The organism is Streptococcus hillyeri (genome assembly GCF_003686955.1).
GTDB classification, from domain to species: Bacteria; Bacillota; Bacilli; order Lactobacillales; family Streptococcaceae; genus Streptococcus; species Streptococcus hillyeri.
In genome coordinates this window covers 57672-106738 of sequence record NZ_RCVM01000004.1, presented here as the reverse complement: position 1 = coordinate 106738, position 49067 = coordinate 57672, and the positions used below count along the sequence as shown (strand labels likewise).

The following is a 49067-nucleotide window of genomic DNA, read 5'->3' as shown; positions in this document are numbered from 1 at the left end:
GCAATAAAATCAACCATTATAAAAACCAGTGGAACTTACCCTGACACGGATTTCCACTGGTTGTTAGAGGTTTTATCAGATTAACTTCCACTTTAACAGACGGTGGAAGTTAGTTTGGGAATTTAGCTTTGAAAATCATTTATTGAAAAAGTTTTGAAAATATCAAAAATCCAAATTTTTAGGTGTTTTGTGAGTTTTTACTCAAAAATATTTTTTCATCGCATTTAACGGCTAGCTTTTCTTGTTGTTTTAAGATGTCTATAAAACTGTTCAACTCTTTTAGTTTGACTTTCCTTTCGTGTAAGGCTAGTTGTTTATCACTATATACTTGTTGTAGTTCGTGGTAGTTTTCAACCAGTTCATCATACTTTTTTCTGATAAGCACTTTGGTTTTGTGCGACTTTCGCATTCTGACTGACTAACCGTTCTACTTCTTTCGCTTTTAAGTTCTACTTGTACCATATCAAATGTGGCTTTAGTAATAATCTCTTCATGGTTGTTTTCAATATAGTATTGTGGCAATTCACCTTGGTTTATTTTTCTTGTTTTCGTTAGGAAGTCTACTGTATATGACTTTTGTAGTAAGGCATCACCTTTATACTTCTCATTACTTAAGATGCTTTTTTAGTTTGGTAGATCCAGACCTTTTTACCTGCTGGTGTTGGCACACCTCTATCTGTTAATAGCTTTGCAATACTGTTCGGATTTTCTCCTTTTAAAAACAATCCGAAGATGTATCTGACAATCCGTGTTTCTTCCTTATCAATTTCAAATCCACCTTGTTCTGCTTCTTTAAAGTCTAAGACATGCGAATAACTAAGAACCTGTCCGTCTGTAGCCATTTTCCGCTTACTCCATGTGATGTTCTCTGAAATGGAACGTGATTCTTCTTGGGCCAGCGAACTCATGATTGTAATCAATAATTCTCCCTTTGAGTCAAGTGCCCATATATTCTCTTTTTCAAGGTATATCTCCACAGCAAGTTCTTTCAACTTATTACTTGAGTTGCTTCTTCACATTTAAGTATACAAATCAAGCCTTGGAAACTGCTTATTCCAAGGCTTAATTTGTGTTTTATTGTATCAATTTCCTTATTCCAATTTCAGTCACCACCATTTTGATTGCCATAAAAAACTCCTTTTGAGTATTATATCAAAAATGGTGACTGAAACAAAAAACTACCTCATATTGAAGTAGTTCCTATCGCTTATTTCACTTTTTCTTCTTTGTAGTCGCATTCTTCATGGCTACATGTGACTTGTTTGCCACCGCCACGAACTTTCTTTTCGACTAAATAGTGACCCGATTTTGGACAGGCGCGACCAACTGGCATATCCCAAGAAGTAAATTCACACTCTGGATAACGATCACAGCCGTAGAAAATACGATTCCGCTTCGTTTTACGTTCGATGATTTGACCTTGATCACAAGTTGGACAGGTCACACCAATTTCTTTTGTAATGGCCTTCGTATTGTGACAGTCTGGGAAGTTGCTACAAGCGTAAAACTTACCAAAACGCCCTAACTTGATAACCATTGGATGACCACAGAGGTCACAGTCAAAGCCAGCAGGTTCATCCTTAATCTGAATTTTTTCAATTTCGGTCTCTGCTTTTTCCAATTCCTTAACAAAAGGTTGGTAGAAGGCATCAATCACTTTTTGCCACTCTTCTTTACCAATTTCAACTTCATCAAGTTTACCTTCCATTTCTGCCGTGAACTTGACATCCACAATATCTGGGAAAAACTTGATAATGAGAGAATTGACAATTTCACCAAGCTCCGTTGGTTCAAAGCGCTTAGCTGCTAATTTGACATAGTAACGGCGCTGAATCACATCAAGTGTTGGAGCATAAGTTGATGGACGTCCCACACCATTTTCCTCCAGGGTCTTGATAAGGGTCGCCTCTGAGTAACGCGCTGGTGGTTGGGTAAAATGTTGTTCTGGTGTTGTTAAGACTTTTTTAACCGTATCACCTGCCGCCATTTCTGGAAGCATTTTATTTCTGTCAGAATCATTATAAACAGCCATGTAACCATCAAATTTGACCTGACTACCATTAGCTACAAACATGACACCGACACCATTTTGTGACAGTTCCACTTTCATGGTATCAAAGACCGCAGCTGTCATCTGACTTGCCACAAAACGGTTCCAAATCAAGGTATAAAGTTTGAGTTGGTCCTTGTCCAAATACTTGGCAATGCTTTCAGGTGTCTGATGGACATTTGACGGACGAATAGCCTCATGGGCATCTTGAGCTCCCGTACTATTTTTCACACGGTTGCCATGCTTCGAATACTTATCACCGAAACGTTCTCTGATGTACGCTGCCGCTTGACCTTGAGCAATAGGGCTAATACGAGTTGAATCTGTACGCATGTAGGTAATAAGCCCCTGCTGACCAGAACCAAGATTAATTCCCTCGTACAATTGCTGCGCAACCATCATGGTTTTACGGGTACGGAAATTAATTTTATTAGTTGCGTCTTGTTGCATTGATGATGTGGTGTAAGGAAGCGGAGCATTTCTGCGACGCTCTTTCTTCTCCACCTTATCAACAAGGAAATCATCACCTTTTAAGCGTGATAGCACCGCTTTAACATCGTCATTATTGGCTAATTTTAGCTTTTTACCGTTCACTCCATAGAAGGACGCTTCAAATTTCTTAGTTCCCTTTTTAAAGGCACCGTCAATGGTCCAGTATTCTTCTGGTTTGAAGACCTTGATTTCATTTTCACGGTCAATGATGAGCTTTAGGGCAACAGACTGCACGCGCCCTGCTGACAAACCTTTTTTAACCTTTTTCCACAGAAGAGGTGAAATAGAGTAACCAACGATACGGTCAAGAACGCGACGCCCTTGTTGCGAATTGACCAAATCCATATCAATTTGACGAGGTTCAACAAAGGCATTTTTAACCGCATCCTTTGTGATTTCATTGAAAACCACGCGGTTTTTATCTGTCAAATCCAAGTCCAAAATGTGGGCTAAGTGCCAAGAAATCGCTTCTCCCTCACGGTCCGGGTCACTCGCGAGGTAAACTTGCTTGGCGCCTTTGGCTTCCTTCTTCAAGGACTTGATCAAGTCTCCTTTACCACGGATATTGATATACTCAGGTTCATAATTATTGTCAAAATCAATAGACATAGATGATTTTTTCAAATCACGAATATGCCCCACAGAAGCGACTACCTTATAGTTGCGCCCCAGATACTTTTCAATCGTTTTAGCTTTAGCTGGAGACTCAACGATAACGAGTTTTTTTGTCGCCTTGCTAGCTTTCTTTTTTGTTGCTTTCTTTGTTTTACTAACTGTTGCAGTTGCCATAGATTTTCCTTTGTTTTCTCTACTAAATCTATAGCATGATAACCTAGTTTTTTAATCCTGTCAATAGAAAACTTCTCCTATAGGAAAAAGTCAATTTCTAAACACACTCAGAAATGATGTCAAAACCTGTTGTGACGCACTTTGCGCCTTCTTGAATTAAATGATGACAGTCATCTGATTTTCCATCCAAAATGTTACCTGGAACCGCAAAAATATCACGTCCTTCTTCCATAGCTCGTTCGCAAGTAATCAAACTTCCCGAACGCATTTTTGCTTCCACCACGATAATCCCACGTGATAAGCCAGCTATAATCCGATTGCGTTCTGGAAAATGGAATTTCTTTGGTGCTTGACCGACCTCATATTCTGTTAGCACCAGCTGATTTCTAGCCATGTAATCCTGTAATTTACTATTTTCCTTAGGATAGTAGATATCCAAACCACAGCCGATAACTGCAATCGTCGCTCCGCCATTTTTCAAAGCAGCTACATGAGCACTAGTGTCAATCCCACGCGCCAGACCAGAGACAATCACAAAACGGTTCCCCATTTCCTTGATCAGCTTATCTACGGACTGAGTACCAACTTCTGAGCACTTCCTGGAACCAACGACACCTAATTTTTCCTTATTCAAAAGGTCTAAGTTTCCTTGGTAAAATAGCAGAGCAGGGGGATTGTAGATGTTTCTCAGCTCCAGAGGGTACTCCTTATCCAATATAGAAAGACTAGGAAAACGGTTGAACTCTTCACGTAGTTCCTTGCTGTTAAGATTTTTAAAGGTTTCGATAAATAGAACAGGATTTTTACATTGAGAAACCACTGCCATATCACGTAAAGATAGAGATTTTCCAACACGCTTTTGATAGTCTAGGATATTTAAAATATTAAGATTGGTTAACCCAGCTTTTCGTAGTTTATATAGGTCAAAATTGTTCATGCCTTACCTCCACTTGATTATTCGCAAAAATCAAAAAAAGTTGAGCACCAACTCAACTTTCTAAGTATTTAATAATTTTAGCGGGATTACCAGCAATGACCACATTATCACCAAAAGACTTGGTCACAACGGCTCCTGCACCAACAACAACGTTATCACCAAGAGTCACTCCAGGCAAGATGGTCACGCCACCACCTAACCAGGCATTATCGCCAATGGTAATCGGTGCGCCATATTCTAGACCTGAGACACGTTCCTTGGCATCCAAGGGATGGAGGGGCGTCAAGAGCTGACAGTTGGGACCAAACATGGCATTGTCACCAATCCTAATCTCACAGACGTCCAAAAAGGTCTGATTGAAGTTAGCGTAGAAATTCTCACCAAGGTAGATGTTATTGCCATAGTCACAGACAAATCGCGGTTCAATCAGCAAGTTTTCACCTGTTCCTCCAAACCATGATTTGACCAGCGCTTTGCGCTTCTCCCTGTCGTCTTCGCCATTAAACAAGCGCATGTTCTCTCTAGCTTTTAAGCGCATGGCAACTAGTTCTGCATCCCCTGCATCATAGAGTTGCCCAGCTAGCATCTTGTCACGTTCCGTCATCCTAGTCTCCAATCATACTCTTAATCGGCTCAAAGGTCTTACGGTGAATCGGGGTAATCCCTAATGTTTTCAGTCCTTTTAAGTGATCTGCTGTGCCATAACCAGCATTTTTAGCAAAGGCATAGCCAGGAAACTTCTCATCATAATCTGCCATCATATCATCACGCGTCACCTTTGCAACAATAGAAGCTGCGGCGATTGATAACGAATTGGCGTCCCCTTTAATAATAGACTGCTGCGGCAAATGAACATCCAAAGTCATGGCATCAATCAACAGTCCCTGTGGTTTGATTGATAGGTTTTCAAGGGCCTCTATCATGGCTAACTTGGTCGCCTCATAGATATTGACCTCATCAATGACCTGACTATCCTTTATTCCAATACCGACTGCTAAAGCCTCTGCCATGACGGCATCATAAATGGCACGATGTTTACTCTTTGGAATTTTCTTACTGTCATTTAATCCTTGGATTTTACAACCTTTCGGCAAAATAACCGCTGCTGCGACAACCGGACCAGCTAAGGGGCCTCTGCCCACCTCATCAATACCTGCGATGAGCTCAATACCTTCGGCGTACCAGTCCTTTTCGTAGCGCAGCATATGTTCCAAACGCAAGTCCTCATCAATCTGTGCTTGAATAGCTTTGCGCCGTTGTTTAATCGCTGTCTGCACTCCTGAACGGGTATCCTTGGCAAAGTCTTCCCAGCGACTGTCCTCAAGATGTGTTATCTCTTTGAGGGCTTCCTTAATTTCCTTAATCGTTGCCATCTAAATCACTGACCTTATCTAGCGTGTAAAGACCGAGCTTGCCATCACGAACTTCTTTGACAAATAATTGGTAGAAGCGGTCATAATCGTCTCGGAAACCTAGTTTTTGTGTCATTGACATAATGATTTCAGGCGCTTCATCGTCAAGGTCAATTCCCTTAAAGCGCTCTTGCAACCGCTCTGGGTAATTTTCCTTGAAATAGTTAAGTCCAAAAATGGTCACTTCATCCATAGGCAATAATTGGTCCTTGATAGCTCCTGTTAAAGCTAATTTAAGCCCAACTAACTGGTCTTCGAATTTTGGCCACAAAATACCAGGTGTGTCTAAGATTTCCAAATCTTTATTCGATTTCAACCACTGTTGTCCCTTCGTAACCCCTGGTTTATTGCCAACAACAGCAATTTTTTTCCCTGCTAAGCGGTTCATTAGCGTTGATTTTCCAGCATTTGGAATACCGATAATCATGGTGCGTAGGGTTTCTTTTTGAATGCCCCGTTCACGCAACTTAGCAATCTTATCTGCCATCAAATCTTGAGCAGCCTTGGTCACTTTTTTGACCGTTGATTGCTCCTTAGAATTGATTAATAAGGTCTTAATCCCTTGTTTTTCATAGTAGCTCTGCCATTCTTTAATCAAAGCCATGTCAGCTAAATCAGCCTTGTTCAAAATGAGCAGACGAGGTTTGTCTCCTACAATCTTTGTCAACATGGGATTTTGACTGGATAGCGGAAGCCTTGCATCCACCAAAATCGTCACGAAATCCACGTGCTTTAAGTTTTCTTGAACCTGTCTCCGAGCTTTTGACATGTGCCCTGGAAACCATTGAATAGTAGCCATCGTTATCATCCTTTCATCTCAGGGAATTAGACCTTCCAAATTCCGTCTTCCTCAGATTATCCTGTGATAACAATCATATGAGATAACCTGAATTCTCTCTTTACCTTTATTAATCTTTACTAACAAACATCCCTTATTATACCATTTGAGGTTAACAATTGACAACACATCATATGAAAACGCACGACAAACGCATGAAACCTTCTATTTCCATTTTGCAAGTGTTGAAAGTTTTTTGCCCTAAAACAATTGTTTTAAATACTTGTCAAAGGACAGACTTAGGGCATATTTCTTACGACGCAGACTCATCTTCTTTCCAAAATCTAACTGTTTTAATACCGCTAAACAGAATTTATCCATGACATTTAAATTAAATGCGAGTTGTTTATTCAAAGTCTTATTGGCATCTTCACGAAAAACAACATCTAGTAGCCAGTGCATGCTCTCTATCTGCCAATGCCCCCTTACATAATCACACAACTCTTTAGCGCTAACCTGACAACTTAAAATAAAGTAGCGGGTTTCTTCGCTCTCTTGACCATTCTTTGTTATCTGAATACGCGCCCGTCCAATGCTTTGGATATGTCCCCAATCAGGATGCTCTTGACGTATCCACTCTGTATCAGTAATGACTTCATACTGTCTCAATTCAATCTGACCGTGCGCTTTCTCAAGCGTTTCATAGCTATCGTCAAAATTCTGAGAGAGTTCAAAATAGGGACGAATATCTTCTAGAAGGCTCTTTTGATTCTCTTTGACTGCTAGACAATAATCTGCTTTCTTCATGATAATCTTATCCGCAATAGCCTTTTGTGTGCCCATAGCGTCAATACTAATATGCACCCTTTTACTGAAATCATGTCTAATAATCGTGGAATCGCTGTAATCTCATTGCTTTTTTCATCAGTCGCTACCTGACCATACGAAATCCCTAAATCTGTCGCATAGGCTGAGACAATATGTAGGGCTTTTTGAGTTTGACTGGCATTACCACGGATAGTCTTCCCGTCAATGGCTACTAAACGTTTTGAAAGTTGTGGTAAGGTTTTAGCTGATGAGTCACATGCTTCAAGAAGAGAAGTCCATATCTGTGTGAGTTCTACAAGAACTTGTGAATCTAAGGTCGCAAAAACACGTTGTAGAGTGTCATGAGAGGGAATGCCATTTTCTAATTTGAGAACGGTGCGTAAGGATTTCTCATAGGCAATACCAAACTCCTCTATCTCATCCCAGTGTTCTGCGCCTGATAAGCGAGCAAAGAAGATGAGAAGAACGATATCTGACAATAAGTGTTTGACTTTCCATGGCTCACGATCATCTCTCACAGTAACCAAGAAATTTAAAAGGTCTTCCATAACAAAATCCTCCACTTTTATTATAGCGAAGGATTTTGAATTCATCCATGAAAGTCTTTTCTGTAAGCCATATTTTCTTCATGCGTTTGTCGTGGTCCATCTCCTAACTTCAAAAATTGATAACTACCCTTGTTTTGAATTAAAATTAGAACACCGATGAATCATTTTGATAAACGATAGTCTTGTAAACTACTCTATACTTTGTCGTATTCCATTTTAATACTTAACAAACACCAAAAATTACTTTTTTGTTTCTTTCTTAAAAGTGCGGACGCTCAAAAGGTTCGGGGAACCTTTTGAGGTGGGAAATAGAGTTGACAAAGTCAACATCAAAACCTTCTATGGAGTTTCATTGCTACTTTTTGAGCCTAGGTCTCAAAAAGCCCGTTCTTATCAAGAGTAAAAGAATACCACTATAGCGAAAGAAACGTTTTAACCTCACTTCGTTCGGTAGTCTATCAATAATATTAGAAGTTCTAAAATGCTAATTTTGATTTTGGATGAGTATAAATCTACTATAAAAAATAAAATGTCTATGACAAAAACACTCCCAATGATGAGAGTGTTTCAAAGACTATTTAAACCAAGAGGGCTTCACATTACCCACCCAAGTAAGCCTTACGGACTTCGTCTGATTCGAGGAGCTCTTTACCTGTTCCTGAAAGAACAACTTTTCCAGTTTCGAGTACGTAGCCACGATCTGCAATTGAGAGAGCCTTATTGGCATTTTGTTCAATCAGAAGAACTGTTGTTCCTTGTTTTTGAATATCTTGGATGATATCAAAAATTTCTTGGATGAAAATTGGCGCCAACCCCATTGATGGTTCGTCCAAAAGGAGTAATTTAGGTTGGCTCATAAGCGCACGTCCCATTGCCAACATCTGCTGCTCACCACCTGAAAGAGTCGCTGCATCTTGATTTTTACGCTCTTCTAACCGAGGGAATCTTGCAAAAACTTTTTTCAAGTTGGTGGCATTTTCATCCTTATTGTTTTTCAAAAAGGCACCCATTTCAAGGTTTTCCATAACTGTCAAACCTGCGAAAACATGTCTTCCTTCTGGTACTTGTGCCAAACCATCTGCGACGATTTTTCGTGCTGGAACTTTTGTGATATCATTCCCTAGATAAAGAATTTCTCCAGAACTAGGTTTGACAAGTCCTGAAATGGTGCGAAGAATAGAGGTTTTCCCAGCTCCGTTTGCTCCGATTAAGGTAACAACTTCTCCTTCATTAACCTCAAAAGAGACATTTTTGACTGCTTCAATAGCACCATAGCTAACTGAGAGGTTTTTTACTTCTAACATTGCCATTAAATCTCACCTCCAAGATACGCTTCAATAACACGTTTATTATTTTTGATTTCTTCCGGTGTTCCGTGAGCAATCAAGCGACCGTATTCTAACACATAGATGCGCTCTGTGACTTCCATAACCAAGCTCATGTCATGCTCAATCAGAATAATCGTAATTCCAAAATCTTCTTTGATTTGACGAATAAGAGCTGTCAATTCAGCTGTTTCTTGTGGATTCATCCCAGCAGCTGGTTCATCAAGGAAGAGGATTTTAGGTTCAGTTGCAAGCGCACGCACAATTTCCAAACGACGTTGTTGACCGTAAGGAAGATTTTTAGCAAGCGTATCTGCATCCTGCTCCAAATTAAAGATTTTCAAAAGGGCTAAGGCCTTTTCTTTCAACTCTTCCTCATGTGCATAATATTTTGGTAAGCGTAGAAATGACGCCAAGATGTGTGGTCTGTGGTGGTTATTAAAACCGATCAACACATTTTCTAAAACCGTCATATTCTTAAAGAGACGAATGTTTTGGAAGGTACGAGACAAGCCGAGCGACGCAATTTTGTAAGGTGTTTTACCATTAAGAAGAGTGCCGTCAAGCGTCACCGTTCCTTCAGACGGCTCATAAACACCTGTTAAAAGGTTGAAAAGGGTTGTTTTACCAGCACCGTTTGGACCGATAAGTCCAACTAATTCTCCCTCGTGAAGTTCCATTGTCACATCACCAACAGCTGTCAAACCACCAAAGTTTTTGGTTAAATTTTTAACGTCAAGAAGTGCCATACTTATTTGCCCTCCTTAGATTTTGTAAAGAATTTTGATAGCATTAATTCCTTTGTACCAAGTAAACCACCTGGTCGGAAAACCATCACTAAAATCAAGGCTAGTGAGTAGATAATCATGCGAATATCCGCAAAAGATGCCAAGTACATATTGAGAATACCTAGGACAACCGCAGCTAAAATAGTACCTGTGATCGAACCAATACCACCTAAAACAGCAATAATCAGATATTCAATAGATTTCATCAAGGCAAAATCTTTTGGAACGATTGTTCCGATATAACCGACATAAAGTGATCCTGCAATGGCTGACATCATCGCTGCAATCATGAAGACCATCACTTTAATTTTAGTGGTGTTAACCCCCATTGACTCCGCAGCAATCTCATCTTCACGCACAGAAATCACACTGCGTCCAATTGGACTTCTTAAAAAGTTTAATACCAACACAGTCAATAATACTACGAAGATGAAAACAACCGGCCATGTCGTATAGCGAAGAATTCCTGACATCCCTGCTGCGCCATTTGTCCAAGTACCACCGTTAACAATCGCAATACGGATAATCTCGGCAACACCAAGTGTCGCAATGGCTAAATAGTCCCCCTTCAAACGAAGAGTTGGCAGACCAACGACCAAGGCAATGACCGCTGCCACAAGGGCACCAACCAACATCGAAATGTAAAATCCTGCATAAGTTGGCATGGTCTTTGTTAAAATAGCTGTCGCATAGGCACCGATTGCCATGAAACCTGCTTGACCAAGTGAAAATTGACCAGAAAACCCAAGAACCAAGTTCGTTCCGAGTGCCATAATCATGGAAATGCCAATCCCCATCAAAATCTGAACGTAGTAAAGACCGATCAAACCACTGCTAACAAGTACAGATAAAATCCCATAAATGGCTACAACAAGAGCAAGCCAAGCTAGAATAGGTTTTATATTTTTCTTCATGCTTACACCTTCTCTTTCACATTTTTACCAAGAATACCTGCTGGACGAACCAAAAGAATTAGTATCAAGATGATATAAACAACAGCATCCTTATAAGTTGAAATGTCAAAAACATATGTAAATGTTTCTAAAATACCGATAACAAGGCCTCCTAGAGCCGCACCAGGAATAATACCAATACCACCAAGTACCGCTGCTACGAAAGACTTAATCCCAGGCGCCATCCCCATAAGAGGTTCGATTGAATTATAATAAAGTCCAATCAAGACACCAGCTGCACCCGCAAGTGCTGAACCAATGGCAAAGGTAAAACTAATTGTTGTGTTCACATTAATTCCCATGAGCTGAGCTGCATCGCTATCAACAGATACGGCACGCATCGCTTTACCCATTTTGGTCTTTTTAACGATAAATTGTAGACCTACCATCAAGGCTAGTGAGGTCACTAAAATGATGATTTGATGACTATCAATCGTAAAGAGCCCCAGATCATAACGAACTTTTTCGATAACCTGCGGAAAGGCACGTTTTTGACTACCAACAAAGTATTGCATCCCATATTCCAATAGGAAAGACACACCAATCGCTGTAATCAGCGCAGCAATTTTCGTGGAATGACGTAAAGGACGATAAGCTAAGAATTCAATCAGCATCCCGATGCAGGCTGTCATCATCATTGTCACAACCAGAGCGACAAAGAAATTGAGGTGAAAAACATTAATGAGGTAATAGCCGATAAAGGCACCCAGCATATAAATGTCACCGTGAGCAAAGTTAATCAACTTTAAAATCCCATAAACCATGGTGTAACCCAAGGCTAGAAGCGCATAGACACTTCCTAGAATTAAACCATTGACCAATTGTTGGATCATATGTTTACCAATCTTTCTATAAAAATAACAATATCTGGGAAGGCAAACTGCTCCCCAGATTTATATTAAGTACATTACTGTCATTCGCTAGGAGACCAAGACTTGGCACTCCTTGAATGATAGTCTCTTATTTTGCTTCGACAACTGTTGAAGATGTTTCTTTACCGTCAGTTAAACCAATCATAACTGCTGATTTCACTGGGTTATGTTTTTCGTCAATCGTCATCTTACCAGTAACACCTTCGAAGTCTTTAACTTTTGCAAGATTTGCAGCGATATCCTTAGATGTTTTAGCATCTTCAGCTGCTTCTACGGCTAAGTAAACTGCATCATAAGCAAGGGCTGCAAACATTGATGGTGCTTCACCATATTTTGCTTCGTATGCTTTGGCAAAAGCTGCCGCTTTATCAGAAGATTTAGCAGAGAAACCTGAGATGTAGAACACGTTGTCAACGTTGTCAGCACCAGCCAATTCAATCATACGGCTATCAGCAAAACCATCTGAACTTACGATTGTCTTATCAATGCCCATTTCACGCGCTTGCTTGATGATTGAACCAGCTTCTTCGTAGTATCCAGGCATAACGATAACTTCATAATCTGCTGCTTTAATCTTTGAAAGGGCTGCTTGGAAGTCAGTGTCTTTAGCTGCAAACATTTCTTCGATAACAATGTTGCCTTTGTAATTTTCTTTAAAGACATCTGCGATACCTTTAGAATAGTCCGAAGAATTGTCATAGTAAAGAACAACTTTCTTAGCTTTTAACGTGTTTGTCACATAATTAGACAAAACAGCACCTTGATAGCTATCAATAAAGGTTGTACGGAAAACAAACTCATTGACTTTGCCACCTGCACCTTCAGTTAATGAATCTTGAGTACCTGATGGTGTAATCAATGGAACACCTGCAGAAGTTGCGTTTGGAACTGCCGCTGCAGTCGCACCTGATGTTGCAGGACCAATCATCACATTAACTTTTTCTTCAGTTGCTAATTTTGTCGCTACTGTAGCTGCTTCAGCATTATCAGATTTGTTATCTTGTGAGACAACTTCTAATTTCTTACCAGCTGCTTTTAATTCCTCAACAGCAAGGTCAGCCGCATTTTTTTCTGCTGAGCCGTAAGCTGCGGTATTACCTGACAATTCGAAGTTAAATCCAATTTTCAAAGTGTCACCAACCTCAGTACCTGCCCCAGCAGAACCAGATGCAGATGGCGCAGCACCACAGGCTGCAAGAACGGCTGCACTAGCAAAGGCAAGCATACCGACTGTAAATTTTTTCTTCATGAGTAGACCCCTTAATCTTTTCTTAAATTTAATACTTTACAAGTATACTGAATTATCTGAAAATTTGCAACGTTTTAAAGCCAATTTTTTTCACTTTTTAATCTTTTTCTGTTCTGAAAAGGTTTCCAACAAAATTATGGTCAATTTCGTGTAAATGAGATGGCAAGACACGCTTCACAAATTTTTGTTTTTCAATTACTGGAGTAAGCTCATTAACGTCTTCTGCATTGATATAAAGTAAGACATAACGCATTTTTTTAGAATGGTAAAATGTTTCACCAAACTTATTTAATTTACGAGCGTCACGATTGTAATAAAGATACACCGCTAAACTCACGCGTTCCTGTTTTTCAAACATGATTATTCCTTTCAATTTTATCAGATGAGACACTGGCATGGCTGACTCTAGCATCAAAACAACAATTTTACAACTACCGTTTCTTAAGACATGCCAAAATTATTTTTAGTCTCTAATGTGCATTAACAATTATAGCCTATTTATTTTACCATAATTTCATGTTCTTAAACAGCAAAAAAAGTAAGACAACTGAGTGTGGCGTTGACTTTGTCAGCACTATTTCTTACCTAAAAAGATTCCCCAGTTCTTTTGCCCCCCTACTCTAGACGTCGGATAAGCACCAATAAAAATTTTACTAGATAAAATCTAAGTCATATATCCATAGCCAATTACCTGCGTAATAAAATAAGAAAACCTACACGTTCATTTACTTAAAATGATTATGTAGACCTTTTTCATCACAGATACAAAACACCCGCCAAGCCCATTGTTAGGGGAATGGTCACGATTGAGAGCGTTGTTGTCAGAAGTACTAGGCGTGAGCCATACTCGTAATCACCACCGTAGACTTGACTTAGAAGGGCTGTATTCATAGCTGCTGGGGCTGTTGAAGCAATACTGAGCGCCAACCTCACGTCCTGCTCTGCTATTGGCAAAAGCCAAATCAGTAAGATACTAAGTGCTGACGTCCCGAGCAAACGCCAAAAGGCAGTTTGATAAGCTGGTGGGTAAAGGAAAATTTTTCGAGGGCTTGCCTTATAAAAATAAGACCCTAAAACTAAGGTTGAAAGAGGGGTGTTGAGTGTCGCAAATGAATCGACTGCATTGGTGACAACCTGAGGTAAAGCCATGGGTAACATAAAAAAGAAAATCCCAATCACAGTTCCAATCGTCGCAGGGTTAATGAAAAGCGAACGAAGATTGATGACCGATTTATCCCCAGAAATCAAATAAATGCCATACGTCCACTGGGTCAACTGGTTTGCAATGACAAAAGCTGAGATGTAAAAAACAGCCTCCTTACCGCCTACCGCTAGAGCCAACGGTGTTCCCATAAAGCCAACATTGGCAAAATTGATCGCGTACTTATCCATATTTCGCTCAGCTGGATAAAGAAAGTGCACAAGGACAAGCCGTGTTCCCAAAATCAAAAAGGCTGCCAAAACACTAAGTCCAAGATTGCTCAGCTTTTCCCAAGAAAATTCTGCTGCGATAAAAGAGGAGACAAATAAGCTAGGTGCCACAAACTTGGTTAACAGTTTTGACAGTTGAAGTGTCACCTCTTTGGTAAAAATCCCTTGTTGCGCAAACAGCAACCCCATTCCCGTCAAAAGAAATAGAACTAATAATTTTTCAAAAACCAAAAACGAAATTGCCACTACGCCACTCCCTCAAACGTCATGGAAACGGTCACGTTTTCTCTTAAAAGTTGCTTAACACGGCAGTGACGATTAGCATAGTCTCTCAAAGCTTCTTGGTCTGTTTCGGATAAAAGCTGGGCTGGGAGCTGAATGTTCAACTCAAATTTGCCATCGTCATAAGAAGCTAGTGTTTCCATCTTAAAACGCTCTAAACCATGCATCCTCTTATAGTAACCTTGCACGCACATGGTCACACAGGAGGATAAGGCAATAACCAACAAACTCATCGGCGTTTCCCCCTCGTCAATCACCCCAAAGGTTTCAACTGGCTCACCATAACCAGATGATAAGGCATGGTAAAGACGGTCTCCTGTAATTTTTGTTTGATACATGGCAACTCTCCTCTACAGATTTTTTCTTGACTTGATTTGGCATTGTTATTATACTTAGGGTACTAGTTGTTTTTCATTATCCTATTGGAATTTTTCCATATATGCGATTTTATCGCACCAATCGTTCGAATAAATATACTCATAGGAGTTTCCTACGACAGATATTACTCACGGACTTCACAATGAATAAAGGTTAACTAGCTACCACTATTATTATATACTATATAATAGCATAAAGGAGAAAATATGGATAAAAAGAAACGTCGCTTGGGATACACAAGTATCGGACTTATCACTGGTATAGCACTATTAGGACGCGGTCTTATTCGCTATAACCATTACCAGCAAAAACAAGAGGCTCAACAAGAACTCGTCTCTCAATCCAAGGTCGTCAGCGAAGCCATGAGTGAAGAAAATAGCCAACGAGAGGAAGAAAAACAAGAACTATTTGGCAAGATGTTCAAGCTAGCCAATGCCGAAAAATTTGAGAAAAAATATGAAACTTTTAAGACTGCCGAAGATGATAGCTATGGTCTCGGTCGCTTAAACGGTCAATATTATCTCGTTGATCTTTCATCTGAAAAAGAAAGTTTACTGGAAAACACTGATATTGCCTACGTTTTACCCATTACTGAAACGAGTGACAACAGCCAGTTAACTGCCATCTTTGCACACCAAAATGGCGAATGGCATCTTCTTGATAAACAAGGAAACTCTCTTCTTTCATTTGGTGATGCACCAATTACCGAAACATCATCCTTCACAGTCACTAACAACGTTATCGATTTAGCACAATAATAAGAACTAAAGTCAATTAGTTTTTATTTAGTATTTTTGTTAGCACTTCTCCTAATGTGGTGTGGGGCGCTCAAAAGGTCTGGAAAACCTTTTGAGGTGGGAAATAGAGTTGACAACGTCAACACCAAAACCTGCTACGGAGTTTCATTGCTAGATTTGAGCCTGTTTTTCGCAGTAGATGATTAGGCTGTACTTGTCGACGCCTCGACAGCGTCCAACCTAATCATCCACTATAGCGAAAGAAACATTTTAGCCTCACTTCGTTCGGTAGTCCATCAAAAGTATTAGAGATTCTAAACTGCTAATTTTGATTTTGGATGAGTATAAACTGAGAGAGTGGGACAGAAGTCATGATTTCGAAGAAATTGACTTCGTCGTCCCACCTCCGCACAGTTGATTAGGATGGCCGCTAACGATTGCGTGGTAGTAAAATAGTCCAGTGGACTATTTTAGGTGGACACTTGAAAATGAAGAAGTGTCCAGTTGCAGACCTCCAATCAACCACTGCGTCAATCTGTTATTACCATTAAAAATAGAAGGTTGAGATATTTATGTCCCAACCTCTTTTGAATACAAAAAAACGACCTTACGGTCGTTTGGGGGCATTCTCCTAAAAGAATGTGATTAGAAGGTTCACATCATCTAATCAAAATCCGCTCCTGCGTTTATGATTTCCCCTGCGCAAAATTGCTTTAAAAGCAAATTCGGCTCATCGCATGTCATTATTATAACAGACCAAAAAGTATTTTACAAGAGAGGTGCCACCATTCGAGCCAAACTTCCTGTCATTTTTGTCATAAGCGAACGATTTTCAACTTCTGTTAAAGTAACCAGTTGGCTTTGATTAAACGTATTTGTAAAGTCGTCAATTATCTCTTCTAAAACAGAAGATTGATAGATATAAACACCACATTCGAAATGGTGATAGAGACTACGGTAATCTAAGTTAATCGTCCCCACAACAGCTTTGCTATTGTCCGAAAGAAAAACCTTTGCGTGAATAAACCCTGGCGTATACTCATAAATCTTAACCCCTGACAGCATCAATCGCTGATAGTAGGTCTTGGCAAGGGCGTAAGGAATAGGCTTATCTGGAATACCCGGCATAATGATACGGACATCTACTCCACGCTCTGCCGCAAAGCAAATAGCGTGTTCAAGCGCACTATCTAAAATCAGATACGGTGTCATAATATAGACGTAATCACGCGCATGATTAAGAATATCAATGTAAACATTTTCAGCGACTTTATCCTGATCCATAGGCGAATCCCCAAAAGGAATGATAAACCCGTCACTAGCATAAGACTCTGTAGGTTCAATAAGATAGGAGGTGTAATCCACTTCTCGCTCCAAAGTTGACCACATTTGTATAAAGAGGACAGTAAAGGTTTGAACAGCCTCACCTTGAAGCATAATTGCTGTGTCTTTCCAATGACCAAAACGATTAATATGATTGATGTACTCATCTGCTAAATTGACGCCACCTGTAAAGGCCACTTCATTATCAATCACTAAAATTTTACGATGATCACGGTAATTATAGTAGGTTGATAAAAAAGGGGAAAGCGGAGCAAAGGACTTAGCCTTTATCCCAAGTTTCCGTAATCTCTCAGCATAATCAAAGGATAAGGTCGAGAATTCGTTCATCCCATCATAGAGGACGCGAACTTCCACACCCTCTTGGACTTTCTGCCTCAAAATAGCCAGAATCTCCCCCCACATCTTGCCTTCCGCGATAATGAAATATTCTAAAAAGATGAATTTTTTCGCCTTAAGAAGCTGCTGCTTCATCTCCTCAAACTTCTCTTCACCCGTTGCAAAATAAGTCATCTGAGTATTTTTGTAAACAGGATAGTATCCATCACTTCTTCTAAAATATTTTACCAGATTATAGGTTGTCGAGTGCGTTTCGCGCAACTCCATTTCAACTTCAGATTTTTGCTTTAAATACCTAAGCCCTTCCTTCTCCAAGGCATTTATGCGCCGCTTTAGACCACGATAGCCGATATCTGCTTTACTGTAAAAAAGCAGAGCGGAACCAAAAATTGGAAAAGGCATGATTAGAAGCAACCAAGTCATCTTGGCCGTCGCTTCCATCTGGCTATTAAAAAGATAGAGCACTGCACCAAAGACTAATACAAAAGAAATCAATTGAAATAATGTCTCATAATCTTCCAACCATTGAAACGTGGTCAGGAGCAATAAAAATTGCAAGATAATGAAAAATCCCATAATCCAAACACGACTAAAAACGAGACGCCAAAACCCTTTTTGACCTTTTCTTAAAAGCCGAATACGGCGTTTTTCTTCCTTCATCATAATCTCCAAGCTTTTTTCTCATTATACCACAAAAATAAGGCATCAGTAAGTTGACACCTCAAGTTCTATCAATCATTCACTGAAACTACCGGACAGTTTATGACCTAAAAAATTATTCCCCATAATTTGGGCAAAAAGATAATCAATCCAGTTAAAACAGCGTAGGCAGAAATGACTAAAACCGCTCCTGCTGCCATATCCTTAGCATTCTTAGCCAGCATTGAAAAATGGTAATTACTTGCTAAATCAACAACGTTTTCAATCGCCGAATTGACAATTTCAAATGTAATCACTAAAAAGATTGCTAGTAATAAAAATAGCCATTCGATCGCTGAAATTTGAAAAAGAAAGCCAGCTATGGTTACCAAAATGGCTGAAACAGCATGCTTTCGAAGATTTCGTTCCTCTTTAAAAGCCGTTATGATGCCCGTCAGTGCAAATTCAAGACTGGCAACCAAAGTCATGTTTTTCCACTTTTTTTGTGGATTAGTGTCTCGTAAGTCCATAGGCCGTCAGAATCTCCTCTTGTAAGCCAAACATTTCCGCCTCTTCCTCAGGCGTGTAGTGATCATAGCCATTGATGTGCAAGAAGCCGTGTACTGCTAAAAAGCCCATCTCACGCTCGTATGAGTGACCGTACTCCTCAGCTTGTTCTCTTGCCTTGTCAATCGAAATAAAAAGCTCTCCGATGTAAGCATCAAATTCATCCATCATCTCAGCCAGTTCAGGATTATCTGCCAAATCTTCTTCATCAAACATAATAGGAACTTCTGGCTTATATTCCAAACTAATCACATCTGTTGGACGATCTGTATCACGAAATTCTAAATTAAGCTCATGACTACGTTCGTTCGTGACAAAGGTAACTGCCATTTCCTTATTTTGCTTCCCCAATTTTTCAGCAGCAAAATCCAATAGTTCCAAGGTTTGTTTTTTGATATCCTCTGAGACTTGACCTGTCTCATCCACAAATTCTACGTACATGTATTCACCTAGCACACATTACTGTGCTAGCCTCTCTTATCCTGTAATATTTCTTACATTATAACATATTTAAAGATGAAAAAAAAGCAGACGCTTCTCACTAAAAAAGAAGACCAAATCAGTCTTCTTTCAATTTCAACTCATAATCGCTTTGTCAATAAGGCATGGTTAAATGACATGCCCAAATCATCACTATAGAATCTTAGGAGTTCTAAGTAGTGATAAGAAGCTGCAATTACGCCAATCACTGATACCTTATGAAGTAAATCGTTTTCCATAAAACGATATAGTTTTTGCCCGATACCTTGGCTACGATAGGCTGGTTTGACATAAAGTTCGTCAAGTTCAAAAGCACTCTCACCGACAGCATTGTAGGACGTCTTTTCGGTGAGGATTTTAATATCTCCAAGGGCATAGGCAATAATGGTATCATCTTCACGCGCTACATAGAGCTCTCGATTTAAAAATTCTTCTGCCTTATTTGGAGTGTATGAAGGAATGGTCTTTTCTTCTGCCCATTGTTCTGATAAAGACGTGAGTTGAGTCAGTTCAGGCAGATTTTCATCACTCAAAACCAGTTTTTCATAACAAATCATGGATTTTTCCTTAAATAATCAATAGCATCCTTAACATTTTTGACGGGCACAATCTTCATATCTGTCCCCAATTCCTTAGCGACAGCCTTGGCTTCTTCATAGTTATTCCCTTTTGGATAATATTTTTCCATTCCTTTTTCAATTGGATTATCTGGGACAAAGAAGATCTCCGAACCAGCTTTATCAGCAGCTACGACTTTCAGTCCAGCGCCACCAATATCGCCTACTGCTCCGCCTTTTTCAATCGTACCTGTACCAGCGATAAGACGCCCTTTTCGCAAATCTTCCTCAATAAGCTGGTCATAGATACTAAGCGTGAACATCATACCAGCACTTGGACCCCCGACACCATCTGTGAAAAACTCAATGGAGTGATCGGTCACAATTTCCGTGTGATCGACAAGGCTAATTCCGATACCATTTCGCCCATTATCAAGCTTGATAATTTTTCCAGAAGCAGAAAGCTGATTGCCATCTGAAATATACTGAACCGTCACATCATCCCCAAGTTTGAGAGCACCAACGTAATCAATCAATTCTTTAGAGCTTGAAAACTTTTCGCCATTGACACCTGTTACTGTGTCGGCAAGGTGAAGAATCTCTTTAAAAGTTGATTTGTCATCCAAGCTGAGCACATAAACGCCCAGATAGTCTAATTCAACTTCTTCGCCAGCCAAGGTAAGCGCCTCACTAATGGCTGCATTTTGTGATGTCTTCATGTAAAATTGACTAATTCGCCAATAATCGTCATCTGAAACACCACCTGTCGTCTCCTCAGCTGATGAAATTTCCATGTGTGGGGTTAACCAAGCTGCTAAAATCTTAATAGGCGTTGCTTTGGACACGTTGACAGCCACAAAACTATAAGCTCCATCTTCTTCGTCTGCCGTTCCATCAACACTAAGCACCGAGCGAATGTCAAAAGCTCCGCCTGGCATTTCAATATAGTAGGGAAGTGGAAGGAAAAATATCCCTAATACAGTCATCAAGCCTACAAGACCGACTAACCACCATTTAAACTTTTTAATTATTGTCATTCATTTTCTCCACTTGTTTTACAACACTTTCTGGTACAAAATCCGTGATAGGCGACTTGAAATAAATCAATTCTCTCACACGACTGGATGAGATTGGCTGATAACGATGGCTAGCCATCAAATAAACGGTTTCTAACTCTTCTGCGAGATAGCGATTAAAGAATTCCAAATTGGCTTCATAATCGAGGTCAACCGCATTCCGAAGCCCTCTGACTAAATGCGTCACTTGGTACTTTCTTGCCACTTCTACCGCTAATTGCCCTGCAGAGGTCATCACTTCTACCCCTTCCAAATGCGCAACCGCCTCACGAATCATCTGGGCACGGGTTTCAACATCAAACAGCCCTGCTTTTTCCTTATTGTAAAACACACCGATATAAAGCTTATCAAATAATCGACTGGCGCGTTCAATAATATCCAGATGCCCTACTGTAATCGGATCAAAAGACCCTGTAAATAAACCAATTTTAGTCATTTATTTTCTCCATCAAAATAAAGGTATAGAAAGAAGGCAAAAGTTGGTAAAAATACTAGAATATTTGACCATTTTGAGTAACTTGGTAAAATTCCCAAGACCGCAGGAACTAGGCAGACTACGGCAAGGTAAAGGTAAAAACCATCCCTCTTTCTTTTTGACTGTCTTTCCTTTCCTCTATCTCTCATTAGAAGGGTGATGAGAACAACATTCATTCCTATGGAACCAATCAGCAAAATCAAAACCACTAAAATACCAAATCCCGACATACCTACCTCACATAAACCGTTACTTTACTGATACCGTAAATCTTTTCCTTCCAAATACCAACTGATCCAATCTCTTCTGGTAGCTGAACAGCCTTGTCTGTCTCACAGACAATCATGACGTCCTCGCCTAGCAACCCTAGCCTATCCATCGCTTCAATATTGGCAACAATTTGCTCTTTGGCATAAGGTGGGTCGAGAAAAATCACGTCAAAAGTCCCTGTCAATTGGCTAAGCGCACGCTCTGCCTCCATCTTCAAAAGGGTAAATTTCTCAGGCACCTTAGTCATCTTGATGTTTTCTTGGACAATGGCTTGCGCTCCGCTATGTTTTTCCACCAAAACAGCCGTATCCATCCCACGCGAGACAGCCTCAATAGCCAAGCCACCCGACCCTGCAAATAAATCAAGGACACGACCACCATCAAAGTAGGGGCCTATCATATTAAACATGGCGCCACGCACCTTGTCTGAGGTCGGACGCGTATTTTTTCCATCCAGCGTCTTCAAAGGACGCCCACCAAATTCACCAGATACAATTCTCATGGTTTTTATTATACCATAAAAATCAACCTACCCAAGAGGATAAGCTGACGGTCTTATATTAACCTTAAATAATATTACTCAACTGCGATATGATATTATTAATCAGATGTAAACCAATACCATATTCTAAACGCTTTGTCTTATCATAAACGATGGCAAGAACCAGTCCCATCGAACCATAAATAAACCATGAAGCTAAATTGGTTGGACTATGCAATAAAGCAAATGAAAACGTGGAGAAAACAAAATACCAGATGGATGATAAATCTTTCAAAGCATGTCTCATGAATCCTCTGAAAACAACTTCTTCAACAATTGGAGCTTTAAAAGCAGTTATGGTGAAGGTCAAATAGAGGGGCAATCTCATATTTCGCTCTTGAAGAGCTATCTCATTAGCCGTTGTGACCTCTCCAGATAAGCTGAGCAGATAATATCCTACCTCACCGATAATATGGAATAAGGCGAAACCACCTACAATATAAATCAAAACATTTTTCCAAGTCAGTCCCTTAAAGGATAAGGTAAACCACTTTCTCTTATGAGCTACTATAAGACTCATACCGATAAAGAGAATAATTGAGAAAAAATAAATCAATCCGTTTTCTAGCGAAATAGGGCTGTTACCTTTAATCGCTGCTATTGCCCCCAAATAAACTTCCGGAATCGAGAATACAATCATGAGTCCAATTGCCTGTAACATGACAAGAACTGCTCGTAAAAACTTCTTCAACACGTCATTATCTCCTTATTTATAATGTTCCTTCGCCATTTTAAAATTCATGATCATTATGTAGATATGAATACCAGCCGTGATAAAGATTCCTGTCAATTCCACCTTTTGGAAGATAACAGACATGAAAAAGAGAAGAACATAAATGGCTGGTAAAATGAGGCCACTAAGGGTCATCACAATCTCAAAAGACATTTTGTAATTAGCTTGAAGCTCTGCTTCATCCAGTTGAAGAACGTTATTTTTCAACTCTTTCAACGTTGGTGCCAAAGTGGTTCTGCGACCACGAACACGGTTAGAAAGGGAAAGCAAGTACATCTGTAAACCAGCTGAGATCATCAAACCGGCAAAAGCATAAACGGGAAACTGAATCTCAGCTGAATCATTTGAAAATAGCAATCTGTACCCTAGCAACACACTGACAAAGGATAAAACTAATGCAATACCTAAAAATACTTGAGCGTAACTGGTCTGACGACCGAGTAAACTATACAGTTTTTCCTGCTCCTCGTCATCTTCACTCGTTTCATAACTGACAATACCTTTACGAATACGGAAAATATAGATAATAGTCACTAAAAATAGTAACACGATAAGACCGTAATTCACATACTGAAGTATTTCAACAATCGTTGCCACTGGAAATTTTAAGCCGTCTTCAAAACCAAAATATCCAATCGCAAAACCAAGTGGACCACCAATTAGGGCACCTATTAAGAGGCCTTGAACAAGCTGCTTCAGTAGCCTTACACCGTTGCTATCTTTTTCTTTAATCTTTAACATTTTTTCTCTCCTTTGCTTTCTTCTCAATGTCGTCAAGGTCCATTGTCAATAGAATAAATGGTATAAGGAATTCCATAATACTCAGATCACTTTTTGGCAATACAGACAGGTCACTCAAAATCACGAACCCAAATATCAGGATAATAATGCCTAATACCATCAACTGCCATTTACGAGAACTCACTAAGCAATCTCTCACCAAAAGATACGTTCCTAATAGTACATAAACTACCCATGTCACAGGAAGATTGCTAGAGCCATGAACTAAATCTAAAGCGAGTAGAAACATTCCCGCTACAATACAGACAATTCCTACTCCTTTATAAAAGCTACTAAGTTGTTTCATAGCTGCTTCTCCTTAATCTTCTTCAACTAAACTAAACACATTTTCAACAGGTTCTTTAAAGACCTGAGCAATCTTCATGGCAATCACGACTGAGGGGGTGTATTCATTACGTTCAATCAGACTGATGGTTTGGCGAGAAACGTCTGCCAATTTTGCCATTTCAGTCTGATTGACACCGTCACGAGCTCTTAACTCCTTGAGACGATTTTTTAAGACTTGCATACTCCTCACTCCTCTACGTCAATGGATTTGATATCATCTAGACGAACAATTTTTGTGAAGACTTTACCTTTTTTATCTGTACGTTGCAATTTTACCCAATCCTCATCAACTTCAAGAATCGTCCAAGCGTAAACCGTTTGTAACTCACTATCAAAGTAAATTTTCCCAGATTTATTAACCATATTTTTAATTAATTGTGACATCTGATTTTCTCCCTTGTTTCTTTTTTCTAATCTATTGAGTTTACGTTGTAATTTTTTGTGTTTATCTGCATAAAATAGCCAGAAAATAAAAGCGACTACACCAAAATATTCCATACCTATCTCCTTGTTTGTAGCCACTTCACCACGTTATAGCTTCCGCCCATAACGGCTGGTAACAGGCAAAGCACAATCTCAAGTTGTGGTTGTTCACCTGTCCGCCACCACTGTAGCATAACAATTACAAGCGTAATAGCTGCCACACAAGCAACCACATTGAACACATGTGTCCCGGCAACCACAATTTCCTTACCTTTTTTAGTCGTAACAGTTCCTTTTACAAATGCTTCTTTAGTCATGATAGTTTCTCCTTACGTTCTCTATCTTTTCTCGATATATTTTTTTTCAAAATGTGTAGCAATCTTGTAGCTTATAATGCCTAGTAGCATAAGATAAATATTCTTATCCAACGATAGCTCCCCAGATACTATCCACGACCATAAGTCTTTTAACAGCAATATCGTAACACCAACAACACAAAATCCGATAAAGAAACCTTTAACAAATTCAACTAATTTCATCTTAATTCTCCTCTTCTTTCCAAAATAAACTAATCATAAATAAGATGGTTAAAATACCATTGATGCTCAAATAATAGGCGATGTTAGGCATGCTTCCTAATGAACTTAAGCCAATCATCGCTCCAGCCAGTAATCCCTGTAAAGCTGCAAAGGATATGATGTTAATCGCTAATTCTTGTTTCATTCAAGTCTCCCTTACCTTAATCTTATGACTGCTTTTTACTTTTCTTTAACTTTTTATCAACCATAACTAAGACAACTGCTGTCACTAATGGTGGGAAGAGATAGCTTATCGCTCCCAACTCTCCCGTAAATCCAAGACTGTGAAGCACTAGCATCACTAGCATGTTGATTAAAAATAGGGATATAAACAACAATAAGTATTTAAATAAAATCTGTTTTGTCATCCTAGTCCTCTTTCATCGCTTGCTCAGTCATTTGTGTCTTCTTGTCCTTTTTATCTTCTTCAAGAAGGATAATCACTAGCATCACGTTCATAAACCAAGTCATTTCAATATAATCCCAAATGATACCTAAATCCCATTCACCTAAAAGGAAGTAATGAGAAACAAAACTAAATAGAGCAAAAAATAATTGTGCACCTAAGCAAATATAAAGAATATGGCTAGCCGTTAGAGTGATTGCTTTAGTTTCTTGTTGCGTTTTCATAAGAACCTCCTTTTTTGTATCCGTTTTCTTTATGTATTAAGTGTAACACATCATTTTAGTTTTGACAAGTATCTTAGTCAAAAAAACAAAGATTTTTGTCAAAAATATCATGAACATAGTCAAAACGAACAAAATCTTAGTCAAGATGGTATCTACTTGGTATTTTATATCATATAATTATCAAAAAAAGAGACTGACCTCAGTCAATCTCAATTCATTACTATTTCAAATGTTGGCTCAAGTTTTCAATATCGCTTGGGCGTGTTCGGCAACAACCTCCCACAACCTTAGCACCCAACTGATGCCAGTTGATGGTGTTTTCTAACAAGCTATGACTATGGTCAGCGTTTGAGGTCCAAGTTTGGCTTGCTCCATCGTAAACTTCGCCAGAATTTGGATAGGTCACAAATGGCTTGTCTGTCAAGGTTCTTAATTGACTTAGAAAGTCTTGATAAACAGCTGGCGCTGTACAGTTAAGCCCTACTGCTAAGACTTGTTTGCTTGCGTTAATCAGCTCTGCTATTTCCTTAATAGAAGTACCATCAGAAATCGACTGACCATCTTGCGAGGTAAAACTCATGTAAGCTTCTACAGTTGGAAATTCTTCTGCTAATAGCTCAATCAGAGCCCTTGCCTCAAGAGCATTTGGAATGGTCTCTAAAGCTAATAACTCACTACCTTGCTCCAGAAGAATTTCAATACGACGACGGTGAAAAGCCTTTAATTCTTCAAGAGTAATTTGACCATAATCACCAGTATATTCTGAGCCATCAGCTAAATAGGCTGCATAGGGTCCCACATCTCCTGAAATGAGAGGATAGGCACGATTAGCTTTTTCCTCATCTGTTAATGCTGCCCAAACATTATCTCTAGCTTCTTTGGCTAAATCAACCGTCAAGCGAATTAATTGCTCTGCTTCTTCTTGAGACAATCCAGCCTCAAACAAACCGGGAAAAGTCGCTTGATAGGTTGACGTTGTTACCAAATCAGCACCTGCTTTAAGGTAGTCCTCATGAATTTCCCTAATCAAATCTGGATTTTCCAAGAGGTACTTAGCAGACCAGAGTTTTCCAGACACATCGTGACCTCGAAATTCTAACTCCGTTCCCAAAGCGCCGTGTAAAATCACATATTCTTGCGTCTCTAACAGTTCTTTAAAACGTCCCATAACAATCCTTTCTAGCACTTACCATTTTTTAAAGCGAATGTAGTGGTAAATGTAGCAAACCACCATAAATGGTACACCAAAGTAAAGACCTGCGCGTTGCGATGGATCCCAGCCAATTCCAATAATGGAAATCACGAGTAAAATGACTGTAATCCAAGGAAGCACTGGAGAAAATGGCGTCTTATATTCCAATTCATCTTCACTGTGCGTTTTTAAAAATGCCTTACGAAAACCGATTTGTGCCAACGGAATGGCCAACCAAGCAATGACAACCGCAAAACCAGCGATGGATACAAGGGCAAGGAAAATCGTATCTGCTGCGTAGATTGAAGCAACAAGGGCAATAATCACACCCACCATTGACAACAGCATCCCGCGCATCGGTACACCGTGCTTGTTAATCTTAACCAAATTTTTGCTAATCATGCCTTCATTTGCTAAAGACCAGAGCATACGGCTTGAGGCATAAAGACCCGATGTTGAGGCTGACAAAATTGCCGTCAAGATAATGAAGTTCATAATATCAGCGGCATAAGGAATACCGATTTTATCAAGCACAAGAACAAATGGTGCTTCTGTCACTCCTGCTTCTGACATTGGTAAAAGCGCTGCTAGGACAAAAATAGTTAGTACAAAGAAAGCAACCAATAAACCAATCGTTGATTTGATAGCCTCTGGCACAGCCTTTTTAGGATTATCCGTCTCACCAGCTGCGATACCAATCATCTCAACACCAGAAAAAGCATAGTTAACAGAGAGCATTACTGAAATAACACCGATAGCCCCACTAGGAAGAAGCCCATTGGCTGTAATGTTGTTAAATAGCGGAGCACCGCTTGTTCCCTCAAAAGGCAAAATGCCAAAAATAGCGAGAGTTCCAAGAATAATAAAGGCCATGATGGCATAAACTTTGATAGACGATAGGTAGTCTTCCGCAGTCGCAAACCAACCGACCGATAGCGTGTTTAGCCCAAATACTATTGCTGCAAAGATAGTTGCAAAAATCCAAATAGGAACATCAGGAAACCAACGCTGCATGAGCTGAGCTGCACCGACAAATTGAGAAGCTAGGGCAACCACCCAGCACAACCAATACATCCAAGCCACCATAAAGCCGGTTCCAGGACTGATAAACTTGGTCGCATAGGTATGAAATGAACCTGTGACTGGCATAGCGACTGACAGCTCTCCCAATGAAAACATCACCAAGTAAACCATGACAGCCCCAAAAAGATAGGCAGCAATCGCTCCAAAAGGCCCCGCTTGAGCAATCGTATAACCCGAACTCAAGAACAATCCCGTCCCAATAACACCACCGATAGACAACATCCGAAGATGACGGCTAGTCATCTGTCGATTAAATTGTCCCTCGTTTTCAAAATTATGATTTTCCATAACTCCTCCTAAAATATGTATTAGAGCTATACTAACATAAATTCAGGCAAAAATACATGTGTCTTTTTTCATAGATGGTTATAGTTTGAAACTATACCTGAAACTTTCAGAAAACATCATCTCACTCCATAGCCTGGAAAAAAGAAAAGAAAAGAAAAGAAAAGAAAAGAAAAGAAAAGACTGACATAGGTCAATCTTTAGTCAATTTTATAAAAGAATCCTCTCGGATCAGAAACATGGTATTGGTGCCCTGCAACCATACGATCCCTACTCGTATCTGAACTATCTACTCCACCATAGTTATCATCAGGGGCTATCACACCTCCTGGAATAAAAGAAATAGCAAAACCTAAACCAGATTGTTCCTTCACCTGAATAACTAACATGCCTTCTCTAGAATTTTCAATATCAACTTGCGTACGAAGAGCACCAACAACACCTTGCTGATCAAAAAACATTGTCATGCCATATTCATTTTGCCAAGTACCCGCAACACTTGAAAAATCTCCTGCTAGGACTTGTTCTACATTCATTGTATTTTGAACTGGCACCGAGGTCGTTTCAGCAGTCGTGACTTCAGTAGTTACCGTGGTTTCAGTTTGACTAGTCATAGTTGTTGTCGTGGAGCTGGTTTGGCTTGTCGTTGTACGTGTTACCTTTGTTTCAGTCTGTTTCTTAGTTTCTGACTCTTTTTTACCAGCACATGCGACAAGTAACACTGGTAGACTACACAAGACGATTCCTTTATAAACCTTTTTCATTTCAAACACCTCTATTTTCTCGTAAAGGTAAGGGTATCAGCATCAAAAGCCATCCCTAAACCATACGTCTGCTCTGCTATTTTTTCCACATAACCCAAAAGCTCCAAAGCATCCACAAAAATATCCCTACGCTTCTGCTTCACCTCGTTCTTTCTAGCAAACTTGAGTAAAAACGTCGTCATATACTTGAGGGCATACTCTGGATTCACATCACCTAAAATCTCATACAGTTTCTCTTGTTTTTCTGAAAAAGGCTGCGCAGTTCTCAGTTTATGAAAGTAATTGGCAAGAGTCAGTTCTTCACGCGTGAGACTGGATGCCTCGACAATCAGAGCATCATTGGTTTGATTGGCAAGAACTGTCTCAAATGACAATGCCAATAGCTCCCCGTAAACGGGTGACTCTGTATCAACCATGATATGACTGTCTAAAGTCACTTCCTCAACCGTCTCAAGCAAGGGCAAATTCAGCCTGTAACGCTTATTTTCACGCAAAATATAACCCGCTTGAATATAATCCTCAAGTTGCTTATCTAAGTTTTTAACCTCAGGAAAATCTCGTTTGATGTGACGTAAAATGACCTCATCATGACTATTAAGATAATTGATCAAGTCTTTAAAAAAAGGCTGTCCCGTGAGTTTTGTTGGATTAAAAATTGTTATCATAGGCTTATTATAACAAAAGAGGTCAAGACTAAAAAGTCTCAACCTCATCTCTAAGCATTATTTATTGAACTCAAAAATTTAAAAGATTTTAAAGCACCTGATAACTATCACACTTATTTTACTTGTTTCATTGTATTTGAGACAACTTCTTTATTGAGGGCACCCATGCCATAATTAGCAATCGTACCGTCAGAATTGATAAAAACGTGAGTTGGAAAAGCTCGTACTTGGTAATCTGTTAAAAAACTGTGGTTTTCTTCAAAATAAACAGGATAAGTCACGCCAAGCTCGGTCGCTTCTTCTAAAATCTCTTTTTTGCTGACATCTCGTGTTTTAGTGTTCCCCATGCCTTCATCATTTGGTGAAGCAACTGATAGGAAAACCCAATCTTCTTGGTCTTTAACCTCTTGGTAGACTTCTTCTAGTTCTGGCATTTCCATACGACAAGGTGGGCACCAAGTTCCCCACACATTGATGTAGACCTTCTTCCCTTTCAAATCTGCTAGGGTCAATTTACTACCATCATCAGCAACGAGCTCAAAATCAGGCGCCTGATCACCTTTGACTAAGCTAGCTACTGCTACTGAGTCTGTTTTCTTATTTTCTTTCCGTAGCCCATCACAGCCAGTCAAGACCAAGGCACAAATCATTGCAAAAACAATCGACAACACTGTTCTATTTTTCATGAAAAACCTCCTAAAATAAATTCCAAATCAGTGAGCAGGCAATTCCTATCAAGAGGATTCCTGAGAGAAGTTTGGTATAGTGTAACCACTTCTGACCTGCTTTAAACAGAGCCAGCATTTTTTGTGAAAAGAAAGCTAGCAACACGAAAGGCAGGATAAATCCTAAACAATAGACAATCACCAAAACCGAGCTAAGCCACCCAGCCTGACTGGACGCATATAGAAAGACGCTGGCAAGGATCGGACCAATGCAGGGTGTCCAAGAGAAACTAAAGGCAAAGCCCATGACTAAGGCAAGGAGAGGCGTCATCTTTTGTCCGCTTCTATAGACCTTATGCTTAGCCGAAATTTCTTTGAAAAAAGCAGGAATCTTAATCAGCCCCAACTGGAAAAGTCCGAAAACTAAAATCATCACCGCGCTCAATCCTTGAAGGAAAAAGCTGTGCTGAAGAAAATAACGGCTTAGGAAACTCGATGCGAAGGTCAATAAAAAGAAGGTTAGCGAGATTCCGACAGCAAAAAATAGCGTGTTAATAATCACTTTTTTCTGAGACTTCTCCGCCTGAGTGTCCTCATTACCCGCTAATATCCCAACATAAATCGGTAAAATCGGCAAGACACAGGGCGAGAAAAAAGACAATACACCTTCTAGAAACAAGGTTACTATTTGAACAACATTCATAATCATTTCCTAACTTTTATACTTAACAAAAATCAAAAATTACTTTTTTGTTTCTTTCTTAAAAAGTGCGGACGCTCCAAAGGTCTAGGAGACCTTTGGAGGTGGGAAATAAAGCTGACGAAGTCAGTGTCACAACCTCCTACGGAGTTTCATTACTACTTTTTGAGCCCCTCTATATCTCAGTAGATGATTGACTATACTTGTCGACTACTCGACAGCGTCCAACCTAATCATCCTTGCGGGGGAACTACTACGAAATTGACTTTCAATTTCTGTAGTTCTCCCAAAAGCCCGTTCTTAGCAAGAATAAATGCTTGCTAAGAATTCCACTATAGCGAAAGAAACATTTTATCCTCACTATATTAGTTGGTCCCTAGATGATATTAGAGAGTATAATATGCTAATTTTGATTTTGGATGAGTATCACTTGTATGATTTAATGATAACAATACTATTTTCTCTTGTCAAGAAATAAAAATACTCCCAGATTTGATACTGAGAGTAAATCATTTATTAAGGTTTAATACGGTGCAACATACGTGGGAATGGAATAGCTTCACGGATGTGTTTTGTACCTGCTACGAAGGTTACCATACGTTCGATACCGATACCGAATCCTCCATGTGGCACTGAACCATATTTACGGAGGTCAAGATAGAATTCATACTCCGTCTTGTCCATACCAAGTTCGTCCATTTTCGCAACAAGGGCATCGTAATTATCTTCACGCATTGAACCACCGATAATTTCGCCGTATCCTTCTGGTGCAAGAAGGTCTGCACAAAGCACACGTTCTGGGTTACCAGGTACTGGCTTCATGTAGAAAGCTTTAAAGCTGGCTGGATAGTTCACAACAAAGGTTGGGACACCAAAGTAGTTTGAAATCCATGTTTCATGTGGTGAACCAAAGTCATCACCATGCTCAAGGTGCTCGTAATCCGTATCTTCATCGTTTTCGTGTGCTTGAAGAAGGTCAATCGCTTCATCGTAAGGCACACGTTTGAATGGCTGGTCGATATAGCTCTTAAGAAGTTCTACATCACGCTCAAGCGTTTCAAGTGCTTGTGGTGCACGGTCAATAACACCTTGAATAAGGGCTTTAACGTAAGCCTCTTGAAGATCAAGTGACTCTTCATGAGTTAGGAATGAGTACTCAGCATCCATCATCCAAAATTCTGTCAAGTGGCGACGTGTTTTTGATTTTTCAGCACGGAAAACTGGGCCAAAGTCAAAGACACGACCAAGTGCCATGGCACCTGCCTCAAGGTAGAGCTGACCAGATTGACTTAAGAAAGCTGGTTGACCGAAGTAATCTGTTTCAAACAACTCTGTTGAGTCTTCGGCTGCATTTCCTGAAAGAATTGGACTATCAAATTTGATGAAACCATTTTTCTCAAAGAACTCGTAAGTAGCATAGATAATCGCATTACGGACTTGTTGGATAGCCATTTGTTTGCGTGAACGCAACCACAAGTGACGGTTATCCATCAAGAAATCTGTTCCGTGCTCTTTTGGTGTAATTGGGTAATCCGTTGATTCACCAATCACTTCAAGATTTGTCACATCCAACTCGTAACCAAATTTTGAACGCTCATCTTCTTTAACAATTCCTGTAACATACACAGATGTTTCTTGGCTAAGGCGTTTGATGGTGTCAAACTTAGCTGTTCCTTCTTCTTCACCAAATGTTTCAATAAAGTTAGGCTTGAAAGCGACAGCTTGGAAGAAGGCTGTTCCGTCACGTAATTGCAAGAACGCAATTTTTCCTTTTCCTGACTTGTTGGCTACCCAAGCACCAATCGTCACTTCTTCACCAACATGTTGGCTCACTTGATTGATTGTAACTAATTTTCTAGACATGTTTTCTCTTTTCTTCTTAAAATTTTATTCTAATACTAAATTCTCAAATGGTTTAAGCTTCCATAAACGCTTTGATACGTCTGACAGCTTCTTTTAAGGTGTCCAAATCGGTCGCATAGCTCATGCGAACATTTTCTGGAGCTCCAAATCCTTCACCAGTCACCAAAGCGACTCCTGCTTCTTCCAAAATAGCGTTGGTAAAATCTGTCACGTTAGTGTAGCCTTTCATGTCCATCGCTTTTTTGACATTAGGGAAAAGGTAGAAGGCACCTTGTGGCTTATTAACTTCAAAGCCCGGCACTTCGCACAGTAAAGGATAAATGGTATTCAGACGTTCTTCAAAAGCCTGACGCATTTCCTCTGTAGGAGTTTGATCACCTGTCAAAGCTGCAATAGCAGCATATTGAGCAGCAGTGGTTAAATTTGACGTTGTCTGGCTAATGATTTTCCCCATCGCAGCAATAATCTCTGGATTGCCAATCGCAAAGCCTACGCGCCAACCTGTCATTGCATAGGCTTTAGCAACACCATTGACAACAATGGTTTGCTTGCGAATGGCCTCAGAAATACTAGAAATTGGCGTAAATTCTGCTCCATTGTAGACCAAACGCCCATAGATATCGTCAGCCAAAATCAAAATATTATTGGCAACAGCCCAATGACCAATCGCTTCAAGCTCCTCACGACTATAAACAGAACCCGTTGGATTTGATGGAGAGTTAAGCAAAAGCACCTTTGTCTTGTCCGTACGAACAGCTTCTAGTTGCTCTACCGTCACTTTAAAGTCTGTCGCTTCTGTCGTCTGCACAAAGACTGGCTTACCTTCAGCAATAATCACCTGCTCTGAATAAGAAACCCAGTAAGGTGTCGGAATAATGACCTCATCTCCTGCATTTAGCACCGCCATGAAGAAGGCGTAAAGGATAAATTTTGCCCCTGTCCCTGCGACAACTTGATTAGGGCTAACAGCATAACCATAGAAATTCTCCATGTAAGTCGCTACTGCTGCTTTCAGCTCTGGAAGCCCACTAGCTACCGTATAAAATGAAGCTGAGCCATTCTCAATGGAAGCGATACCTGCATCACAAATGTGCTTAGGTGTTACAAAATCAGGCTCACCAACCGTTAGGCTAATAACATCTCGTCCTTCTGCTTTCAAGGCCTTAGCTCTAGCTGCTGCAGCTAAGGTTACACTTTCCTCCATAGCTAAAACGCGATTTGATAAAACTGTCATAGATCCTCCTTGGTCTCTTTTCGAGCACTTGGGGAAATAGCAAAGCTGGTCATCCTAATTGACTAAAAGCTACTATTTCCGATACATGATATTCATCTTTCCATTATATCAAACTTTATTAAAAAAATAACCTATTTCTGTAAGAATTTTTGGAAAGTTTTGAATTTGAAGTTCCGATTGTTCGGAAAGCGATTCTTGAATATCTCGCCCATAAGATTTTGTGACTAAACGTTTATCTAAAATAAGCACTGCGGATTGCTGTTGTTCCCTGCGAATCGTTCTCCCTAGAGCTTGCTTGAGGCGCAAGATAGTAACCGGTAGATGATAGTCATCAAAAGGTTCCTTACCTTCTTGTCTAAGATAAGTCTCAATTTTTCGACTAAAGAGAGATTGAGGATTATCAAAGGGAAGACGACTAATAACAGTAATCATTTGATCCGACTGAGCAAAATCAATTCCTTCCCAGAAAGCCCCCGACCCCAGCAAAAGCTGATTTTCTCCTCTATCAAAACGTTTTTTCAGATTACTAGCTAAACCATTTTTGTGCTGACAAAGATAAGAAATCTCCCACTCATCTAGGATCTGAGATAATGCCAGCATGGTTTTATTGGAAGTAAACAAGACTAAAATTGGACGTTCTAAATGAAGTAATTCTCTAATACGCTCTGCCATTTCAAAAAGGTAACGTCTTGTGGACACCTCAGTAACAGTCGGCATGCTGTCATCAACAAAGATATGCTGACCAGTTTCAAAAGGCTTGGGCAGTCTATCTAGGGTATAGTCCTCATAGCCTAACAAATTTGCCAGAGTCACCTGATGACCGATTTGTAAAGTCGCTGAAATAAAATATGTTTTTTGCGTTTCAGGAAGAAAATCTGGTAAGGACATAAAGACTAGACTGGCACTTTTTAGAAACAGACGCCGGTAGTCAGCAAAAACGTCTTCCTCAATCCAAACCTGTTGAACATCTCGGCTCAATACCTGCCTTAGTTCCAGAAGAATAGGCAAATCCAATTCTTTCAAATAAATTTTCAACTGCTCTAGACTTTCCTCATCTAGTTGCCCCAGATCTGAAAATTGCTGTGTCAAATGAGATAATTCAAATTGAATCCCTTCTAAAAGGCGCTTATGAAGCGTATTTTGCACTGTACCTAAAACCTGTTCAATCTCGGTAAGAATCTGCTTAATCTCACACTTTCTATGTGAAAAGGCCTCTAGATTCAAAAAGAACTTTTGCGCCTCATCAATAATTAACGTCTTACCAGCGACAAAGTCCTTATCATCCTGTACCCTTGTCAAAAAATAAGCATGATTGGTAACCAAAAGACGACTTGTTTTAGAGGCTCGATAATGCCTCTCCCAAAAATCAACATCTGTGAAAAAACTTTTTCGACTCAATTCCCCATCATGTTGAATTTGTTTGAAATAAGCTTCAAATCGCTGCTTTTGTCCAATTTCATCCATATCACCCGTTTCTGTCTCACAGAGCCAGACCAAAAGTTGCATCTTATAACGATTGATAAGACGATTATCATCCTCTGTCGCCAAGCTATCCCAAAATTTATCAAGACTGATATAATTTTTAGGACTTTTCAAGCTCTGAGTAGAAACATTAAAGACTTCCTCCAAACGCTTAATGTCCCCTGACATCATTTGATCTTGCAATGCCTTGGTTGGCACAGTCACCACAATTTGTCTAATTTCAGGGTTAGCTAATAGTGGCAATAAGTAACCGTAGTTTTTTCCAATCCCTGTGCCTGCTTCAATAAAGGCTGGTTTTGATTCAGTTAACCGCTCTGCTATTTTTTCTGAAAAAAGCTGCTGCTGAGGACGCTGATCAAGACCTAACAAACCTAGATTCATCTCAAAGTCTTTGGAGAAATGGCGCTGCGCAGGTAAATTCGCTGGCTGTTTTAGCACTAGACCTCCAACTTCAATCCAGTTTTCTCCCAGTGATTCACCACTCTTTTCCCTATAAATCTCATCAATAATGAGCCTTGTCTCAAAGAGCAAATCATCACTAAACTCCAGAATTTTTTCTAACGTCATCAAGGGCAAACTTCTGATTTTCTCCTTCAAACGGAGCAACAACTCTGCCGTTGCACGCGCATCCGCAATTGCTGTATGAGCATCTGTTAATTGAAGATCTAAAACCTGTGAAAGGTTTTCTAAGGTATAGCGCTCAAAAGTCGGAAAGAAAATCTGTGATAATTCTACCGTATCGACCAAAGGAGAACGAAGTTCATAGCCTTCCATAAAAAGCTCTTCTGCCAAGAGATTGGCATCAAACTTAACATTGTGGGCAACAAAAATAGCCCCATCAATCAATTCAAAAATGGTTTTAGCAACCTGAGAAAAATCAGGTGCCTTTGCTAAGCGTTCATCCGTTAAACCTGTTAAAGAAATAATATGTTCACTCAAGGCCTCATGAGGATTAATATCACTTTCAAACGTCTCTACAACCTTACCATCTTCAAGAATCACAATTCCCACTTGAATAATTTTAGCAAGACTAGAAGCCGAGGTCGCTTCTAAATCCACGATAGCATATCGTGTTTTATCCATTTGTTTCATAACACCTATTATAGCGCTTTAAACCAAAAATTTCTAATACTTTTAAACAGTAAAAAAGAACCTACTTTTTTAGTAGGTCCCAAGGTTATTATCCTTCTCAGATTAATCATTTCGTGAGAAAATGCGGAGCAAGCTAAGAAAAAGATTGATAAAGTCAAGGTAGAGACTAAGCGCCATCGAAATTGCCCAGCCATCTCCCACACGACCACCAGTTTGCTGATAAACGTGCTTAATCATCTGATTATCGTAGGCAATCAAACCAGAAAAAATCAATACTGACAAGATACTAATGATATAACTCATCGTACCTGAGCCGATAAACACATTGACTAAACTTGCAATCAGTACACCAATCAAAGCAGCAATTAAAGCTTTTGCCATTCCCGATAAGTCTTTCTTAACTGTTGCCCCGATGATAGCCATAACACCAAAAACAAGAGCAGCCGATACAAAGGCTTGAAAAACAGTCGTTTGGGCATACATCAGTAGGACAAAGCTAAGCGTAAAACCATTAAGGGCAGAATAAGTCAAAAAGAGTGGCAAAGCCATGGGACTATTTTTACGTGCCGCACCAGAAGCAACAAAGACCAAACCTAATTCTGCAAAAATCGCCAAATAGTAAATCATCGGTGCATTAGCCAAAATGCCAATCAGATTATTTGGAAATAGGTAGAGCATAACAAACGAAACAAAAGCAGAAAGCCCAATTCCCATACCCACAAGACCATAAATCTTAGCAAAAAAGCGATTCAAACCTGCATCAGTTTGTGTGTAAATCACATTATTATCAAATTCCATTATATAACCTCTTCATTCTATCATTGAACACACCAATATAGGCGGTGCGCCCTAGATTGCCCCATCAATTTCTCAACTGGGCAATCCTCTATTACTAAATCAATTTCCTAATGATTGTGACTGCCAAGTTCTTTCCTTTTAAAGAATGACCGCCTTTTCCAAGCGTGTCTCAGAGGAGTTGCCGCCTCCTTAATAGCCCAGTATTTATCAACCATTGTTACAATGTAACCTTCTTTATAGCGAGGCGGAGCAATCGTTGCGCCCCACATGTGCTTAAGGATAATGTCCTCTTCCTTACGATTTAAGTCAATTAACTTTCTTGCATTACGCACAGCGATACGTGGATGCGTCCAAGCATGACCTTTTTTAAATTTGGTATCGCGCCAATCGTAATAAAACATATCATGTAATAACCCACCACGCGCTGTTGATTTTGCATCCCAGCCTAGCTTTCTTGCAATCTTAAAACTAGTATAAGCAACATTTATCGAATGCTCATAGCGTGTCGAATGATGATGCTGCACAATATTATCTAACTTTTTAAATCGTGGATGATTGATCAAATGCCCCACATGTGCCATAAACTCAGGGTCTTTTGTGTAGTGCTTCATAACGAACCACCTCCTAAAGCTATTATACCATCTTTACTTAAATCAAACTAAAAATAAGTATACCTGCTGCCACTGCAACATTTAAACTTTCCGCTTGACCAGGCATGGTTATATGAACCAGCTTATCAGCCTCTTCCAGCATATTTTCTGAAATCCCATTTCCCTCATTTCCCATGACCAAGGCAAAGCTGTCAAAAGTCGGAAGCTGACGGTAATCAATAGAATCCTTTGACAAAGTTGTTGCTAAAATAGGCACAGCCGACGCTTTTAATAAAGCAATCGTATCACTTGTACGATTACGCCAAATTGGCAAGTGAAAATGTGAGCCCTGCATCGAACGCAAGGTTTTTTGATTATAAATATCTGCTGTCTTGTCAGACAAAAAGACCCCATCAAAACCAGCTGCATCAGCCGTTCTGATTATCGTACCTACATTGCCAGGATCCTGAACATCTTCTAAAAAGAGATAACGCCCTGATAGCGTATCAGGCAAGCTTTTTTCACTAAAAGCAACTTCTGCTACAATTCCTTGAGGGCTAGGAGAGTCAGACAGGTCTTTCAAAATTTCTGGCGTGACCACAATGACATTTGAAAAATCAGCTAGTCGCTCTGCCATATCCTCTAACACAAAAATCTGTAAGATTTCTGCACCTGACTGAAGTGCTTCCTCTACCAAATGCCAGCCCTCAATCAGATATGAAGATTTACGATATTTCTTTTGTAAAAGTTTTTTTGCCGCCTTAATGGTCGGATTTGTTCGTGATGTTATTTTTTGCATAAGACTATTATAGCAAATTTTAAAAAATCAGTTAGGAAACTTTGATTTTTCTCATAAATTCAAGTATAATGCAAGTAATGAGAAAACGAATTAAACCTATACTGGTCTTGATGTTTATCGGTCTCTTTCTTTTTACATTGGTTTCTGTCAAAGCGCGACATGACTATAATCAAAAACAATTAGCAGCGGCTAATAAAAAACGAGCGCAAGCGGAAGCAAAGGCAGCCCAAGAAGCTGCAGCTAAAAAAGTAGAGAAAGAGCAGAAAAAAGATGAAGAACCATTGATCCTTAATCCGATTATTGATGTTTCAGGCTGGCAGTTACCAAGTGATATCGACTACGATACCCTTTCTGCTAATATTTCTGGTGCCATTGTTCGTGTCTTCGGAGGCTCACAAATTACAGCCGACAATAATGCTGCTCACACTACTGGAATTGATAAGTCTTTCAAGACACACATTACAGAATTTCAAAAACGTGATGTGCCCGTTGCTGTTTACAGCTATGCTCTTGGACGCAGCGTCGCTGAAATGAAGGAAGAAGCTCGTATTTTCTATGAAAATGCCTCTCCTTACGACCCTACGTTTTACTGGATTGATGTCGAAGAAGCAACCATGAAAAATATGAATGCGGGTGTTGAAGCCTTTCGTAAGGAACTTAAGCGACTAGGTGCCGAAAACGTTGGTATCTACATTGGCACATTCTTCATGGCAGAACAAAGTATTTCCGTTGATAAATTTGATGCCATTTGGATTCCAACTTACGGCGATAATTCCGGTTACTACAATGCAGCTCCACAAACAGACTTAGTTTACGACCTTCACCAATACACATCAAATGGTTGGGTCAGCGGAGCAGCAGCGTTACTAGACCTCAATCAGATTTCACCAGTTGCTACCAATCAAAGAGCTGTCTATGAAAAACTCTTCGGTCCGATAAAAGAAGACGAAGAAAAAGCAAAAACCGAGTAATCACAAATAAGTTTTAGAACTTCCCTATCAGTCCTAAATAATATTTATTAGCCTCTTTCATAAAAGGTCTCCAAGCTAGTCAGTTTGGAGACCTTTTTATACCAATTTCTACTGGAAGAACTATTATAGGCGAATAGTAGCTCCTAGAAGCTTGCACTATTACGTCAGCACACAAGCCAAACGTAAAAAGAGGTCCAGGAATCCCGAACCTCTAAATTTATTATTCAACCGTTACAGATTTGGCAAGGTTGCGTGGTTTATCCACATCAAGCCCACGTTGAAGGGTTGCATAGTAAGCAACTAATTGAGTTGGCACAACCATAGCAATTGCTGACAAGAATGGGTGAACGGTTAAGACTTTGATATCATCTTCATCACGAGCCATCGCTTCATCAACAATTGTTAAGACACTAGCACCACGTGCTGCTACTTCTTGGATATTACCACGAGTATGGGCAGCAAGAGTTTCATTATTTGAGATAAGCGCAATGACTGGCACGCCATCTTCAATCAAGGAAATAGTACCGTGTTTCAATTCACCAGCAGCAAATCCCTCACATTGGATATAAGAAATTTCCTTCAATTTCAATGATGCTTCCATGGCAACATAGTAATCAGTTCCACGTCCAATATAGAAAGCATTGCGTGATGTTGCCAAAAGATCTGCCACTTTCGCTTCAATAACGTCTTTTTCAGAAAGGCTCGCTTCAATAGACTGAGCAACGATTGACAGTTCATGAACCAAATCAAAGTTAGCTGCTTTGCTATTGCCATTAGCGTCACCGACAGCTTTTGCTAGAACGGCAAGAGTCGCAATCTGAGCTGTGTAGGCTTTTGTTGAAGCTACCGCAATTTCGGGACCAGCATGAAGCAACATGGTGTAGTTGGCTTCACGAGACAGGGTTGATCCTGGAACATTTGTTACTGTCAAACTTGGAATGCCCATCGCATTAGCACGGACAAGTACCTGACGGCTGTCAGCAGTCTCACCAGATTGGCTGATAAAGATGAAGAGAGGTTTTTGACTTAGTAATGGTTGATTGTAACCCCACTCTGAGGCAATACCAAGTTCAACAGGTGTATCTGTCAATTGCTCAAGGAAATCTTTTGAGGCAAAACCGGCATGGTAAGAGGTTCCTGCTGCGATGATATAGATACGATCAGCTTCTTGAACCGCCTTAATAATATCAGCATCAACAGTGATTTGACCCGCATCATCTGTATAGGCTGAAATCAATTTACGCATCACTGTTGGTTGCTCATCAATTTCTTTCAACATGTAATAAGGGTAAGTCCCTTTACCAATATCAGAAAGGTCTAATTCAGCTGTGTAGCTACCACGTTCAATCGCATTTCCAGCATAATCTTGTACTTGAACACTATCAGCTTTTACAATAACCAATTCTTTATCATGAATTTCCATGTATTCTGATGTTTCACGAATCATGGCCATAGCGTCTGAGCAGACCATATTATAGCCGTCACCTAGACCAATAAGGAGTGGTGATTTATTTTTAGCGACATAGATGGTATCAGCATCTTCAGCGTCCATGAGCGCAAAAGCATAAGACCCTTCAATAATTGATAAAGCTTTACGGAAAGCATCAAGAACAGATAGGCCATCTTCTTCGGCAAATTTACCAATAAGGTGAACCGCAATTTCAGTATCTGTTTGCCCTTTAAGATTGTGACCAGCTAGATAATCCGCTTTAATCTCAGCAAAGTTTTCAATAACCCCATTGTGAACAAGGGTAAAACGAGAAGTCTCTGATTGATGAGGGTGCGCATTGATTTCACTTGGTTTTCCGTGAGTTGCCCAACGGGTATGCCCAATCCCAGCAGTCCCTGCAATATCAATGCCTAATTTTGCTCGTAAGTCTGCAATACGACCAACAGATTTGACCAAGCTAGTCTTTTGACCATTGGCAACATAGATACCTGCCGAATCATAACCACGATATTCTAATTTTTCAAGACCTTGCATCAAGATGTCTGTAGCATTTTTATTTCCTACAACACCAACAATTCCACACATAATGATTTCCTCTTTTTTAAAATTGGTATAGTCTAATTTATTTCTTTAAAATACGACTATTACAGTATAAGTTAATAGATATCTTTTGTCAAATATAAAATTGGTATAGTCATTTCACCTTAAATCTACAAAGGAAATCCCACGGGATAACCAAATCTTAGTGAAGACCAAGATGAAAAATATAGCAAAACTTACTTTTGAGACTACTCTGACATGATAAGATACTTTTAAAATAGTTGATATAATCACACAATCACTTTACTTGCTTTTGAAATGGTTTTCAGTTACAATACGAATATCAAAAATAGTTTTACACACAAGGGAGTGCCTTTGGCTGAGATCGCATCTGCGAAATCCTCATTACCTGATCTCGTTAGGACGAGCGTAGGGATTGTGACAGACATCTAAAAAGATGCTTCTTTGTGTACAGACAAAGGAGTTTTTTATGTCCCAAAAAGTTACCCCTCTCGTTGAAGCTGCGATTTTTGCTGCTCTTGCCATGGTTCTGTCCCTTATTCCAGATTTTGCGGAGTGGTTTACACCATCTTTCGGCGCTATACCCCTCGTTCTGTTCTCCCTGCGCAGAGGAACCAAGTACGGTATTCTTGCTGGATTGATATGGGGATTACTACATTTTCCTCTAGGTAAAGTTTATTACCTCAATCTTTCTCAAGTAGGCATCGAATACATTCTTGCCTTTGCTTGTATGGGGTTAGCTGGTTTCATGACAAGTCCATTGCAAAAGTCTCTTAAGACAATTAAAAAGACTGCAACCCTTACTTTTGCCTTATTAGGTGCTACCTTGGCAACTCTTGTACGCTATATCTGCCACTACATCGCTGGCGTTATTTTTTGGGGTTCCTATGCTCCTGAAGGGGTTTCTGCCGAGTGGTATTCCTTTACGGTAAATGGCACAGCTGGCACTTTGACACTTGGTGTCGTTGCCATTGTCATTATCATTTTACTAAAAACACAGCCAAAATTTTTCCAACCAAGCCGATAAGTTTCTGACAAAACATACATAAAATGGTATAATAGATTTATTATACTGTTTTTTTATTTAGCAAGGAGACATGAAAACATGGCTAAGAAAAGCAAGATTAAAAAAACATTGGTTGACCAAATCTTGGACAAGGCAGGCATTGCTCACGATAGCCTTAGCTTCAATGGTCTAGAGGGGCAAACACCTGATGACATTGACCGTTCTACCATTTTCAAAACTCTGGCATTAATAGGTGATAAAACTGGTCCTCTCATTGGAATTTTACCAATCACAGAACACTTATCTGAGAAAAAATTGGCTAAGGTTTCTGGTAACAAGAAAGTCTCTATGATCCCTCAAAAGGACTTACAAAAGACCACTGGTTATGTTCACGGGGCAAATAATCCTGTCGGTATTCGCCAAAAGCACCAATTTCCTATCTATATTGACCAAATCGCTCTAGAGATGGGGCAAATGATTGTGTCTGCTGGTGAAATTGGGCGGTCTATTCGTATTGAAAGCCAAGTTCTAGCTGATTTTGTTAGTGCACAGTTTGATGATATTAAGGAGGACAGATGAGAACTCTAGGAAACGTCATTTGGTTCCTTGCTGCTGGACTTTGGTCTTGGATAGCCTGGACTGTCATTGGTTTGGTCCTATGCCTATCTGTCATAGGTATACCTTTTGGAATGCAATGTTTTAAAATTGCCCGTTTTGGACTTTTTCCATTTGGAAAAGAAGTTATTCCCTCAACTCGTACGACAAGTTTGCTTTTTAACTTAATTTGGATCATACTCTGTGGCTGGGAACTCTTTCTTCTTCATATTGGTACCGCTGTTTTCCTTTGTTGTACCATTATCGGTATCCCATTTGCCATTCAATCCCTTAAACTTGCCATGCTGGGGCTCTTTCCCTTTGGTATTAGTATTGAAAAACATTAGAATTGGAGCTAACTATTACAATGAAACTTTATTTTGTTCGTCATGGAAAAACAGAATGGAACTTGGAAGGACGTTTCCAAGGTGCAAACGCCGATTCTCCTCTCTTGCCTGAGGCTTTAGAGGACATTGCAGAGCTCGGTGAACATTTATCAGATATCAACTTTGATAAGGTTTTTTCAAGTGATCAAAAACGTGCTGTTGATACTGCACAGCTACTGATTGACAAACATGACAATAACGACCTCACTCTTGAGACAACTGAAAGCCTACGTGAGTGGAATTTAGGCATTCTCGAAAATAAAAAAATCAGCAACATGGAAGCCATCTATCCAAAACAAATGTATGCATTCCGCCACAATTTAGTGCAATTCAATGCTACACAATTTAGAGCTGAATCAGTCTTTCAAGTTACTCACCGCATCGCTGATTTTGTAAAAAGTTTACAAGATAGCAATGTTGAAAATGTTCTTATCATTGGACACGGTGCTAGTCTAACAGCTTCTATCCGCCATCTTCTCGGCTATCCATCCGCTCAACTTCGTCGTGCTGGTGGACTATCAAACGCTAGCCTAACCATTTTAGAAACCCAAGATTTCAAACAATTCGATCTTGTCACTTGGAACGATAAAGAATACCTAGAAAAGAAAAAAGCTATTTAAGCATAAAAATAATATATACCTCTCTATTTAAGGAAGTTGGGAAATGATCCCAGCTTCTTTTTTTATCTGATACCTGCTTTAAAGTTAGTAATTTTATACTTGTCAAAAATCAAAAATTACTTTTTTACTTCTTTCTTAAAAGGTGCGGACGCTCAAAAGGTTTGGGGAACAGGACAAACGCATGAAACAGTTATTTCCGAATTATAGTACAGTTTAAAGTAGATACTCTCAATACTTTTCCTATAGCAAAACAGCTCAATAATAAAACGTATTTTTGAAAAAGCCGAAAATTGAAATACAAAAAGCTTTGTTTTCTTGCTAAAAATCTTTCATTCGTTTGTCGTGGTTTGGGGAACCTTTTGAGGCGGAAAAGAGGTTGGGACATAAATATCTCAACCTTCTATTTTTAATGGTAATAACAGATTGACGCAGTGGTTGATTGGAGGTCTGCAACTGGACACTTCTTCATTTTCAAGTGTCCACCTAAAATAGTCCACTGGACTATTTTACTACCACGCAATCGTTAGCGGCCATCCTAATCAACTGTGCGGAGGTGGGACGACGAAGTCAATTTCTTCGAAATCATGACTTCTGTCCCACTCTCAAACCTCCTTTGGAGTTTCATTGCTACTTTTTGAGCCTAGGTCTCAAAAAGTCCGTTATAATCAAGAGTTTACTCTTGATTATAATACCACCATGGCGAAAGAAGCGCTTGGAAATTGATACCTTTATTGGTCCTTGAGTTTGCTCAATATGCTAATTTTGATTTTGGTTGAGTATTAGGATTTTTAGTAATCTCCAAAAACAATGGACATGGAAAAGATATACTACTTATTCCACCACAGTCACCTCCGTATCAGTGAGTCCTGAGTCTCTGAATCGTTTCAGCACTAGAAACTGTAGTAGAAGCTTGAATCTGCCTTCTAAATTAGCGGTTTCAAAAAAAATATTGACAAACTATTTTTTTAGAGATATAATTAACCAGTTGTTAACTGGTTAATTATATTGCAAAGGAGATTTTATGAAAAAATATTGTCACATTATTGCTTTACTACTATTACTTCCCACTCTCTACGCCTGCCATAATCATTCCAAAACAGCTAAACCAAAGGAAGGTCTGTCTATTGTGACAAGTTTTTACCCCATCTACGCCATTACTAAAGCTGTTTCAGGAGACCTTAACGATGTCAGAATGATTCAGTCTAGTGCCGGCATTCACTCTTTTGAACCATCTGTTAACGATGTAGCTGCTATATATGATGCTGATTTATTCATTTATCATTCACACACACTTGAATCTTGGGCAGGAGATTTAGACCCCAATTTACAAAACTCTGATGTTGCTGTTTTTGAAGCCTCACAAACTCTAACACTAGACAGAGTACAAGGTTTGGAAGATATTCCCGTCTCAGAAGGAATAGACCCTGCAACCTTATATGACCCTCATACTTGGACCGATCCTTATTTAGCTAGCGAAGAGGCGCTTATGATTGCCAAGGAACTTGGACGGATAGATCCTAAAAATGCTTCTTACTATACAAACAATGCTAAACATTTTCAAAAAGAAGCCGAGCAATTGGGAAATGAATATCAAGAAAAATTTAAGAAAGTTACTTCTAAGACCTTTGTTACACAACATACTGCTTTTCATTATTTAGCCAAACGTTTTGGCTTAAATCAACTTGGAATCTCAGGTATTTCTCCTGAACAAGAACCGTCTCCAAGACAGTTAACAGAAATTCAGGATTTCATTCAAACTTATGGTATTAAAACAATTTTCACCGAAGACAATGTTAATCCTAAAATCGCTCAAGTGATTGCTGACGCAACAAGAGCAAAGGTCAAAAAACTAAGTCCACTAGAATCTGTTCCCAATAACAATAAAACTTATTTAGAAAATCTTCGTCTTAACTTAGAAATTATTTACCAATATTTACAATAAGGAGAACTCTCATGAAAAAGAAAACCATTTATTTTAGCTCTGCTGCTGCCCTTTTACTGGCAAGTCATATCGCAATTTATTATGTTGGAACACATCAAGCTCAGCAAACAAACCGAGAGAATGAAGTAGCCTATATTGATCAACGGCAATCAACCTCACCCGTGTCAAAAAACAAAACCATGGAACAAATCAATGCTGAAGAAGGGATTTCAGCTGAACAAATTGTCATCAAAATCACTGACCAGGGCTATGTCACATCACATGGCGATCACTTCCACTTCTACAATGGAAAAGTCCCGTACGATGCGATTATCAGTGAAGAACTGCTAATGACCGACCCTAATTACCACTTTAATGAAGCAGATGTGGTCAACGAGATTCAAGATGGTTATATTATTAAAGTCAACGGAAATTATTACGTTTACTTAAAACCTAATAGCAAGAAAAAAAATATCCGAAGCAAAGAAGAGATTGCTGAACAAGTGGCTTGGGGCACAAAAGAGGCCAAAGAAAGAGGAAAATCTCATCATCTCACACAACCGGAAAAAATGGCTATCAGCAAAGCCAAACAAGAAGGGCGTTATACGACTGATGATGGTTACGTTTTTAACCCAACCGATATCATTGATGATTTCGGTGATGCCTATTTAGTACCTCATGGCAATCATTTCCACTATATTCCTAAAAAAGATTTATCTCCTCGTGAATTGGCAGAAGCACAGCAGTATTGGAACCAAAAGAATGGAAAAAGTAATGTTTCAAAAAATACTTCTGTACTGGCACCTAGCTACTATACGCCATCAGGTACAGGGCAAACAGGCCCTATACCACCATCTTCTATAATCAAACCGTTATTAAGCTACAATAAGGACTTTAACAATAAATCGTTTGATGAGCTTTTATCTCAATTACACCAGTTAGATAAAAAGTATCGTCATGTCGAGGAAGACGGCCTAATTTTTGAACCGACTCAAGTCACAGGTGTTAATCATTTTGGTTATATTATTCCACATGGCGATCATTTTCATATTATCCCACGAAACCAATTATCCGAACTTGAAGTTATTCTAGCAGATAGATTCTTATCTGGTCAACGCCAGGGTACAGCTCTTATTCCTGAAAAAATTATTCCTAATAAATCACCTTCAACTGATAAAAGTCATCAATTTCTTGGTCATACTATTGTTGCCTATGGAAAAGGCTTGGATGGCAAACCTTATGATACTAGCGATCATTATATTTTCAGTAAAGAATCCATTGTATCCGTTGATAAATCAGGTGTTACAGCCAAACACGAAGAGCATTACCACTACATTGGTTTTGGGGAATTGGAACAATCTGAACTTGACCAAGTGACTGAATGGCTTTCATCCCAAAACCAACTTAATCAGCTAAAAGCGATTTTTGATAATACTCAAGCTGGTGATACTCCAGTATTTGAGGCTAAAAAAGTTAGTAAGAAGCATATAAGCAATGGGAAAGTGGGCTATATCATCACTCGCGACGGTAAAGATTACTTCTACAGTCGCGATGAACTTGATCTTACACAAATTGCCTTTGCTGAACAAGAACTCATGTTACAAGATAGTAGCCATTATCAATATGACATCGCACAGTCAGATATTGCTCCTAAACTCGCTGTAGCCGTTTCTAGCCTCCCAATGCACGCTGGCAACGCAACTTATGACACTGGCAATTCCTTTGTCATCCCTCACATTGATCATATCCACGTTGTTCCCTATTCTTGGTTAACACCTGACCAAATCGCTACCATAAAATACGTCATGCTTCACCCTGAAGTTCGCCCAGATATATGGTCAAATCCTGGACATGAAGAGAGTCCAACAGTTATTGCCAATGTAACGCCTAAAGAGCAACGCGATAGCCTACAAAATTGGCAAATTACGTATTCAACAGAAGAACTGCAAGCTGCCAAACAAGCCGGTCGTTACACTGAACCGGATGGCTATATTTTCCACCCATCAGATATTTTAGCTAAAGGAACCTTTGTCTGGCGTAATAATTCATTTAGTATCCCAAGAGCTAACGGAAAATCCCTACGCACTATTCGTAAAGAAGATCTTTCTGATGCTGAATGGCAAGAGTCACAAGAACTTTTGAAGCAGAAACAAGAAAAATCAACTTCTCAAACCGAAAGTTCAACTAAGCCAAAAGAAACTACTACAGAAACTGTTTCTGCTCTTGTAGCTCCTAAAACAACTGAACCAGTTTCTTCAACCGAAGAAGCACCACAAGTGACTACACCCTCAGAAACCTCAGAGGAACCCACTCCAAGCGATCCTTTCTTCGAAGGGTTACCTGATTATGGTTTGGACCAAGAAACACTAGAAGAACATATTAATAAAATTGCTCAAATAGCTAATCGGGATCGAAAATTCCTTATTTTCCTTCCAGAAGGCGTTCAATTCTATGATGATAATGGGAAATTAGTCTTATATGATATCAAAACATTAGAAAAAATAAACTAAAATAAAAAACCTCCGCAAAAGTATTTTTTGAACTTTCGGAGGTTTTTTTACTACTATTTGGCTACTATTTACCTTTAACAGATTCAGTAGCTGTATCTTCACCAAACCATTTTTCTGAAATGTCTTGGTATTTTCCTTCTTTGTAGAGCTCTGTAAAGGCTACATTGATTTTTTCAACCAAAGTTTTATCTTCCTTGCGAGCACCTACAC

General features: G+C 39.5%; 53 protein-coding genes, 2 pseudogenes and 1 riboswitch (1 of these 56 only partly in view). Of the genes and pseudogenes, 8 read left to right on the top strand and 47 right to left on the bottom strand.

Going from position 1 to position 49067, the window contains the following annotated elements; translation table 11 throughout:
* Positions 1 to 426: 426 nt before the first annotated feature.
* The 15 genes and pseudogenes from EAF07_RS03855 to EAF07_RS03785 form a co-directional block, all read right to left on the bottom strand.
* A pseudogene (locus tag EAF07_RS03855) lies at positions 427 to 995 on the bottom strand (recombinase family protein); the annotation flags it as partial.
* Between the two features lie 212 nt (positions 996 to 1207).
* Positions 1208 to 3331 (bottom strand): type I DNA topoisomerase, encoded by a 2124-nt coding sequence (topA, locus tag EAF07_RS03850; RefSeq protein WP_121834972.1) that lies wholly within the window; start codon positions 3329 to 3331, stop codon positions 1208 to 1210.
* Positions 3332 to 3428: 97 nt separating this feature from the next.
* Entirely contained in the window at positions 3429 to 4268 is an 840-nt protein-coding gene (dprA, locus tag EAF07_RS03845; RefSeq protein WP_121834971.1) for a DNA-processing protein DprA, read from the bottom strand.
* 52 nt (positions 4269 to 4320) lie between these two features.
* Complete coding sequence (locus tag EAF07_RS03840; protein ID WP_121834970.1) at positions 4321 to 4872, bottom strand: sugar O-acetyltransferase; 552 nt, start codon at positions 4870 to 4872, stop codon at positions 4321 to 4323.
* Between the two features lies 1 nt (position 4873).
* Entirely contained in the window at positions 4874 to 5641 is a 768-nt protein-coding gene (locus EAF07_RS03835) for a ribonuclease HII (protein ID WP_121834969.1), read from the bottom strand.
* On the bottom strand, positions 5628 to 6479 hold the full coding sequence (ylqF, locus tag EAF07_RS03830; protein WP_121834968.1) for a ribosome biogenesis GTPase YlqF: 852 nt from the start codon (positions 6477 to 6479) through the stop codon (positions 5628 to 5630). The genes EAF07_RS03835 and ylqF overlap by 14 nt, the downstream gene beginning before the upstream one ends.
* Positions 6480 to 6719: 240 nt before the next feature.
* Positions 6720 to 7834 (bottom strand): annotated as a pseudogene (locus EAF07_RS03825) (ISAs1 family transposase).
* A gap of 599 nt (positions 7835 to 8433) precedes the next feature.
* Entirely contained in the window at positions 8434 to 9144 is a 711-nt protein-coding gene (locus tag EAF07_RS03820) for an ABC transporter ATP-binding protein (RefSeq protein WP_121834967.1), read from the bottom strand.
* Positions 9144 to 9908 (bottom strand): ABC transporter ATP-binding protein, encoded by a 765-nt coding sequence (locus tag EAF07_RS03815; RefSeq protein WP_121834966.1) that lies wholly within the window; start codon positions 9906 to 9908, stop codon positions 9144 to 9146. The genes EAF07_RS03820 and EAF07_RS03815 overlap by 1 nt, the downstream gene beginning before the upstream one ends.
* A gap of 2 nt (positions 9909 to 9910) precedes the next feature.
* Positions 9911 to 10861: a branched-chain amino acid ABC transporter permease gene (locus EAF07_RS03810; protein ID WP_121834965.1), complete on the bottom strand. Its 951-nt coding sequence runs from the start codon at positions 10859 to 10861 to the stop codon at positions 9911 to 9913.
* A gap of 2 nt (positions 10862 to 10863) precedes the next feature.
* Complete coding sequence (locus EAF07_RS03805; RefSeq protein WP_121834964.1) at positions 10864 to 11733, bottom strand: branched-chain amino acid ABC transporter permease; 870 nt, start codon at positions 11731 to 11733, stop codon at positions 10864 to 10866.
* Between the two features lie 127 nt (positions 11734 to 11860).
* Entirely contained in the window at positions 11861 to 13021 is a 1161-nt protein-coding gene (locus EAF07_RS03800; RefSeq protein WP_121834963.1) for an ABC transporter substrate-binding protein, read from the bottom strand.
* Positions 13022 to 13118: 97 nt separating this feature from the next.
* On the bottom strand, positions 13119 to 13379 hold the full coding sequence (locus EAF07_RS03795; RefSeq protein ID WP_121834962.1) for a DUF2129 domain-containing protein: 261 nt from the start codon (positions 13377 to 13379) through the stop codon (positions 13119 to 13121).
* 398 nt (positions 13380 to 13777) lie between these two features.
* A complete protein-coding gene (locus EAF07_RS03790) occupies positions 13778 to 14698 on the bottom strand; it encodes an AEC family transporter (protein ID WP_121834961.1) in 921 nt (306 codons plus the stop codon).
* A complete protein-coding gene (locus EAF07_RS03785; protein WP_121834960.1) occupies positions 14698 to 15072 on the bottom strand; it encodes an OsmC family protein in 375 nt (124 codons plus the stop codon). Before EAF07_RS03785 ends, EAF07_RS03790 begins: the two co-directional genes overlap by 1 nt.
* A gap of 246 nt (positions 15073 to 15318) precedes the next feature.
* On the opposite strand from EAF07_RS03785, the gene EAF07_RS03780 reads away from it, so the two are divergent.
* Positions 15319 to 15870, top strand: coding sequence for a hypothetical protein (locus tag EAF07_RS03780; RefSeq protein WP_121834959.1), 552 nt, complete (start codon positions 15319 to 15321; stop codon positions 15868 to 15870).
* Positions 15871 to 16617: 747 nt separating this feature from the next.
* On the opposite strand, the gene cls is transcribed toward EAF07_RS03780, so the two are convergent.
* The 30 genes from cls to EAF07_RS03630 all read right to left on the bottom strand — a co-directional run bounded on the left by cls (position 16618) and on the right by EAF07_RS03630 (position 38838).
* Positions 16618 to 18192: a cardiolipin synthase gene (cls, locus tag EAF07_RS03775; protein ID WP_121834958.1), complete on the bottom strand. Its 1575-nt coding sequence runs from the start codon at positions 18190 to 18192 to the stop codon at positions 16618 to 16620.
* A gap of 104 nt (positions 18193 to 18296) precedes the next feature.
* A complete protein-coding gene (locus EAF07_RS03770) occupies positions 18297 to 18698 on the bottom strand; it encodes a diacylglycerol kinase family protein (RefSeq protein ID WP_121834957.1) in 402 nt (133 codons plus the stop codon).
* On the bottom strand, positions 18679 to 19176 hold the full coding sequence (ybeY, locus tag EAF07_RS03765) for an rRNA maturation RNase YbeY (protein WP_121834956.1): 498 nt from the start codon (positions 19174 to 19176) through the stop codon (positions 18679 to 18681). Before ybeY ends, EAF07_RS03770 begins: the two co-directional genes overlap by 20 nt.
* Before the next feature lie 140 nt (positions 19177 to 19316).
* Positions 19317 to 19772: a GNAT family N-acetyltransferase gene (locus EAF07_RS03760; RefSeq protein WP_121834955.1), complete on the bottom strand. Its 456-nt coding sequence runs from the start codon at positions 19770 to 19772 to the stop codon at positions 19317 to 19319.
* Positions 19769 to 20809 carry a SepM family pheromone-processing serine protease gene (locus EAF07_RS03755; protein WP_121834954.1) on the bottom strand — a complete coding sequence of 347 codons (1041 nt, stop codon included), beginning with the start codon at positions 20807 to 20809 and terminating at the stop codon, positions 19769 to 19771. The genes EAF07_RS03760 and EAF07_RS03755 overlap by 4 nt, the downstream gene beginning before the upstream one ends.
* Positions 20796 to 21284, bottom strand: a complete 489-nt coding sequence (gene coaD / locus EAF07_RS03750; protein WP_121834953.1) for a pantetheine-phosphate adenylyltransferase — start codon at positions 21282 to 21284, stop codon at positions 20796 to 20798. The genes EAF07_RS03755 and coaD overlap by 14 nt, the downstream gene beginning before the upstream one ends.
* Positions 21281 to 21553, bottom strand: coding sequence for a hypothetical protein (locus EAF07_RS03745; RefSeq protein WP_121834952.1), 273 nt, complete (start codon positions 21551 to 21553; stop codon positions 21281 to 21283). The genes coaD and EAF07_RS03745 overlap by 4 nt, the downstream gene beginning before the upstream one ends.
* Positions 21554 to 21555: 2 nt before the next feature.
* The gene (gene rsmD / locus EAF07_RS03740; protein ID WP_121834951.1) at positions 21556 to 22095 is read right to left on the bottom strand and encodes a 16S rRNA (guanine(966)-N(2))-methyltransferase RsmD; all 540 of its coding nucleotides are present in this window, start codon (positions 22093 to 22095) and stop codon (positions 21556 to 21558) included.
* A 64-nt stretch (positions 22096 to 22159) separates the two neighbouring features.
* Positions 22160 to 22828 (bottom strand): CPBP family intramembrane glutamic endopeptidase, encoded by a 669-nt coding sequence (locus EAF07_RS03735; protein WP_121834950.1) that lies wholly within the window; start codon positions 22826 to 22828, stop codon positions 22160 to 22162.
* Positions 22829 to 22840: 12 nt separating this feature from the next.
* On the bottom strand, positions 22841 to 23608 hold the full coding sequence (locus tag EAF07_RS03730; protein ID WP_121834949.1) for a DUF3169 family protein: 768 nt from the start codon (positions 23606 to 23608) through the stop codon (positions 22841 to 22843).
* On the bottom strand, positions 23595 to 23954 hold the full coding sequence (locus EAF07_RS03725) for a hypothetical protein (RefSeq protein ID WP_121834948.1): 360 nt from the start codon (positions 23952 to 23954) through the stop codon (positions 23595 to 23597). Before EAF07_RS03725 ends, EAF07_RS03730 begins: the two co-directional genes overlap by 14 nt.
* Positions 23955 to 23966: 12 nt before the next feature.
* Complete coding sequence (locus EAF07_RS03720) at positions 23967 to 24176, bottom strand: helix-turn-helix transcriptional regulator (RefSeq protein WP_121834947.1); 210 nt, start codon at positions 24174 to 24176, stop codon at positions 23967 to 23969.
* A 5-nt stretch (positions 24177 to 24181) separates the two neighbouring features.
* Complete coding sequence (locus tag EAF07_RS03715) at positions 24182 to 24493, bottom strand: hypothetical protein (protein ID WP_121834946.1); 312 nt, start codon at positions 24491 to 24493, stop codon at positions 24182 to 24184.
* Positions 24494 to 24495: 2 nt separating this feature from the next.
* Entirely contained in the window at positions 24496 to 24735 is a 240-nt protein-coding gene (locus tag EAF07_RS03710) for a hypothetical protein (RefSeq protein WP_121834945.1), read from the bottom strand.
* 21 nt (positions 24736 to 24756) lie between these two features.
* Positions 24757 to 24957 (bottom strand): hypothetical protein, encoded by a 201-nt coding sequence (locus EAF07_RS03705; protein WP_121834944.1) that lies wholly within the window; start codon positions 24955 to 24957, stop codon positions 24757 to 24759.
* A 1-nt stretch (position 24958) separates the two neighbouring features.
* Positions 24959 to 25141 carry a hypothetical protein gene (locus tag EAF07_RS03700; protein ID WP_121834943.1) on the bottom strand — a complete coding sequence of 61 codons (183 nt, stop codon included), beginning with the start codon at positions 25139 to 25141 and terminating at the stop codon, positions 24959 to 24961.
* 22 nt (positions 25142 to 25163) lie between these two features.
* Positions 25164 to 25364 carry a hypothetical protein gene (locus EAF07_RS03695; protein ID WP_121834942.1) on the bottom strand — a complete coding sequence of 67 codons (201 nt, stop codon included), beginning with the start codon at positions 25362 to 25364 and terminating at the stop codon, positions 25164 to 25166.
* 1 nt (position 25365) lies between these two features.
* Entirely contained in the window at positions 25366 to 25626 is a 261-nt protein-coding gene (locus EAF07_RS03690) for a hypothetical protein (RefSeq protein ID WP_121834941.1), read from the bottom strand.
* A gap of 220 nt (positions 25627 to 25846) precedes the next feature.
* Positions 25847 to 26794 carry a homocysteine S-methyltransferase gene (gene mmuM, locus EAF07_RS03685; protein WP_121834940.1) on the bottom strand — a complete coding sequence of 316 codons (948 nt, stop codon included), beginning with the start codon at positions 26792 to 26794 and terminating at the stop codon, positions 25847 to 25849.
* An 18-nt stretch (positions 26795 to 26812) separates the two neighbouring features.
* Positions 26813 to 28189: an amino acid permease gene (locus EAF07_RS03680; RefSeq protein WP_121834939.1), complete on the bottom strand. Its 1377-nt coding sequence runs from the start codon at positions 28187 to 28189 to the stop codon at positions 26813 to 26815.
* Between the two features lie 197 nt (positions 28190 to 28386).
* Entirely contained in the window at positions 28387 to 28950 is a 564-nt protein-coding gene (locus EAF07_RS03675; protein WP_121834938.1) for a DUF6287 domain-containing protein, read from the bottom strand.
* Between the two features lie 11 nt (positions 28951 to 28961).
* The gene (locus EAF07_RS03670) at positions 28962 to 29615 is read right to left on the bottom strand and encodes a DUF1803 domain-containing protein (protein WP_121834977.1); all 654 of its coding nucleotides are present in this window, start codon (positions 29613 to 29615) and stop codon (positions 28962 to 28964) included.
* Between the two features lie 113 nt (positions 29616 to 29728).
* The gene (locus EAF07_RS03665; RefSeq protein ID WP_121834937.1) at positions 29729 to 30301 is read right to left on the bottom strand and encodes a TlpA family protein disulfide reductase; all 573 of its coding nucleotides are present in this window, start codon (positions 30299 to 30301) and stop codon (positions 29729 to 29731) included.
* 10 nt (positions 30302 to 30311) lie between these two features.
* Entirely contained in the window at positions 30312 to 30989 is a 678-nt protein-coding gene (locus EAF07_RS03660) for a cytochrome c biogenesis CcdA family protein (protein WP_121834936.1), read from the bottom strand.
* A gap of 507 nt (positions 30990 to 31496) precedes the next feature.
* The gene (asnS, locus tag EAF07_RS03655; RefSeq protein WP_121834935.1) at positions 31497 to 32843 is read right to left on the bottom strand and encodes an asparagine--tRNA ligase; all 1347 of its coding nucleotides are present in this window, start codon (positions 32841 to 32843) and stop codon (positions 31497 to 31499) included.
* 52 nt (positions 32844 to 32895) lie between these two features.
* Complete coding sequence (locus EAF07_RS03650; protein WP_121834934.1) at positions 32896 to 34077, bottom strand: pyridoxal phosphate-dependent aminotransferase; 1182 nt, start codon at positions 34075 to 34077, stop codon at positions 32896 to 32898.
* A gap of 108 nt (positions 34078 to 34185) precedes the next feature.
* Positions 34186 to 36651, bottom strand: coding sequence for a bifunctional DnaQ family exonuclease/ATP-dependent helicase (locus EAF07_RS03645; protein WP_121834933.1), 2466 nt, complete (start codon positions 36649 to 36651; stop codon positions 34186 to 34188).
* 102 nt (positions 36652 to 36753) lie between these two features.
* Complete coding sequence (locus EAF07_RS03640) at positions 36754 to 37449, bottom strand: Bax inhibitor-1/YccA family protein (RefSeq protein ID WP_121834932.1); 696 nt, start codon at positions 37447 to 37449, stop codon at positions 36754 to 36756.
* A gap of 107 nt (positions 37450 to 37556) precedes the next feature.
* Positions 37557 to 38060 (bottom strand): HD domain-containing protein, encoded by a 504-nt coding sequence (locus tag EAF07_RS03635; RefSeq protein ID WP_121834931.1) that lies wholly within the window; start codon positions 38058 to 38060, stop codon positions 37557 to 37559.
* 37 nt (positions 38061 to 38097) lie between these two features.
* Entirely contained in the window at positions 38098 to 38838 is a 741-nt protein-coding gene (locus EAF07_RS03630) for a TrmH family RNA methyltransferase (protein WP_121834930.1), read from the bottom strand.
* 77 nt (positions 38839 to 38915) lie between these two features.
* On the opposite strand from EAF07_RS03630, the gene EAF07_RS03625 reads away from it, so the two are divergent.
* Entirely contained in the window at positions 38916 to 39809 is an 894-nt protein-coding gene (locus EAF07_RS03625) for a glycoside hydrolase family 25 protein (protein WP_121834976.1), read from the top strand.
* Between the two features lie 220 nt (positions 39810 to 40029).
* On the opposite strand, the gene glmS is transcribed toward EAF07_RS03625, so the two are convergent.
* A complete protein-coding gene (gene glmS, locus EAF07_RS03620) occupies positions 40030 to 41844 on the bottom strand; it encodes a glutamine--fructose-6-phosphate transaminase (isomerizing) (protein ID WP_121834929.1) in 1815 nt (604 codons plus the stop codon).
* Between the two features lie 310 nt (positions 41845 to 42154).
* A riboswitch (TPP riboswitch) is annotated at positions 42155 to 42252 on the top strand.
* 37 nt (positions 42253 to 42289) lie between these two features.
* Here glmS and thiT point away from each other — a divergent pair.
* The 6 genes from thiT to EAF07_RS03590 all read left to right on the top strand — a co-directional run bounded on the left by thiT (position 42290) and on the right by EAF07_RS03590 (position 48857).
* A complete protein-coding gene (thiT, locus tag EAF07_RS03615; protein ID WP_121834928.1) occupies positions 42290 to 42847 on the top strand; it encodes an energy-coupled thiamine transporter ThiT in 558 nt (185 codons plus the stop codon).
* A gap of 78 nt (positions 42848 to 42925) precedes the next feature.
* The gene (locus tag EAF07_RS03610) at positions 42926 to 43405 is read left to right on the top strand and encodes an aminoacyl-tRNA deacylase (protein ID WP_121834927.1); all 480 of its coding nucleotides are present in this window, start codon (positions 42926 to 42928) and stop codon (positions 43403 to 43405) included.
* Entirely contained in the window at positions 43402 to 43767 is a 366-nt protein-coding gene (locus EAF07_RS03605) for a YccF domain-containing protein (RefSeq protein WP_121834926.1), read from the top strand. The genes EAF07_RS03610 and EAF07_RS03605 overlap by 4 nt, the downstream gene beginning before the upstream one ends.
* Before the next feature lie 20 nt (positions 43768 to 43787).
* On the top strand, positions 43788 to 44426 hold the full coding sequence (locus EAF07_RS03600; RefSeq protein WP_121834925.1) for a histidine phosphatase family protein: 639 nt from the start codon (positions 43788 to 43790) through the stop codon (positions 44424 to 44426).
* A gap of 1021 nt (positions 44427 to 45447) precedes the next feature.
* Positions 45448 to 46368 (top strand): metal ABC transporter solute-binding protein, Zn/Mn family, encoded by a 921-nt coding sequence (locus tag EAF07_RS03595; protein ID WP_121834924.1) that lies wholly within the window; start codon positions 45448 to 45450, stop codon positions 46366 to 46368.
* 11 nt (positions 46369 to 46379) lie between these two features.
* Complete coding sequence (locus EAF07_RS03590) at positions 46380 to 48857, top strand: pneumococcal-type histidine triad protein (RefSeq protein ID WP_121834923.1); 2478 nt, start codon at positions 46380 to 46382, stop codon at positions 48855 to 48857.
* A 64-nt stretch (positions 48858 to 48921) separates the two neighbouring features.
* Here EAF07_RS03590 and EAF07_RS03585 read toward each other — a convergent pair whose 3' ends face one another.
* Positions 48922 to 49067 carry the end of an amino acid ABC transporter substrate-binding protein gene (locus tag EAF07_RS03585; RefSeq protein WP_121834922.1) on the bottom strand. 703 nt of this gene lie beyond the right edge of the window, so only the last 146 of its 849 coding nucleotides appear in the window; its start codon lies off the right edge, out of view — the gene reads right to left on this strand; it ends in the stop codon at positions 48922 to 48924.

Bases quoted from the DNA above. Each gene is read 5' to 3' on its own strand.
- topA (WP_121834972.1), bottom strand. From the start codon at position 3,331: ATGGCAACTGCAACAGTTAGTAAAACAAAGAAAGCAACAAAAAAGAAA.
- dprA (WP_121834971.1), bottom strand. From the start codon at position 4,268: ATGAACAATTTTGACCTATATAAACTACGAAAAGCTGGGTTAACCAAT.
- EAF07_RS03840 (WP_121834970.1), bottom strand. From the start codon at position 4,872: ATGACGGAACGTGACAAGATGCTAGCTGGGCAACTCTATGATGCAGGG.
- EAF07_RS03835 (WP_121834969.1), bottom strand. From the start codon at position 5,641: ATGGCAACGATTAAGGAAATTAAGGAAGCCCTCAAAGAGATAACACAT.
- ylqF (WP_121834968.1), bottom strand. From the start codon at position 6,479: ATGGCTACTATTCAATGGTTTCCAGGGCACATGTCAAAAGCTCGGAGA.
- EAF07_RS03820 (WP_121834967.1), bottom strand. From the start codon at position 9,144: ATGGCAATGTTAGAAGTAAAAAACCTCTCAGTTAGCTATGGTGCTATT.
- EAF07_RS03815 (WP_121834966.1), bottom strand. From the start codon at position 9,908: ATGGCACTTCTTGACGTTAAAAATTTAACCAAAAACTTTGGTGGTTTG.
- EAF07_RS03810 (WP_121834965.1), bottom strand. From the start codon at position 10,861: ATGAAGAAAAATATAAAACCTATTCTAGCTTGGCTTGCTCTTGTTGTA.
- EAF07_RS03805 (WP_121834964.1), bottom strand. From the start codon at position 11,733: ATGATCCAACAATTGGTCAATGGTTTAATTCTAGGAAGTGTCTATGCG.
- EAF07_RS03800 (WP_121834963.1), bottom strand. From the start codon at position 13,021: ATGAAGAAAAAATTTACAGTCGGTATGCTTGCCTTTGCTAGTGCAGCC.
- EAF07_RS03795 (WP_121834962.1), bottom strand. From the start codon at position 13,379: ATGTTTGAAAAACAGGAACGCGTGAGTTTAGCGGTGTATCTTTATTAC.
- EAF07_RS03785 (WP_121834960.1), bottom strand. From the start codon at position 15,072: ATGTATCAAACAAAAATTACAGGAGACCGTCTTTACCATGCCTTATCA.
- EAF07_RS03780 (WP_121834959.1), top strand. From the start codon at position 15,319: ATGGATAAAAAGAAACGTCGCTTGGGATACACAAGTATCGGACTTATC.
- cls (WP_121834958.1), bottom strand. From the start codon at position 18,192: ATGATGAAGGAAGAAAAACGCCGTATTCGGCTTTTAAGAAAAGGTCAA.
- EAF07_RS03770 (WP_121834957.1), bottom strand. From the start codon at position 18,698: ATGGACTTACGAGACACTAATCCACAAAAAAAGTGGAAAAACATGACT.
- ybeY (WP_121834956.1), bottom strand. From the start codon at position 19,176: ATGTACGTAGAATTTGTGGATGAGACAGGTCAAGTCTCAGAGGATATC.
- EAF07_RS03760 (WP_121834955.1), bottom strand. From the start codon at position 19,772: ATGATTTGTTATGAAAAACTGGTTTTGAGTGATGAAAATCTGCCTGAA.
- EAF07_RS03755 (WP_121834954.1), bottom strand. From the start codon at position 20,809: ATGACAATAATTAAAAAGTTTAAATGGTGGTTAGTCGGTCTTGTAGGC.
- coaD (WP_121834953.1), bottom strand. From the start codon at position 21,284: ATGACTAAAATTGGTTTATTTACAGGGTCTTTTGATCCGATTACAGTA.
- EAF07_RS03745 (WP_121834952.1), bottom strand. From the start codon at position 21,553: ATGTCGGGATTTGGTATTTTAGTGGTTTTGATTTTGCTGATTGGTTCC.
- rsmD (WP_121834951.1), bottom strand. From the start codon at position 22,095: ATGAGAATTGTATCTGGTGAATTTGGTGGGCGTCCTTTGAAGACGCTG.
- EAF07_RS03730 (WP_121834949.1), bottom strand. From the start codon at position 23,608: ATGTTAAAGATTAAAGAAAAAGATAGCAACGGTGTAAGGCTACTGAAG.
- EAF07_RS03725 (WP_121834948.1), bottom strand. From the start codon at position 23,954: ATGAAACAACTTAGTAGCTTTTATAAAGGAGTAGGAATTGTCTGTATT.
- EAF07_RS03720 (WP_121834947.1), bottom strand. From the start codon at position 24,176: ATGCAAGTCTTAAAAAATCGTCTCAAGGAGTTAAGAGCTCGTGACGGT.
- EAF07_RS03715 (WP_121834946.1), bottom strand. From the start codon at position 24,493: ATGGAATATTTTGGTGTAGTCGCTTTTATTTTCTGGCTATTTTATGCA.
- EAF07_RS03710 (WP_121834945.1), bottom strand. From the start codon at position 24,735: ATGACTAAAGAAGCATTTGTAAAAGGAACTGTTACGACTAAAAAAGGT.
- EAF07_RS03705 (WP_121834944.1), bottom strand. From the start codon at position 24,957: ATGAAATTAGTTGAATTTGTTAAAGGTTTCTTTATCGGATTTTGTGTT.
- EAF07_RS03700 (WP_121834943.1), bottom strand. From the start codon at position 25,141: ATGAAACAAGAATTAGCGATTAACATCATATCCTTTGCAGCTTTACAG.
- EAF07_RS03695 (WP_121834942.1), bottom strand. From the start codon at position 25,364: ATGACAAAACAGATTTTATTTAAATACTTATTGTTGTTTATATCCCTA.
- EAF07_RS03690 (WP_121834941.1), bottom strand. From the start codon at position 25,626: ATGAAAACGCAACAAGAAACTAAAGCAATCACTCTAACGGCTAGCCAT.
- mmuM (WP_121834940.1), bottom strand. From the start codon at position 26,794: ATGGGACGTTTTAAAGAACTGTTAGAGACGCAAGAATATGTGATTTTA.
- EAF07_RS03680 (WP_121834939.1), bottom strand. From the start codon at position 28,189: ATGGAAAATCATAATTTTGAAAACGAGGGACAATTTAATCGACAGATG.
- EAF07_RS03675 (WP_121834938.1), bottom strand. From the start codon at position 28,950: ATGAAAAAGGTTTATAAAGGAATCGTCTTGTGTAGTCTACCAGTGTTA.
- EAF07_RS03670 (WP_121834977.1), bottom strand. From the start codon at position 29,615: ATGATAACAATTTTTAATCCAACAAAACTCACGGGACAGCCTTTTTTT.
- EAF07_RS03665 (WP_121834937.1), bottom strand. From the start codon at position 30,301: ATGAAAAATAGAACAGTGTTGTCGATTGTTTTTGCAATGATTTGTGCC.
- EAF07_RS03660 (WP_121834936.1), bottom strand. From the start codon at position 30,989: ATGATTATGAATGTTGTTCAAATAGTAACCTTGTTTCTAGAAGGTGTA.
- asnS (WP_121834935.1), bottom strand. From the start codon at position 32,843: ATGTCTAGAAAATTAGTTACAATCAATCAAGTGAGCCAACATGTTGGT.
- EAF07_RS03650 (WP_121834934.1), bottom strand. From the start codon at position 34,077: ATGACAGTTTTATCAAATCGCGTTTTAGCTATGGAGGAAAGTGTAACC.
- EAF07_RS03645 (WP_121834933.1), bottom strand. From the start codon at position 36,651: ATGAAACAAATGGATAAAACACGATATGCTATCGTGGATTTAGAAGCG.
- EAF07_RS03640 (WP_121834932.1), bottom strand. From the start codon at position 37,449: ATGGAATTTGATAATAATGTGATTTACACACAAACTGATGCAGGTTTG.
- EAF07_RS03635 (WP_121834931.1), bottom strand. From the start codon at position 38,060: ATGAAGCACTACACAAAAGACCCTGAGTTTATGGCACATGTGGGGCAT.
- EAF07_RS03630 (WP_121834930.1), bottom strand. From the start codon at position 38,838: ATGCAAAAAATAACATCACGAACAAATCCGACCATTAAGGCGGCAAAA.
- EAF07_RS03625 (WP_121834976.1), top strand. From the start codon at position 38,916: ATGAGAAAACGAATTAAACCTATACTGGTCTTGATGTTTATCGGTCTC.
- glmS (WP_121834929.1), bottom strand. From the start codon at position 41,844: ATGTGTGGAATTGTTGGTGTTGTAGGAAATAAAAATGCTACAGACATC.
- thiT (WP_121834928.1), top strand. From the start codon at position 42,290: ATGTCCCAAAAAGTTACCCCTCTCGTTGAAGCTGCGATTTTTGCTGCT.
- EAF07_RS03610 (WP_121834927.1), top strand. From the start codon at position 42,926: ATGGCTAAGAAAAGCAAGATTAAAAAAACATTGGTTGACCAAATCTTG.
- EAF07_RS03605 (WP_121834926.1), top strand. From the start codon at position 43,402: ATGAGAACTCTAGGAAACGTCATTTGGTTCCTTGCTGCTGGACTTTGG.
- EAF07_RS03600 (WP_121834925.1), top strand. From the start codon at position 43,788: ATGAAACTTTATTTTGTTCGTCATGGAAAAACAGAATGGAACTTGGAA.
- EAF07_RS03595 (WP_121834924.1), top strand. From the start codon at position 45,448: ATGAAAAAATATTGTCACATTATTGCTTTACTACTATTACTTCCCACT.
- EAF07_RS03590 (WP_121834923.1), top strand. From the start codon at position 46,380: ATGAAAAAGAAAACCATTTATTTTAGCTCTGCTGCTGCCCTTTTACTG.